We start from the raw sequence: 57,671 nt of genomic DNA on the forward strand, positions 1-57,671 counted from the left end.
GGGGAAACGCCCGGTCCCATTCCGAACCCGGAAGCTAAGCCCTCCAGCGCCGATGGTACTGCACTCGACAGGGTGTGGGAGAGTAGGACACCGCCGAACGCCCGTTGTAAGAAGGGGACCCACTTGGTGGGTCCCCTTTTTGCGTTTTGTATCCAAAATCCGAAAGGACGCCCGTGTCGGAAGACAACAACGATCGTCGCCCCTCTAGAGGGGACGGCGGCAACCGCCCGAGCGAGTCCCGAGATCGCAACCCTCGCGCTCAGGACCGTCGCGCCGACCCGCGTCGTTCGGACGGTCCTCCTCGCAGACGTGGTGGTGAGGGTGGGTTCTCCGGCGATCGCCGCGGTAACAGCGCATCATCCGACCGTCGACCCCCGCGTCCCGACGAACCGGATCTGCCCGACGAGGTCGAAGCCGGCCAGCTCGAGCCGGCAGTGCGCCGAGATCTGCTGAGCTTGGACAAGAACAATGCCACTGCTGTGGCCCGTCACCTCGTGATGACCAGCAGGCTGCTCGACGACGACCCGCAGTTGGCGCTGCTGCACGCGCGCGCTGCTCGTCAGCGAGCAGGTCGTATCGCCGTTGTGCGTGAAACCGCGGGTATCGCGGCCTACCACGCCGGTGAATGGGCCGAAGCCCTGTCCGAGCTTCGCGCCGCCCGGCGCATGGCCGGCGGGCCAGGTCTCATTGCCGTGATGGCCGACTGCGAACGCGGACTCGGACGTCCCGAGCGCGCCATCGAACTCGGCCGTAGCGACGAGGCTCGCGAGTTGACCGGCGAGGAAGCGTCGGAACTCCGAATTGTCGTGGCCGGTGCTCGTATGGACCTCAACCAGTACGACCAGGCCGTCGTGACCCTGCAGACCCCGGATCTCGACGCCTCGCGCTCGGGAACCGCTGCAGCTCGCCTGTTCTACGTCTACGCGGACGCACTGGTGGCGGCAGGTCGCGTCGACGAGGGTGTGAAGTGGTTCCTCAACGCTGCTGCGGCCGATGTCGATGGTGAGACAGACGCGGAGGAGCGAGTCGAGGAGCTGTCCGGAGGCAGTCGGTGACGTTGCTGCGCGACGCCCACGATGTCCTGCTGCTCGATCTGGACGGCACCGTCTACGCCGGTAAGGACCCCATTCCCGGTGCAGTAGAGGCGCTTTCGGGTGGTTCCGAGAAGCAGTACTTCGTGACCAACAATGCCAGTCGTGCGCCGCAGGACGTTGCCGAGCATCTTCGTGGTCTCGGGTTCGACACTTCTGCGGAGTTCGTTGTCACCAGTTCCGAGGCAGCTGCGCGTGTTCTCGCGGGCAAACTGAACGCCGGTGCGCGTGTCCTCGTAGTCGGTACCGACGCGTTGGCGAACGAAATATCCAAGGTCGGCCTGGAGCCGGTCAGATCTGCCGACGACGACCCGGTCGCAGTCGTGCAGGGTCACTCGGTCGATACAGGCTGGAAGATGCTCGCCGAGGCGGTCCTCGCTGTTCGTGCGGGTGCTCTCTGGGTAGCAACGAACATCGATGCCACCTTGCCGACCGAACGAGGACTCGTTCTGGGAAACGGCTCGATGGTCGCAGCGGTTCGCAACGCCACCGACGTCGAGCCGATTGTGGCGGGCAAGCCGGCAGCGCCGATCATGCACGACGCCATCGAGCGCAGCGGAGCGCATTCGGCGTTGGTCGTCGGAGACCGGCTGGACACGGACATCGCGGGAGCCAATGAAATCGAGCTGCCGTCGCTACTGGTGTTGACCGGTGTGAGTACCGCCGCTGAGCTGCTTCGTGCTCCCCAGCATCTGCGACCCACCCACATCGGCCCCGACCTCGGGGTGCTCAACCAGGACGAGTCCGCGTCTCGCGTCGGCAGCAAGGACGGTTGGGCGGTCGGCATCGACGGCGGAGTGCTGTCGGTGCGATTCGACCGGGACACGGCACCGGATGTGTTCGAGGGTGCTCTGGCCGTGCTGCACGTTGCGTGGTCGGACTCCGAGTTCACTGAGGTGCGCTTCGAGGGCACTGGTCTCGGCGATCTGCGTTCGCTGCTCGGGTGTTGACAGCGTCCGGATAGCGGCGGCGATCAGGCGTTCGTCGTATCTATCCGATAGCGTGAAGGGCGATGAGCACGTCGATTCCGTTACCAGGACAGCACCGGCCGAGCAATGCCGGCGATGAGTCGTCGGCCGATCCCGACACCGTTCGAGCCGAGGTCGCCTCGCTCCTGAGCCAGCTCACCATTGTGTCGTCGGACCACGAAGAACCCGAGACCGTGGATTCGGACGCCCTCTCGCGCGATGCGAGTCTGCTGGACCGCGCTCACGAGGTGCTCGTGCGCGCCCTGACTACCGTCGACAAGACCTGACGTGGCTCGTCGCGCACGGGTCGATGCGGAACTGGTTCGCCGTGGATTGGCAAGATCTCGCGAACATGCTTCGGAGCTGATCGAGTCCGGTCGGGTGAAGATCGCCGGGACTGTGGCCTCCAAGCCGGCCACCGCGGTGGAGCCGGGCACGCCATTGTTGGTTGCCGAAGAGGGCAACGAGGTCAGTTGGGCCTCGCGAGGTGCCCACAAACTGCTCGGGGCGCTCGACGCGTTCGAGCCGCTGGGCTTGACCGTCGAGCATGCTCGATGCCTCGATGCCGGTGCGTCCACCGGTGGATTCACCGACGTTCTTCTCAGTCGAGGAGTACGTGAGGTGGTCGCCGTGGACGTCGGATACGGCCAGCTGGTGTGGCGGCTGCAGTCCGATGATCGTGTCCACGTCATCGACCGCACCAATGTCCGGTCGATCGATGCCGAGACGATCGGTGGACCCGTCGACGTGATCGTCGCCGACCTGTCGTTCATCTCGTTGAAGCTCGTCCTTCCGGCATTCGTCGAGTGTTCGAAGCCGGGCACCGACATGGTGCTGATGGTCAAACCGCAATTCGAGGTCGGCAAGGATCGCGTGGGTGCCGGTGGCGTCGTGCGAGATCCGGCGCTGCGAGCCGAGGCCGTAGAGGACGTGGCGAACGCTGCGGTCGGCCTGGGTCTGACTGTTCGCGCGGTGGCGGCAAGCCCACTGCCGGGCCCGTCGGGCAACGTCGAGTACTTTTTGTGGCTGAGGGCAGGTGCAGGCGAGGATCTGCCGCGTACCGACATCCCGGAACTCGTCCGGCTCGCGATCGAGGAAGGACCACAGTGACTCCGTCCCAGGCAGCACCGGAACTGGAGTCGTCTCGAGAGATTCTTCTCGTCGCCCATCCGGGCCGACCGGACATCGCCGAGACCGCACGTCGAGTGGGCAAAGTGTTCGACGAGGCGGGCATCTGCCTACGCGTACTGGTCGACGAAGTGGAGCCCTCGAAGATCGAGGCGTCCGACAAGCAGGAGCACGACCACGTGTTCGTCGCGGACATGCGGCTCAACGTCGTGGAATTCGGCCCCGACGCGGCGGTCGGCTGCGAGATGGTCCTGGTTCTGGGCGGCGACGGAACCTTTCTCCGCGCAGCCGAACTCGCGCAAGCAGCCTCCATTCCAGTTCTCGGAATCAACCTCGGCCACGTCGGCTTTCTCGCCGAAGCAGAGGCCGACCATCTCGAAGATGCCCTGGCCCGCGTCATCGCCGGCAATTACCGCATCGAGCAACGCATGACCTTGGACATCGCAATTCGCGTCGGAGATCAGGTGGTCGACCGCGGATGGGCACTGAACGAAGCGAGCATCGAGAACGGGTCGAGGCTCGGAGTGCTCGAGGTGGTGCTCGAAGTCGACGGTCGACCGGTTTCCGCGTTCGGCTGCGACGGAGTCCTGGTCTCCACACCGACGGGCTCGACGGCATACGCCTTCTCGGCAGGTGGACCTGTGGTCTGGCCGGAACTCGAAGCGATACTGGTCATTCCGAGCAATGCACATGCGTTGTTCGCGCGACCGCTGGTCACCAGTCCCGAGTCGATCGTCGCGGTCGAGATCGATGCGGGCGGGCACGCGGGATTCGTATTCTGCGACGGCAGGCGCACGCTGAGCCTTCCGGCCGGTGCTCGCGTCGAGGTGGTGCGGGGCGCGTCACCGATCAAATGGGTCCGACTCGATTCGGCACCGTTCGCCGACCGCATGGTCAAGAAATTCGAACTGCCCGTCACCGGGTGGCGGGGGAGAGCGAGGTAGGGATGCTCGAAGAGATTCGGATCGACAGCCTCGGAGTCATTTCCGGTGCCAGCGCACAGTTTCACGAGGGGCTGACCGTCCTCACCGGCGAAACCGGTGCCGGCAAGACCATGGTGGTCACGAGCCTGCACCTGTTGTCGGGCGCCCGCGCCGATGCAGGTCGGGTTCGACTGGGCGCACAGCGCGCTGTGGTCGAGGGGCGATTCAGTACCGATACCGCGTCGGAACAGGTGATCGACGACGTCGACAAGGTACTCGAGTCGTCGGGAGGTCAACGCGACGAAGACAATTCGATCATCGCTGTGCGGACCGTCAACTCCGACGGCCGCTCTCGTGCGCACCTCGGTGGGCGCAGTGTGCCCGCATCGGTTCTGTCGAACTTCACCGACTCGTTGCTGACGGTGCACGGTCAGAACGACCAGCTGCGTCTGCTGCGGCCCGATCAGCAACTCGCTGCCCTGGACAGATTTGCCGGCGACGCGGTGGCGTCCCTGGTCTCGAAGTACCGCACTGCTCGCAAGACGTGGCTCGACGCTCGCAACGAGTTGATCGACCGCACCGAACGCAGTCGCGAGCTGGCGCAAGAGGCAGATCGTCTGCAGTTCGGCTTGCAGGAGATCGACTCTCTCGCACCGGAGCCGGGGGAGGATCGTTCCGTGGCCGAGGACGTGCGTCGGCTGGGTGATCTGGATTCGTTGCGTGAGACCGCAGAGGGTGCCTCGGCGGCACTCGTCGGGAGCACCGAGGAGGCGTCGGACACGACATCCGCGCTGTATCTGTTGGGCGAGGCTCGTTCTCGCTTGGAGCATGCCGACGACGCTGCTCTGACGGAGCTGCTGCCGCGACTGAACGACGCGATGGCCATCGTGGGCGACATCGGTGCCGATCTCACCTCGTACCTGACGGATCTGCCGTCCGATCCGGGTGCGCTCGACGCGATCCTGAACCGCCAGGCCGAGCTGAAGTCGTTGACGCGGAAGTACGCCGCCGACGTCGACGGGGTCATCGCCTGGGCGGAGGATGCCCGCGAGCGCCTCTCGCGCATCGACACCTCGGCCGACGCCTTGGCCGAATTGAGTGCCACGGTCGACGCGGCTGCGGTCGACGTCGCTGCGGCGGCTCAGAAGCTCAGTGCGGCCCGCGCGAAGGCTTCGGTGAAACTCTCGAAGGCGGTGAGCGTCGAGCTGGCCGGGTTGGCGATGGGAAAAGCCAAGCTGCAGATCGATGTTCGAGCTTTGCCTGCCGGACCGTCGGACACCGCCCCGATCGTCGTCGACGGTGCCGAACTGCATGCCGGCAGCAACGGCGTCGACGAGGTCGAGTTTCGCCTGTCCGCACACGACGGTGCCCAGGCTCTGCCGATCAGCAAGAGTGCGTCGGGCGGTGAGCTCTCACGGGTGATGCTGGCGCTCGAGGTGGTGCTGGCGGGCTCGGACAAGGGCGCGACGATGGTGTTCGACGAGGTCGACGCCGGAGTGGGTGGTCGCGCTGCCGTCGAGGTAGGGCGTCGGCTCGGCCGGTTGGCTCGCACCCATCAGGTCATCGTGGTCACTCACTTGCCTCAGGTCGCAGCGTTCGCCGATACACATCTGGTGGTCGACAAGACCGATGCGAAGAAGGGTGCGGCGAACAGCGGCGTTCGGACGCTGTCGTCGTCGGAGCGGGTCGTAGAGCTCGCCAGGATGCTCGCGGGTCTGGACGATACGGAGACCGGTCGCGCGCACGCCGAGGAGCTGCTGGCCACTGCAAACGCCGATAGAGCCGCCCTGTAACCTTTGGTGCTGATGTGATCAGTGTGGTAGTTGTTTCGGCGCGCCTCCATCGCCGGGCGTGTCGATCGGGTCATCATGGTCCTCATGAAGATGCCGGCTCTGCTGTCACGTAGTCAGGATTCGCTGCCTGGAATCACCGGGATCGCGCGAGTCGATCGCAACACGGCCAAGCTGCTCAAACGGGTCGGGCCCGGCGACATCGTCGTCCTGGACGAGCTGGACCTGGATCGTCTGACCGCAGATGCGCTGGTCGAGGCGGGGGTGCTCGCGGTCGTCAACGCGTCGCCGTCGATCTCCGGGCGTTACCCCAACCTCGGTCCCGAGGTCATCGTGGCCAACGGCATCACCTTGATCGACTCGGCCGGCACCGAGGTCTTCAAGAAGATCAAGGACGGCACCAAGATCCGCCTCAACGACGGCGGTGTCTACACCGGCGATCGGCGTCTCGCCAAGGGTGACGAGCAGAGCGAAGCCGAGATCTCCGACAAGATGATCGAGGCCAAGACCGGACTGGTCGATCACCTGGAAGCGTTCTCGGGCAACACGATCGAGTTCATCCGAACCGAGAGTCCGCTGCTCATCGACGGCGTCGGTGTTCCGGATATCGACATCGATCTCAAGGGTCGGCATGTGGTGATCGTGGCCGACGGACCCGGCCATGCCGAGGATCTGAAGAACCTCAAGCCGTTCATCAAGGAGTACTCGCCTGTCATCATCGGCGTCGGTGCGGGTGCCGACACCGCGATGAAGGCGGGTCACCGGCCCGATCTCATCGTCGGCGACCCCGAGGACGTCACCGCTCAGACGCTCAAATGTGGTGCAGAGGTAGTACTTCCAGCCGATTCGGACGGTCACGCGCAAGGACTGGAACGCATTCAGGACCTCGGAATCGGTGCCATGACGTTCCCGGCGAGCGGTGCCGCGGCCGATCTCGCTCTGCTGCTGGCCGATCATCACGGGGCCTCGCTGATCGTGTCGGTCGGTAGCCCGGCCAGCCTCGACGAGTTCTTCGATCGTGGTCGTCGCAACACCAACCCGGCCGCGTTCATGACCCGTCTGAAGGTCGGGGCCAAGCTGGTCGACGCCAAAGCTGTGGCCACTCTGTATCGAAGCCGCGTGTCCGGTGGTGCGATTGCCCTGCTGATTCTCGCGGCCCTCGTTGCCGTCATCGTTGCGTTGGCAGTGTCCAACATCGGTGGTGAATCGTTGGACTGGGCGATCGACCTGTGGAACCGGTTCGCTCTGTGGTTCCAGGGGTTGCTTCCGTGATTTCGCTTCGCCAACATGCCATTTCACTGGCGGCCGTGTTCGTCGCATTGGCCATCGGCATAGTGCTCGGTTCGGGTCTGCTGTCGAGCGGTCTGGTCTCGGGTCTTCGGGACGACAAGACCGGCCTCGAAAATCAGGTGGACGATCTGCAGGCGACCAACAATCAGCTCGGCGAGCAGCTGAACTCTGCCGACGGGTTCGACGCCGCTGTATCGGGCAGGGTTCTGCGCGACACCTTGGTCGATCGTTCCGTGGTGGTCATCACCACCCCTGACGCAGATCCCGGTGACGTCGACGGAGTCACCCGCTCGATCGGAGCGTCCGGAGCCACCGTCACCGGCCGAGTGTCGTTGACCGACGCGTTCGTCTCGGCGGCGAACGGCGACGACCTGCGCACCCGATTGACCAACGTCATTCCCGCCGGCGTGCAGCTGCGCACCGGCGCGGTGGATCAGGGAAGCCTGGCCGGTGATCTGCTGGGTTCGGTGCTGCTGCTCAACGCGCAGACGGCGCAACCCCAGTCCACCCCGGAGGAGCTCTCGCTCGCTCTGGAAACGCTGCGCAGCGGCGGGTTCATCGCCTACGACAACGGTGCCGTCGCACCCGCCCAGCTGGCGGTCGTCGTCACCGGTTCCGGTTCCTCGAACGTCGAGGACGGCAATCGCGGGGCCATCGTCGCTCGCTTTGCCGGCGCTCTCGATTCGCGCGGTGCAGGTGCTGTGCTGGCCGGCCGGTCCGGCGCCGCCGAGGGCAACGAATCCATTGCCGTCGTACGCGCCGATTCGGCTCTGTCGTCCTCACTGAGCACGGTCGACAACGTCGACCGTGAAGCTGGACGGATCACCACCGTTCTCGCCTTGGCGGAGCAGCTGGACGGTGCGTCGGGTCGGTACGGCACCGGAGTGAACGCGAATGCCGTCACCGTCGGAGCGCCCGCGAGCTGATCGGTGCCCGGAACGAGCGTGTCGTTGGCGGTGAGGTACGTACTGGTGTTACCGTGAAGTCCCGTGGGTAGCAGGCCCAATTTTCATGCTGTACCTCTCTTATCAGCCCCCTGGTAGGAGCAAGCCCTGCAGATTCGTCACGGGAGCCTCATTGTCACGCCTTCAGTCGCGTTCCGACACCAAGCACATCTTCGTCAGCGGGGGCGTCGCGTCTTCGCTCGGAAAAGGTCTGACGGCGTCGAGCCTCGGCCAGCTACTGACCGCACGCGGACTCCGCGTGACCATGCAGAAGCTCGATCCCTACCTCAACGTCGATCCCGGCACGATGAACCCGTTCCAGCACGGTGAGGTCTTCGTCACCGAGGACGGCTCCGAGACCGACCTCGACGTCGGACACTACGAGCGCTTCCTCGACCGGGATCTGTCGGGATTCGCCAATGTCACCACCGGCCAGGTCTATTCGACGGTCATCGCCAAGGAGCGTCGCGGCGAGTACCTGGGCGACACCGTTCAGGTCATCCCGCACATCACCGACGAGATCAAGCGTCGAATTCTGGCCATGAACGGGCCGGATCTGCAGGGCCACCAGCCTGACGTCGTGATCACCGAAATCGGTGGCACCGTCGGCGATATCGAGTCTCAGCCCTTCCTCGAGGCAGCGCGCCAGGTTCGCCACGACGTCGGCCGCAACAACGTCTTCTTCCTGCACGTGTCGCTGGTTCCGTTCCTGGCGCCGTCCGGTGAACTCAAGACCAAGCCCACCCAGCACTCCGTGGCTGCCCTGCGCAGCATCGGCATCCAGCCCGACGCATTGATCCTGCGGTGCGATCGTGACGTGCCGCCGGGACTGAAGAACAAGATCGCGCTCATGTGCGACGTCGATGTCGACGGCTGCATCTCCACGCCCGACGCGCCGTCGATCTACGACATTCCGAAGGTGTTGCACAAGGAAGGCCTCGACGCCTACGTCGTCCGTCAGCTCGGTCTGCCGTTCCGCGATGTCGACTGGACCATCTGGGGCGGATTGCTCGAGCGCGTCCACCAGCCACGCGAAACCGTCCGTGTCGGTCTCGTCGGCAAGTACGTGGACCTGCCCGACGCCTACCTCTCGGTCACCGAGGCGCTGCGTGCCGGCGGATTCGCACATCGCGCCAAGGTCGAGATCAAGTGGGTTCCGTCCGACGAGTGCTCGACGCCTGCGGGGGCGCAGGCCGCGTTGGGCGACGTCGATGCCGTGCTCATTCCCGGCGGTTTCGGCATCCGCGGTATCGAGGGCAAGCTCGGGGCCATCGAGTTCGCCCGCACGCGCAAGATTCCGCTGTTGGGTCTGTGCCTCGGATTGCAGTGTGTGGTCATCGAGGCGGCTCGTTCGGTCGGTCTGACCGACGCCAATTCTGCCGAGTTCGATCCGGACACCAAGGATCCGGTGATCTCCACGATGGCCGATCAGGAAGATGCCGTCGCCGGTGACGCCGATCTCGGCGGCACGATGCGCCTCGGTGCCTACCCGGCGACACTGCAGAAGGGCTCGGTCGTCGCGGCGTCGTACGGTACCGAGAACGTCTCGGAACGTCACCGTCACCGCTACGAGGTCAACAACGACTACCGAGATCGAATTGCCAAGAGCGGCTTGGTGTTCAGCGGCACTTCTCCGGATGGCCATCTGGTCGAGTTCGTCGAGCTACCTGCCTCGGTGCACCCGTTCTTCGTCGCCACCCAGGCGCATCCGGAGCTCAAGAGCCGGCCGACCCGTCCGCACCCGTTGTTCGCATCGTTGATCAATGCGGCTCTGAAGTACAAGGCTGCAGAGCGGCTGCCGGTCGACGTTCACGGTGACACCGTGGCGGCGGAGGAGTCGGACGCCGCCGCCGAGACCGTCGGATGAACCAGCCCCGACACGAGTTCACCACCCTCGACTCGACGGCGGCGTACTCCGGTGCCATTCTGGCGCTTCGGCTCGATCAGGTCGCGATGCCGAACGGGCGCAAGGCCGAGCGTGAGGTGGTCGAGCATCACGGCGCGGTCGGGATTCTGGCCGTCGACGATCAGGATCGGGTGGCCATGATCGAGCAGTACCGGCATCCCATCGGGCGACGCCTGTGGGAATTGCCGGCCGGCCTGCTCGACGCGCCGGGGGAGCAGCCGGTACTGGCGGCTCAGCGTGAGCTCGCCGAGGAGACCGGCCTTGCCGCCGGTACCTGGTCGGTGTTGGTCGACGTGCTGGCCTCTCCCGGCTTCACCGACGAGGCCGTGCGGATCTTCCTCGCGCAGGACCTGACACAGGTGGATCGGCCCGAAGCACACGACGAGGAAGCAGACATCGAACTTTTCTTCGTGCCGATGGACGAGGCCGTTCGTCGCGCACTGGCAGGAGAGATCGTGAACGCGTCCGCCGTGGCGGGCGTGCTTGCATTCGCTGCCGCCCGCGCCGCAGGCACCGAACTGCGCCCGGCCGATGCCCCGTGGCCCGATCTGCCCACGGCCTTCGAGAAGCGGAAGAGTTCACGAAAGTAGCCACCGTGATCGGCCAGCAGATTCAGACGTACCTCGACCATCTGGTGGTCGAGCGCGGTTCGGCGAAGAACACGGTGTCGTCCTACCGTCGCGATCTGGTGCGGTACGAGCGGTTTCTCAGCGGCTACGGAATTGCCGATCTGGCCAAGGTCACCGAGAACGACATCACCGAGTTCGTGCTGTACCTCCGGCGTGGCGATGACGAGTTCACCGCTCTCGCAGCGAGTTCGGCCGCGCGCACGCTGATTGCCGTGCGCGGATTGCATCGCTTTGCGCTGGCCGAGGGGATGGTCGAGCGCAACGTCGCGAGCGAGGTCAAGCCGCCGCAGCCTGCCAAGCGGTTGCCCAAATCGCTACCCATCGATCAAGTGGTGGCACTGCTCGAATCGGCGTCGATCGCCGGACCTGATGCACCACGCGGACTGCGTGATCGAGCGCTGCTGGAGTTGTTGTATTCCACCGGTGCTCGAATCTCGGAGGCCGTCGGTCTGGATGTGGACGATATCGATACCGAGTCACGCTCGGTGCTGCTGCGAGGCAAAGGCGGCAAGCATCGCATCGTCCCGGTCGGCAGGCCGGCGATCGAGGCGATCGACGCGTACCTGGTGCGTGGACGACCAGGCCTGGTTGCGCGGTCCAACCCGGCCCTGTTTCTCAATGTGCGCGGCGGCAGGTTGTCTCGGCAGAGCGCATGGCAGGTATTGCAGGACTCGGCGGAGCGGGCCGGGATCACCTCCGGCGTCTCACCACACGTTCTTCGGCACTCCTTCGCCACGCATCTGCTCGACGGCGGTGCCGATGTACGCGTGGTGCAGGAACTGCTGGGGCATGCGTCGGTGACGACGACGCAGATCTACACTCTCGTCACCGTCACCACACTGCGCGAAGTGTGGGCGGGAGCGCACCCGCGGGCGCAGTAGCACGAGGTCGACCGCTGCCTCTCAGCGTGTCCGATGACAGTGCCGGTGCCTCAAGCGGTAGCGTTTGCGTGAACTACTCGAAGACGAACGGGACAGGGGAGCGCTGGAACGTGTCGACACCGCAGCCGCCAGCGGCGGAGTCAGCCTCGGATCGTGCGCATCTCGAAGGCGCGCTGTTCCATACGCGTCAACCGGAGTCCAGTCGCGAGTCGCGCGACATCATTCCCGCTCCCAACGAACTCGGGCCCACCGGTCGAAAGACGCGGTCGGTTCCGGATCCCCAGCCGCTGGCCAGTCATGGCCCGGCCAAGATCATCGCGATGTGCAATCAGAAGGGTGGCGTCGGCAAGACGACGTCGACCATCAATCTCGGTGCCTCGCTGGCCGGCTACGGTCGTCGCGTGCTGCTGGTGGACCTCGACCCGCAGGGCGCACTGTCCGCGGGCTTGGGCGTCGCGCATCACGAACTCGATCTCACTGTCTACAACCTTCTCGTCGAGGCGAAGGTCTCTGCCGACGACATCATCATGCGGACTCGCGTCGAGAACCTCGATCTGATGCCCAGCAACATCGACCTCTCGGCCGCCGAAATTCAGCTGGTGACCGAGGTGGGCCGCGAGCAGACGCTCGGGCGGGTGCTGCATCCGATTCTGGATCGCTACGACTACGTGCTCATCGACTGCCAGCCGTCGCTCGGTCTGCTGACTGTCAATGCGCTCACATGCGCCGACGAAGTACTGATTCCGATGGAGTGCGAGTACTTCAGCCTCCGCGGCCTGGCACTGCTCAACGACACCGTCGAGAAGGTGCGCGATCGGCTGAACCCTCGGCTGAAGTTGGCCGGCATCGTGGTGACGATGTTCGACGCCCGAACGCTGCACTCTCGCGAGGTGATGACACGGGTGGTCGAGGTGTTCGGGGACGTCGTCTACGACACGGTGATCACTCGTACGGTCCGGTTCCCGGAAACCAGTGTGGCCGGTGAACCCATCACCACATGGGCTCCGAAATCCGGCGGCGCGCAGGCGTACCGCGCTCTGGCGCGCGAGGTGATCTACCGGTCGGGTCCGTGACCGTCGACGCTGCCGACGAGGCCCCGATCGAGGTTCCCGCCGACGCGGATCCGTCGAAATTTCGGGTTCGGTTGCTCAACTTCGAGGGTCCGTTCGACCTGCTGCTGTCCTTGATCAGTCAGCACCGCATGGATGTCACCGAAGTGGCGCTGCACACCGTCACCGACGATTTCATCTCGTTCACCAAGTCTCTCGGTGCCGATGTGGGACTGGATCAGACGACGGAGTTCTTGGTCGTCGCTGCCACGCTGCTCGATCTCAAGGCAGCTCGTCTGCTGCCTTCGGGTGACGTCGAGGATGCTGAGGATCTGGCGCTGCTCGAAGTGCGAGATCTCCTGTTCGCGCGATTGCTGCAGTACCGCGCCTACAAGCAGGTGGCCCTGCTGTTCGGTGAGCTGGAAGCTGCTGCGCTGCGGCGGTATCCGCGATCGGTGTCGGTGGAGGACAGGTACGCCGATCTGATCCCGGAGGTATTGCTCGGCGTCGACCCTGCCAGGTTCGCAGACATCGCCGCTGCCGCCTTTCGGCCCAAGCCGATTCCGCAGGTTGGGCTCGATCACATCCATCAGCACGCCGTCTCGATTCCCGAGCAGGCCGAGTGGCTGTTGGAGAATTTACAGGGCCGCGGCCTGAACGAATGGGCGTCGTTCTCGGAGCTGGTGCAGGACTGCGAGGTGCAGGTCGAAATAATTGCGCGATTCCTGGCGTTGCTGGAGCTGTTCCGCCAACAGGTGATCGCGTTCGAACAACCGGAGCCGCTGGGCGATCTCCGAGTTAGCTGGACCGGCAAGGACGAAGGACCCATCGTGGTCACGGAAGAGGACTACGCATGAGTGCCGACCCCGAACTCGAGCTCGAGGACGTCGACGATTCCGAGGAGTTGGACGACGCCACCCTCGCGTCGGCGCTCGAAGCTGTGTTGCTGATCGTGGACACCCCCGCGTCGGACGAGCAGCTCGCCTCCGCCGTGGGTGCATCGGTCGCTCGGGTGCGCGCCTCGTTGAACGAGATGGCCGCAGCACTGACCGAGCGAAGCAGCGGAATCGATCTTCGCTACGCCGGTGACGGGTGGCGTTTCTACACCCGAACCGCGTACGCGCCCTATGTCGAACGGCTACTTCTGGATGGCGCTCGGTCCAAGCTCACACGCGCAGCATTGGAAACCCTGGCCGTGATCGCCTATCGTCAACCGTTGACCCGCGCACGAGTCAGCGCCGTACGTGGAGTCAATGTCGATGGAGTGATGCGTACGTTGCTCGCCCGTGGACTGATCTCCGAAGCAGGAACGGACCCGGAGACGAACGGAACGATGTACTGCACCACCGAGCTGTTCCTCGAACGGCTCGGGCTCGCGTCGCTCGGTGATCTACCCGAACTGGCACCGCTGTTGCCGGGTGTGGACCTGATCGACGAGATCAGTGACAGCATGGACACCGACCCGAGAATGACCCGCTCCACCAAGAACCGCGGATCGAAACCCGATCCGGCAGCCGAGATCGACTCGGACGACTGATAGGTAAGACAAGTGAACAAGCCCGCTCGCCGTGATGGCACACCGGACCGTAACAAGAGACAAGACCCACGCAGGAAGCCGACCGCAGGTAGGTCGGAGACCCCGCGTGACGCACGCCGCGGAGATCGCACCCGCGACGCCGCGCCCCGTGACGGCGCCCCCCGCACTGGTGGACCGCGAACCGGAGGACCCCGCGCAGGTGCTCCCCGAACCGGAGCACCTCGAACCGGAGGCCGACCGGATCCCCGCAGAGGCGTCGAGCAGGACGAATTCGATTACAAGCCTGCCGACACGGGCATCAACGACCGCAGCAACGACGCGGTGCCCCGCAAGAAGCCGTCGCGTCCCAAGCCGCCGAAGCCGCAGAAGAAGCAGGTTCCGACGACCACGATCAGCAACGCCAAGCCGGCGAAGCACCAGCACACAGATTCCTCGCCCCGCAAGCACGTGCCTGCCGGTGAAGGTGTTCGTCTGCAGAAGGTGCTCGCGCAGGCCGGTGTCGCATCGCGTCGCGCTGCCGAGGAACTGATCGCCGACGGCCGCGTCGAGGTCGACGGACGCATCGTCACCGAACAGGGCATCCGTATCGACCCGAACATCGCCGTGGTCCGCGTCGACGGCACCCGCGTCGTCGTGAAGGAAGAGCTTGTTCATCTCGCGATGAACAAGCCGCGTGGATGGCAGTGCACCATGTCCGACGACCTCGGGCGCCCGTGCGTCGGCGACATCGTCTCCGAGCGCGTCCAGGCGGGGCAGCGACTGTTCCACGTCGGCCGCCTCGATGCCGACACCGAAGGGCTGTTGCTCTTCACCAACGACGGTGACCTTGCTCACCGCCTGATGCACCCGTCGTTCGAGGTCTCCAAGACCTATTTGGCGACGCTGTTCGGCACCATCCCCCGCACACTCGGCAAGCAGCTGCGTGAGGGCGTCACTCTCGACGACGGCCCTGTCAAGGTCGACGGCTTCCAGCTGCTCGACATCTCGGACGGCAAATCACTCGTCAAGGTGACCCTGCACGAGGGCCGCAAACACATCGTGCGTCGGTTGTTCGACAAGGTCGGCTTCCCGGTCGGACGCCTCGTGCGTACCGATGTCGGCAACATCGTGCTCGGCGATCAGCGTCCAGGAACACTACGTGTTCTCGGCCGCGGCGAGATCGGCAAGCTCTATGAATCCGTAGGCCTGTGATGAGTGCGCTCGTCGTGGCGATGGACGGGCCCTCGGGCACCGGTAAGTCGTCGGTATCGCGCCGGCTCGCGTCGGCTCTCGAAGCAAGCTACCTCGACACCGGTGCGATGTACCGCGTCGCAACGGTGTGGGTGCTGCGGTCGGGTGTCGAACCCACCGATTCGGATGCGGTTGCGAAAGCTGTTGCAGCACTGCCCCTCGAGATCGGGAAGGACCCGCTGTCCGAGACCGTGTTGCTCGACGGTGAGGACGTCAGCGGCGAAATCCGTGGCGATGCCGTCACCAAGGCCGTCTCGGCGGTCTCCGCTGTGCCTGCTGTGCGAGAGCTGTTGGTGCAGCTGCAGCGCGACCTCGCGAGCTCGTCGACGCGAATCGTGGTGGAGGGCCGGGACATCGGCACCGTCGTACTTCCCGACGCCGACGTGAAGGTGTTCCTCACGGCGTCCCCGGAAGCGCGGGCGGAGCGTCGCAACAAGCAGAACGTAGAGCAAGGTCGCGGCGACGACTACGAATCCGTGCTCGCGGACGTGCAACGCCGTGACCATGCAGATTCGACAAGAGCAGTGTCACCGCTTCGTCCCGCCGAGGATTCGGTGATCGTCGATACCAGCGAGCTGGATCTCGACGGTGTGATGGAGCGCTTGCTGCTCGTGGTCAATGACAGAACTGGAGCAGTGCAGTGAGCGAAGAATTCTTCTCCGGCGCAGCGGAAACCGCGGGCGACGGAACATGGAGCGACGAGGGCGAGTGGGAGTACGTCGACCTCAACGAAGGCGAAGACGGCGAAGATGCCGTGGCCGTACCGACTCTCGCCGTGGTGGGGCGTCCGAACGTCGGCAAGTCGACGCTCGTCAACCGCATCATCGGACGACGTGAGGCCGTGGTCGAGGACGTCCCCGGCGTCACCCGCGACCGCGTGTCGTACGAGGCGAACTGGAGTGGTCGACGCTTCCTGGTGCAGGACACCGGCGGTTGGGAGCCCGACGCCAAGGGTCTGCAGCAATCTGTTGCGCGCCAGGCCGAATTGGCGATGAACACCGCCGACGCGATCCTGTTGGTCGTCGACGCTCGTGTCGGTTCGACGACGACGGACGAGGCAGTGGCACGAGTACTGCGCCGGTCGAAGACTCCGGTTCTGTTGGTGGCCAACAAGGTCGACGACGGTCGCACCGAATCAGAAGTTGCCGCACTGTGGTCGCTCGGTCTGGGGGAGCCGCTGTCGGTTTCGGCCACCCACGGCCGCGGCACCGGCGATTTGCTCGACCGTGTGCTCGAGGCACTGCCCGAGACGCCGCGTGAAGGTATCCCCGGTGGGGGACCCAGGCGTGTGGCTTTGGTCGGCAAGCCGAACGTCGGCAAGTCCTCGCTGATCAACAAGCTGTCGGGTGACGAGCGCTCGGTGGTGCACGATGTTGCCGGCACCACCGTCGACCCGGTCGACTCGTTGGTCGAATTGGGCGGCAAGACATGGCGATTCGTCGATACCGCAGGCTTGCGTAAGCGCGTCAGCCATGCCAGTGGTGCCGAGTTCTATGCGTCGCTGCGCACCAAGTCCGCCATCGAGGCTGCCGAGGTCGCGATTCTGCTTCTCGATGCCTCACAGGTGATCTCGGAGCAGGATCTGCGGGTTCTGAGCATGGTCTCCGACGCCGGCCGCGCGCTGGTCTTGGCGTTCAACAAGTGGGATCTGGTGGATGACGATCGTCGTCAGCAGCTCGAGAAGGAGATCGATCGCGATCTCGCTCGGGTGCCGTGGGCACAGCGCGTGAACATCTCGGCGCAGACGGGCCGCGCGGTGCAGAAGCTCGTGCCCGCGTTGGAAACGGCTCTGGAGTCCTGGGACAAGCGGGTGCCCACCGGACGCCTCAACACGTGGCTCAAGGAGGTCGTGGCGGCCACTCCGCCGCCGATGCGTGGCGGGCGTCTACCACGCATCATGTTCGCGACACAGGCCAGCACGAGGCCGCCGACGTTCGTGCTGTTCACCACCGGCTTCCTCGAGGCCGGCTACCGCCGGTTCATCGAGCGGCGTCTGCGTGAAGAGTTCAACTTCGACGGCAGCCCTGTGCGCGTCTCGGTGCGAATCCGCGAGAAGCGGGAACGGCCGGGCAAGGGCAACAACCGCTGACGTTTCCCGGTCTTGCCCCTGAGCAGGCGATTTCCTCTCAGGGGTAGGGCTGGGGTAATCTCAGCAAGCGCCTTTCGAGGCGCGGCGGGCTGTGGCGCAGTTTGGTAGCGCACTTGACTGGGGGTCAAGGGGTCGCAGGTTCAATTCCTGTCAGCCCGACAAGTAGATGCAGGCCAGAGGCGGTTTCGGAGAAATCCGAAGCCGCCTTTTTTGTCTGAGTGCCGCGAGGGTGTCACTACTCGGTACTTACACGGTCGAACTCGGCGCTGAGGCGGTGTCCAGGTGTATCCACTGGTGTCCGGCGATCTGCGTGCGTCGATCGAACGGACCTGAGCGGACGGAGCCACTTGATTCAGCTGGTTCGCTGTCAAGTAGCTACGGAGTCCGGCGGCGGCGAACCGGGCCACGTCGCGGTCGCGGTCGAGGCGGCAGCACCACCTTTGATGCAGCCCCAGATGCGGGCGAGTCGGCATTGATCTCAAGATGGTGGCCGCGCCGTCAGATGTCCCGATGCCCGGGAACCCAGTAGAAGCGCGACTATGAGAATTCCGGGCAAGTCACCGGCCTCGTAACGAATTCGTCGATGGCAGCTCTGCTGCAATCTGCTGGTGGACAACTGATCTGCGTCATGGGCATCCGGTGTTCGTGCTGGGCACCGTCTCCGACCAGTTTCATCTCGGAGTGGCTGACGTAGCGCGCGCAGTTGGGGATGTCGGGTTCGGTGCTGTTCAGCCTCGACTACGGCGGCCGCGGATACTTCCAAAACAAGCTGTTCAACGCCGCCTCAGCCGCCGAGGGTTTCCACGAAGTGCGGAGCACTCTTGCGACCGCCTCGCTGTCTGGGAAGTCAACTCGTCATCGTTTGAGCGGCGACCTTGGACAGCACCGACTCGAGCGTCTGCAACGCCTCGTTTGCCTCGTCCAATGTCACCGTCATGGGTGGAGTGATACGTAGAACATTGCCGTGTAGGCCACCTTTGCCAAGGAGGAGCCCCGCGGCTTTCGCCTCGGCAAGTACGGCATCCGTCGCAACCCGGTTAGGGGTCTTACTGCCGGGTTCGATCAGTTCGACGCCGATCATCAATCCGGATCCACGTACCTCACCCATCAAAGAATTGCTTCTCGAGATCGCAGCAAGGGACGACAAGAGGTGTTGGCCGATGCGGTCTGCGTTCTCTTGCAGTTCGTGCGAGTCGATGAAGTCGATGACGGCGTTACCTGCGGCCATCGCGACGGGGTTGCCACCTGCGGTGGAAATGGAGTTCGCCTGGATGGAATTCATCAGTCTCTCTTCGGCGACGACTCCACCGATGGCAAGTCCATTGGCGAGCCCCTTGGCGAAGGTCATGGCCTGTGGGCGAACGCCGTAGTGCTCGATGCCGAAGTAGGAGCGTCCGGTCCGGCCCCAGCCCGATTGCACTGCGTCCGAGAGCATCGGTATCCGGTCGTTCGTGAACGTGGCGGTTGTCTACGATCGCCGGCACGGCAGAACCGTAGTGATGGAAAAAATGGTCGATCTGGTGTCGGCCCTGAATTGTCGGGGTTGAGTCACGTCCGCGGCGCGATCGATCACCGGGTTGCCGGGGGTGCCCGTCCGCCTCGCTTGACACCGCCGAAGCGGTGTCAAGCATTGTCACCGTCCTTCGCTCGCGCGGACGAATGCATGGGCCAGGGACTCGGGTTCGGTGATCAGCGCCTCGTGACTACCCCGCGTGGAGATGACGTGGCCGTCGGAAAGGCGGTCCGGGAAGCGTGGTGCCCAACCGAGGTCACCGGCCGGCAGGGATATGTCGTCGTCGGTCACGATGTACGTTGCCGGAAGACGGAGGCGTTGCCATTCATCGAGGTTCAGGGATTCGTTCATCGTGTGGAATGGCTGGCGCGCGAGGAGTGAGTGGAACACCCGTTGCGTTTCGGGGGACGCGTCCTGCATGAGTGCAGCTGCGAAGACGTCGGCTGGGAAAGTTACGGAATTGTCGCTCGATGCGTGTGCCGACGAGCGGAACATCTCACCGAACTCGGGCGGGCACAGGTCGATCAGTGATTCTCCGGTGTGAGGCACGAACGCGCTCCAGTACACGAGTCGTTCGATGCGGTCGGGTATGCGCTGCGATGCACCCGAGACCAGAAATCCACCCCAACTGTGTCCCACGAGAACGACATTCGTGAGGTTGCGCTGTTCGATGTACTCGACGAGGTAGTCGACGGTGTCGACGAGATGAACATCGGCACGCGCGTCGTCGGCACCGAGTCCTGGCATGGTGGGTGTGTACACCGCGTGTCCCTGCGCGCGAAGGAGTGTTGCGACCGGGTTCCAGGCCCACCCTCCGTGACATATTCCGTGTACGAGGACGAAGGTCTTGGCCATGAGGTTCTCCTGTTGGTTGGGGGTGTGTTCGCGACGGCGGCATCGAAGTGATGTCGCCGCCGCGAGTGGATCAGTAGGTGCCGACACCGCCGCAGACGTTGATCGCCTGAGAGGTGATCGATGCGGCTGAATCGGTGACGAGATAACCCACGAGGCCGGCGACCTCGTCGGGACGTGAGTAACGTCCGAGGGGGATCCTGGCAAGGAACTTCTTCTCGATCTCCGCCTCCGTGGTCGCGAACTGGGCAGCGTACTTCTCTCGAAACCATTGAGACATCGGAGTTTCGACGTATCCCGGGCATACGGCGTTGACGGTGATGTCGGTCGGGGCGAGTTCGTTGCCGAGCGCTTTGGTGAAGCCGATGACTCCATGTTTGGATGCGGAGTACGGCGCGCCGAGGACTACGCCGAGTTTGCCGGCTGTCGAGGAGATGTTGATGATGCGTCCCTGTTTCTTGGAACGCATACCGCCGGCGGTGAGTACTTCGCGCGTGACGAAGAACGTGCCGTTGAGGTTGGTGTTGATGACATCGAACCAGAGCTCGTCGGAGATGTCCGCGGTCACTCCGCCGCCACTGATTCCAGCGTTGTTGACCAGAACATCGATGGGGCCGTAGCGTTCTACCGCGGTGCGCACGACGCGCGCGACATCCGCTGTCGATCCGACGTCACCCGGTACGCCGTCGACATCGAGTCCCAACTCGCGCAGTTCGGTCACCGTGGATTCGACTTTGTCTTCGTCTCGGGCGCAGAGGAATACGCGATGGCCTTGCTGGGCCAGGTGGGTCACGATGGCCAAGCCGATACCACTCGTGCCGCCGGTGACCAGCGCGACTGGCGGGCCGGCTTCTTCGGCATTGTTCATGGGGAGTCCTTGTGGGTTCGGAGTGTGTCAGGTGCGGATGAGGTCGGCCGCTTTTTCCGCAATTGCGTAGACGGTTGCGTTGGTGTTGGCGGACACCGGCGACGGCATGATGGATGCGTCGGCGACCCGGAGTCCGTCGATGCCCCGCACGCGCAGGTCGAGATCGACGACGGCCATGTCGTCGGTGCCCACGCGGCAGGTTCCGGCGTAGTGGAAATAGACGACCAGGCTTCGCGCGAGGTAGTCGCGCACCGATGCGCTATCGCCGATGGCTGTGCCTGGCTGCATCTCCTCACCTCGCCACCCGGCCAGTGCCGGAGCGTTACCGATCGAACGAGCGATCTCGAGCCCTGCTTCCATCACCGCGACATCTCGTTCGTCACCGAGATAGTTGGGGTCGATCAAGGGGCTGACGGAAACCGACTTGTCGGCCACACGTACCGATCCTCGACTGAACGGCGTCACGGCCGAGAAGGCGATCGCGTAACCGTTGTCGGGGCCGGGCAAAGTCTGCGCTCGCATCGGTGCGGTGATCGCCAGGATCTGCAGGTTCGGACCGGCTACAGCACCCGGTGTCTCGACGAGGCCGATCGCCTGACCCATGAGGTTGTGCTGGTTATGGGGGAGGGGTGCGGTCGACTCGTAGAGGACGGTGGACATGGGGTGATCGTGCAGATTCTCTCCGACACCGGGCAGGTCGAGGACCACGTCGATTCCGTTGTCCTGCATATGCTCCTTCGGTCCGATTCCGGATACGAGCAACAGGTGCGCGGAGCCGATGGCACCGGCGGTGAGGATGACTTCGCGGGTTGCCTTTGCCCGCACCGTGTATCCGCCGCGAAGGTACTCGATTCCCATTGCCACTCCGTCTGCGACCAGGATGCGTTGCACCATGGCGTCGGTGACCACATGAAGGTTGGGGCGATCCAGGGTCGCCTGGTCGAGGTAGGCGTCGGACGCGCTCTGGCGCTGCCCGTCCTTGATGTTTCCGTCCGATAGTCCGAAGCCGATCTCGACCCCGCTGCTGATGTCCTGCGCTCGTGGGTATCCCACTTCGGTCGCACCGTTCAGCGCGGCCGTGGCGATGGGGCTCGGCGCTGTCATGGGACCGACAGAGAGTGGCCCGCTGGTTCCGCGGATCTCGGAGTCGCGGCCGGTGGTGGTTTCGGACCGCTTGAAGTACGGCAAGAGGTCGTCGAACCCCCAGCCCTTCGCCCCCTGGTCGACCCAGGCGTCGTAGCTTGCCCGGTGTCCGCGGACGAAGTTGAGTCCATTGGTGGCGGACGATCCGCCGAGGGCGCGTCCTCGGGGTACCGGAACCGATGAGTTCGAGAACTTCTGAGGCACAGTCGATTCGCCCCAGTTGGCCGCTGTCCCCATCAGTTCGGGCCATGAGAAGGGGATGGCCATTGCGGGGAGGGCCTCGGAGGATCCTGCCTCGACGAGTAGAACGTGCACGTGTGCGTCTTCGCTCAGGCGCGCTGCGAGGACGCTTCCGGCTGTTCCCGCGCCGATGATGACGTAGTCGAATGGTGGGTGTGTCGGACCGTGTAGTCCGGGAATGATGGTCGGTGATCCGCTCAATTGGTTCATGCCACAACAGTGGAGGAATCCGTGAGGGCGTTGTGTCCATGAACTGGACAGACTCCGTGTCCGTGATCACGTGATCGATCACACGCACTCTGTGCACATTCTGGACAATCCATGCTCGTACTTCGAGCGAGGGTTGTGTTCGAGAAGGAACCGACGAAATCGACACGGGCACAACGTCGAATCGACGGTTCTCACCGCGGCACGAGCGATGGAGTACAGGAAAATGACACCGACAACGGCAACTCACGTGGATCGAGCTCTCGCCGATCTTGCTGTGGGCGAGAAGGTATGGGCCGACACCACAATTCTCGAACGAATCGCATTGCTGACACGTACGCGGGTAGCTACTGCAGAGGTCGCGCGAGAATGGGCGGACATGGCATCCGAGATCAAGCTGCTCGATCCCCAGTCCCCACTGGCAGGCGAGGAATGGGCCGGTGGTCCTTACGCGTTCCTGGCCGGTCTCAATGCGCTGGTCGCGACGTTGACGAAAATCGAGCGCGGACAGAGTCCGCTCGACGGTGCCGTCTTCGGACGCGCCCCTGGTAACCGCGTGACAGTTCGTGCACTTCCGGTCAGCGTGACCGACCGGTTGATGTTCGGGGGATTCCGAGCGGATATCTGGCTGCAACCCGAGGTGAGCGAGAAGGCAGCGCGCGCATCCGCGGGGTTGGGTGCACTCGACCCGACCCGGACCGCAGGTATCACAGTCGTGCTCGGCGCAGGCAACGTGACGTCGATTGCGCCTCTGGACGTGCTGTACCAATTGATCGCCGACAATCGTGTGGTTGCGCTCAAGGTCAACCCGATTCTCGACGAGTTGACGCCGATCATCGAACGCGCGCTGGCACCGTTGATCGAGTGGGGCGTCCTGCGCATGGTCGCGGGTGGCGTCGATGTGGGCGAATACCTGGCCCACCACGACAGCGTGAGCCACGTTCACATCACCGGCAGTCTGTCTACCCACGACGTCGTAGTATTCGGTTCCGGTGACGACGGCCGCCTTCGACAGGAAGCCGGAACGCCCCTTCTGGCGAAAACTATCAGCAGCGAACTCGGCGGTGTGTCGCCCGTGATCGTCGTTCCGGGAACGTGGAGCGCAGCGGACATTCAGTATCAAGCAGAGAACGTGGTCACATCACGCCTGCACAACGCGGGCCACAATTGCATCGGCACCCAGGTGATGATCGTCAGCAGTGACTGGCCGCAGAAAGACGATTTCATAGCTGCTGTCCGCGATGTTCTCGACCACGCCCCTCATCGTCCGGCGTGGTATCCCGGAGCTGTAGCCCGACTCGAGCAATTGAAGGAGGATACGGGCCACACCGAGCACCGAGGACCGACCGGTGACCGTCTGCTCCTCGATCTCGATGCAGGCGAGTCGACCTCTTTCGCAACGACAGAAGTTTTCGCAACCGCCCTTGCTTTCACCACTATTCCCGGCGTCGGTGCCGAGTTTCTGACCGCCGCAGTGACATACGCCAACGACGAACTGACCGGAACGCTCGGTGCCACAATCATTGTCGACCCGGAGACCCAACGCACGCTCGAACCCCCACTGGACCATCTCCTGGAGCCGTTGCAGTACGGAAACGTCGGCGTCAACGTCTGGACGCTGCTCGGTTTCGCACTTCCGCGAGCGACGTGGGGGGCCTTCCCCGGACACACACTCTCCGACGCGCAGAGCGGAATCGGAGTCGTGCACAATGCCTACCTGATCGACCGTACCGAGCGCACGGTGGTGCGAGGTCCCTTCCTGCCTTTCCCCCGCTCGATTCTCGGCGGCGAGATGTCCCTGTCTCCGAAACCGTCGTGGTTCGTCACCTCCCGCAGCGGACGATCCACTAGCGAAGCCCTCACACGATTCGAGGCGAAGCGAACCTGGCGTCGACTTCTACGGGTAGCCGTCGCCGCGATGCGCGCATGAATGCGGCGCACTACTCGCAACGGTCTGCATCCGTGCCCACGACATCACACGAGGAGCGATCGATGACCGAATCCCAGCACCGCTTGAACGCCGCCGTCCCGTTACGTGACACAGACAGCATCGAAGATGCGACCGTGGGCGTCGTACTTCGCCGCGCCGCACAGCAAGCACCCGAATCGATCGCGCTGGTCGAGGGACTGCCCCGCGGTCGACGACGTCGCCAGTGGACCTACTCCCAACTCGTGACCGAGTCGGAGACAGCTGCCCGCGTCATGCTCGAACACGTCGCTCCCGGTGACAAGGTCGCAATCTGGGCGAACAACGTTCCGGAATGGATCTTCGTCCAAATGGGTGCCGCGCTCGCAGGTCTGACGCTGGTGACCGTGAATCCGGCCTTGACAAGAGAGGAAGCCGGCCACGTGCTTCGAGACTCCGGAGCAGTACTGGTTTTCCATGTCGACGAATATCGCGGTACAGATCTCGCCGAATGCCTTGCAACTCTCGGTGCACAGTTACCGGATCTTCGAACTGCCATCCGTCTAGCCAAGTGGGACGAATTCTGCACTTACACAAACGTACTCAGAGAATTGCCGGAGGTATCACCGGGCGATCTTGCCCAGATCCAATACACATCCGGCACAACCGGGCGACCGAAGGGGGTCGAGCTCCGGCATCGCGGCATCGTCAACAACGCGAGGCTGTCTTTTCTCCGCGGTCTTCCCGGGGTGCACGACGCCCCGATCGTCTCCGCATTGCCGTTATTTCACACGGCGGGTTCGGTTGTCATGACACTCGGTGCAATCCAAACCCGGTCGACGCTCGTGCTGATGCCGTCGTTCGATCCCGCGCTCCAGCTCGCATTGATCGCAAGCGAAAGATCGGTGTTGTTCGCCGGGGTTCCGACAATGCTCCAGGCCCTTGTCGATCACCGCCACTTCGCTCGGACCGATTTGACGTCGATCACCGCGGCAATGACCGGCGGCTCCCTCATCGAGCCGGCCCTGGTTGCTCGGGTCGAAGACCGTCTGGGGGTTCCCCTGACCATCACGTACGGGCAAACCGAGTGTTCTCCGAGTATGACCGTGACGCAACCCAATGATTCACCCGACGTACGCAGAACAACCGTGGGTCGCGTTCTGCCCGGTGTCGAACTGAAGATCGTCGATACGAGCGACGGGACCAAGATCGTCGAGTGCGGTGAAATCGGGGAAGTGTGCACTCGCGGCTATCATGTCATGGCTGGGTACCACAACGATCCTGTCCGGACGGCCGACGTCATCGACAGCGACGGGTGGCTCCGCACAGGCGATCTGGCCTCGATGGATGTCGCCGGAAACGTTCGCATCGAAGGGCGATCGAAAGACATGATCATCCGGGGCGGGGAAAACATCTCTCCTGGCGAGATCGAAACCGCCCTCGTCTCGCACCCGGCCGTCGCCGAGGCTGCCGTTGTCGGAACACCTGACCCGTACTGGGGCGAAGTGGTCACCGCGTTCGTTAGGCTCCATGTGGGAGAACCAGTAACCGTGGACAATCTGCAGAGCTTTCTCTCTCCGCAGATCGCCAAGTACAAAATTCCGCAACGCTGGCACTTCGTCTCCAATTTCCCACTGAACGCGTCGGGCAAAATCCTCAAGACAGAGCTGCGGCAAACGGTAGAAGAGGCTGCACAACAATAAAATGAGAGCGTCGGCGATCAGCCTTCGATGGCAAGTTCAGCGACGACGTCGGCGAACTGGGTGAGCGCTCGTTCGGTCGCGTCGTCGTCACGGTCGGCCAGCCAACCGAGAACGAGTCCGTCCAGGATCGTTGCGACCATTCGGCCCAGGACCGGCATCGGTATCGACCACCGGATGTGCGCCGACTCCTCGACAGCGGCCATAGCGCGTACCGACTGCTCGAAGTACTGTCGGTATTGCCAGGCGGCGAGGTCGGATAGTTCGTCGTCGCGCAGGGCCATCGTCGTCAGTTCGTAGCCGACGAGGTGTCGATCCGGATGTGCTCGTGCGTGCTGCCATGCGGTGTCGAAGACGGTGCGGACCGCGGTAGCGGTGTCGGTGTCGGTGTCGGTGTCGGTGTCGGAACGAGCTGGCTTGATCTCGGCTGATGTCTCGACCATTCCAGTGACGACCGATCGGATCAGTTCCTGGAACAGTTCCTTCTTCGAGTTGAAGCAATAATGGAAGATCCCTTGGTTCACGCCGGCTTCGGCGCAGATCGCCCGGGTGGTGGTCTTTTGGATTCCTGATGCCGCAATGACGCGAAATGCCGCCTCCACCAACTCTTGTCGTCGCTGTCCGACCGGTACTCGTGCCATAGTTCGTCGCGCTCCTGTCGGGCAAATCTCGTGGTTGATATACGGGATCCTACAACCAGGTCCCTTGACTTGGTCAACTGACCAACTTACTCTCATGGACACCCCTTCCGTTCCGGTCGAGGGACCACAGTGAGGAAGTTGCAGATGACTGCTACAACGATCGAATCGGAGCGCGTGTGCGTTGTCGGTGCAGGTCCGTCCGGGCTGGTCGTCGCTCGTCAGCTCCGTGCGGCGGGCATTGCCTACGACCACTTCGAGAAGCATCACGACGTCGGGGGCATCTGGGATCCCGAGAACGAGGGGAGTCCGATCTACAAGAGCGCCCACTTCATCAGTTCCAAGTACACGAGCGGATTCTTCGGACACGAGATGCCGGAGGACTATCCCGACTACCCGTCGTGGCGTCAGATCCGCGACTACATCCGACAGTTCGCTGTCGACGAAGACCTCTACGAGGCAATCACTTTCAATGCGTCCGTCGAGTCCGCAGATCTGCAGGCCGATGGCACCTGGCAGATATCAGTCAATGGCTCCATGCGCCACTACCGTGCACTCGTTGTCGCTCCCGGTGTCACCTGGCTCGCCAACCAGCCCAGCATCCCTGGCAGTGAGACGTTCACCGGGCAGCTGATCCACTCATCCGCGTACCACGACACATCCTTGTTCGACGATCGGAAGGTATTGATCGTCGGTGCAGGAAACTCGGGAGTCGACATCGCCTGCGACGCGGCCAGAAGTGCGGACCGCGCATACCTCAGCGTGCGGCGAGGCTACCGATTCCTCCCAAAGCACGTCTTCGGTGTACCGCTGGACGTGTTCATCGGATCCGGTGCAGCCGCTCCTGCGGGTGTCACCCTCCCTGAGGACCCGAATGCCTTGGTGGATGCGCTTGTCGGCGATGTGACCCGATTCGGTCTGCCGGCACCCGATCACAACCTGCTCGAGTCCCATCCCATCGTCAACGATCAGATCATTCACCACTTCACACACGGTGACATCACGGCAAAGCCGGGGCTCGACAGGATCGCCGGCAACACAGCAGTATTCGTCGACGGCAGTACCGAGGAGGTCGACGTCATCGTCTTGGCGACGGGATACGAGCAGAAAGTGCCGTTCCTCGACGACAGTCTTTTCGAGTGGAAAGACGGACACCCACAGCTGTATCTCAACGTGTTCAACAGAACCGTCGATTCTCTCTACGTCGTTGGCTTCGTCGAGTTCGCCGACGCCGCGTATAAGCGATTCGAGGAGATGGCACAGCTTGTCGCACTGGATCTTTCGCTCGACGGCGAGAAGAAGAAGCGATTCACCGAGCTGAAGGCGTCGCACCGACCCGACCTCCGGGGCGGAGTCGACTACATAGACACACCACGCCACGCGAACTATGTGGAAACGCACGCCTACCAGCACGTGCTGTCGGAGATCCGCGACGAGTTCGGGTTGACGTCGCCGGCCGGGATGCACTCGTGACCACGACGTCCAGGGTGTCACGCCGAGGTCCATCGACCGCTCGATCATCCGAGTCGACCACGTGCCCCTCGCGCATCGAGCGCCGACGAGACACTCTGCAGCACACGAGACTGACCAAAACCTCTCTCGCCGTGTCGGGAGAACGAGGAACGGGCCGAACAACGTTGCTGGCGGAGCTGACGGAGGGAGTCCATCCCGTCTGGTTCGACGGTCTGGACCTGCTTCGTCTGACCGAAATGGAATGGATTCGCGCCGTCGCGGTGGCGCTCGACAGTGGGCTGCGTCCTGTTGTGGTCGACAACGTACATCTGTTGTCGCCGTTGGCTGCTCATGGTCTGTACGAGTCGACATCTCGGTCGGCCGGATGGTTTGCACTCGCCAGCGCACCGCTCGGCACGGTGTCACCGGACGTGTATCGATTGATCGATTCGTGCAGAACGCGCGTCGAGCTGATTCCACTGAGGTTGCGCAAGCACGAGATCACCACACTGATCGACGCGATGCTCGAGGGCATGGGTGCCCGCATCCGTTTCACTGCCGGCGCAATGCGCCTCCTCCTCGCACACGACTGGCCCGGCAACGTGGCCGAACTGGAAGCGGAGGTGCTCGCCGCAAGCCGGACACGTTCGGTGGGTGACGTGAGCGTCGGTGATCTGGGGCGCTTGCGGGAGCGAGCTGCAATGCCGCTGCTCAGCGCAATCGACAGCGCTCAACGGACCGTTATCGAGGACAAGCTCATCGCGCATCGGGGGAACAAGCTCGCCGCAGCACGGCATCTCGGGATCAGCCGTACGACGCTCTACAAGCGAATGCGGCGGTTCGGCATAGCGGGCTGATTCAGCGGCCGCGAGATTGACATGGCCCCAGCCGTTCACGGTTCGGTCCACCGACGTGACCGACGCACGAAACGAAGATGGAGACACGATATGAAGTGCTTGGTAACCGGTGCAACAGGATTCGTCGGAAGCAATCTGGTCAGAGACCTGGTCCATGCCGGACACGAGGTTCTCGCGAGCGGTGCGCCTGGGTCTACGACACGCTTTCTGAGCGGTCTTCCCGTGAACATCCAGCTGGCAGATCTGCTCGATCGTCACGCTGTTGATTCGCTGGTCAAAGGTCAGGACTGGGTCTTCCATCTTGCAGGTGACACATCGACCTGGCGCAGACTCTCAGCACGCAGGCGCAGAGTGAACGTCGTCGCCGCAGGTATTGTCGCCGACGCGAGTGTCGACGCCCGAGTCGGTCGTCTGGTGCACACCAGCACGATCGATGTGCATGGATGCAACTGCGACGGATCACCAGTGGACGAACGTGGAGGTAGCAATCCTCTGACCGGCATGGGATACGACTACGCCGATACCAAAGTTGCTGGGGAACAACAGGTTCGGAACAGGATGGCCGACGGCCTGGACGTCGTGGTGGTCTATCCGGGCTTCATGATCGGGCCGTTCGACCACACACTGCAGCTCGGTCGGGTGATTCGCGACATGCACGAGGGTAAGACGACGTTCGCGTTCTCCGGTACGTCGTCCTTCTGCGACGTGCGAGGCGTGTCGGCCGGTATTCTGGCCGCGGCAGAGCGTGGACGATGCGGTGAGGGATACAACCTCTCGGGATACAACGTTGGTTACGCAGAAATGTTCTCGCGTATAGCCGAATTGGTGGGTGCGAAGCGTCGCCCGATCAGGCTCCCGCGCAGCGCGTTGGTCGCGTACGGCGCCGGTCAGGAAGTCTCGGCCATGGTTACGGGACGCCCGCCGTCGATGGACCGCGGCCTGGGCAGATATCTGTCTTCACCCCAGTCCTCGGATTGGGGTAAAGCGCAGCGCGAACTCGGGTATTCGCCCGGAAACATCGACATTGCGATCATCGACGCCGCGCAGTGGTACGACGACAACGTGTGCACATGACCACCGAACTGGAGGGCCGGAGACCCTTCACATGGTCGTGCATCTCGGACGTCACCCAGGTTGGTTCGGCGAAGCTGGACGCCTCTGAGATCGACGTCGATACACTTCATCGGGTAGCGAATACACCGATTCGCCCGACGATGGAAGTGTCCGGCGAACAACTGTTTCTCGCACTCACAACGGCGAAATACGTATCCGCCGAGAGCGGCGTCGAGCTTGGCGATGTCATCTTTGCCTTAAGTCCATCTGCTTTGGCCACCGTCTGCGAGTCGCCGGAATCAACTTTCCCCACGATGCATCGAGGTCCCAACACCGCCGGCGGAGAAGCCGAACGGACTCCACTGGGAGCGTTTCATCTCGCACTGGAGATGGTCATCGACAATTACGTCGAAGTGATCGAGCTACTCGACCGTGACATCCGCCGCGTCGAAGGGGAGGTGTTTTCCCGCGCCGGTGGACATTCGGTGGAAGCGATCTATCGGCTCAGGCGGTCTGTCACCGAGATGGAGAGAGCAACCACGCCGTTGACCGGCGAGCCATTGAGTCGCCTGCTCCGACGCAGGGCACCCGGCTGGGTCACCTCGGGCGAGTACGGAGACACGATAGATGCAGACGGAATCGCCGAGCTGGATCGACACCTGCACCGCGTGGTGTCCAGGGTTCAGGGAATGCGGAGTCAACTCGACAGCATGCTCGATGCGAACTTGACCCAGGTCAATCTGAGGCAGAACGCCGATATGCGCAAGATATCGGCCTGGGTAGCGATCGCATCGGTGCCGACCCTCGTAGCCGGGATCTACGGAATGAACTTCGACAGCATGCCAGAACTCACATGGGCATTCGGCTACCCGTTTGTACTGACTCTGATGAGTTCCGTTGCGACGACATTGCATTGGCGGTTCAAGAAAAACGGGTGGCTTTGATCCCGAGCAGGGCATTCCGCCCGAACCGAACTGGCACCGGGTGACGGCTCCGGTGCAACGTGGCCGGAATGTCTTGGCGGGGTCGACGCTGTTCTAGGTGCGGCATGGTCACGTGCTGTCCACAGCAATGCCCGCTAGTCGTTCAGAATCCTTCTCGGTGCACAAGTTCGACGTGGTTCATCCCAATGTCGACGCGTTCGGGAGAGCCCTTGGGGCTCATCACATTGAAAGTGGAACAATCCGACAACCGAGATCGGTTGACCTGCTACGTCATTGCCCAGCTGATGCAAAAATCCTACGTCAGTGAATCAGTCCATCGGTGACTCCGGGACAAGCCGTTGCGGGCATGACATCGAACGGCGACCGATCTACGGAAGACCTGTCGGGTCGCTGGTGACGGGATCGAGGTAGAAGCGCGCCCACGAGACGAGACCATCTGTGTCAGTGCGCCAGATGACTGGCCCGGCGATGACGGTAGGAGACCTGTCGGCGGTCGACCCTTCCATCTCCCACTCCGACCAAACCTCGAATCCGCCGATAGCGGTCCGAAGCACTCGGGCGTGGAGGTCGGGTGTGTGAGCCAGAATCCCCGTCCAGTTACGTTCCACGGTCTCGCGACCTACGAAGTTCCGCATCGGATGTTGCGGAACTTCGGAGACGTAGTCAATCGAGAAGCATGCGGCAATGTCCTCCGCGTTGTGCGAGTTGATTGCGGCTTCTAGACGAGTGACGGAACTGGGGACTGTCATCATGACTCCTTACGGTCGGTGGGACGCATCGTCGGACAGTTGTGGGCGGATGGGCAAGGCGTTGCGTCACTTCTTGGGGTGACGCAAGGCGTACTCGCAGACCAGGGCGCTCGTGTCAGGGCCTTCGCGGTTGGTGAAGAAGCTGTGGCCGCGCGGACCCGATCAGGCGTGCCCATGTCACTGATCAGGAATCCCGACGATCGTGGCTGCCGTAACCTGGTTCGACATCCGGTCAGGGGTCCGATGTTGACAAGATGACGCCACGAAATGCGACACCGCGAATCACATAGAGGGTGCCGATACGACGACCATCGATCAGCGAAAGTCATTGTGGCGCAACAGTAGTAAAGTACTGGCCTTTCGGTGGCGGTACGTTCGCGTTCGCCTCGGTTGTGGCGACATCGAGCGTGCTACGTCACAACGCGCCGCCGGTAGTGGACACGCAGGGATGCTTCCCGGCCACAACGTCCATACGGGTGGCACGGACAGTACGCCAGGATTAGCTGACGGACAACATGTCGCAGCACGATGGCGACCGCAGACCCGTCCAGTCCCAAAAAGCCCTTGCGCGCAACTACATCAGAGCATTCGGTTCTGTGCATTCAATGTCGTCGAGGTCGGATCGACATCGACGTCGATTTGTTGGTTCCCATCGGTGCACTCCACTAGATCGAATGCGAGGGGGAGGGTCAGAGGCATGGCTTCTGAACCGCTCGGCGTCCGGTGCACGCAAGTGCACCGCGGGGCACAATGACCGAGCAGAAGACTCGCCCTGTTCTTGACTGTGTCCCAAGGACATAGTGCTGAATTTGCCCATGCACAACGAACTCTGCAGTGGTTGTGCGTGAAAGATCGTTCAACGCGGGTCCATGGCACTGGCCTCCCTTTGGTTGAGTCAGCATTTTCGACGCCAGGGTTGACCTCGCCCCGGGAACGCTCTTTCTGATGGTTCGCGACCACCATTGCACGTCCTAAGGAGACACCATGCGCCTTCGCGCTTTTACTCTCGTCCCCGCAGTGAGCGCGAGCGTTCTGCTCGTGCTTAGCGGATGTGTCGCAACCGACGCGTCACCGCCCGAACGCGACACCTCGCTCGGACATTTCTACGGCCAAACGCTCGAGTTCGCAGCGTGCGAGGCACCCGCGCAGGCACCCGGCCTTCCGCCGCCCGACGTGGCGGCAGAATGCGCAACGCTCGAGGTGCCACTCGACTATGCGATCCCGAGCGGCGACACTGCTCGGATCGCTCTCCTCCGAGTGGCGGCGCGCGGCGACGACGTGACCGGTTCAGTTGTGGTCAACCCAGGCGGCCCTGGCATGTCCGGCGTAGCGTTCGCGCCGACCCTGGCGCTGGCGTGGGCGGACAGCCCGGTCACCGAGAAATTCGACATCGTCGGCTTCGACCCGCGTGGCGTCGGCGCATCGACACCCACCATCGACTGCTACACCGACGCCGAGCGCGATGCCGACGCCAAGTTCACCTCCTACGATTCCGGTGCCGAAGACTGGACGGAAGACGAGACCCGAGACCTTGCGGAACAGTGCGCGGAGCGCTCGGGCGGAGAGCACGTGCTCGCTGCCGTCGGCACGCGCGACGTCGCTCGCGACATGGACGTGCTGCGCGAGGCGCTCGGCGACGAGCAGCTCAGCTTCGCTGGGCTCAGCTACGGAACGCGTTTGGGCGCCGTGTACGCCGAGATGTTCCCCGACAACGTGCGTGCTCTAGTGCTCGACGGCGCGCTCGACCCCGGAATGAGCACGCACGATCTGCGTGTGCAGCAATTCGAGGGCATCGGGCGCTCGTTCGATCAGATGGCGAAGTTCTGTGCGACGCAGACCGATTGCCCTCTCGGAACCGATGCTGCCGCCGCCACGACCGAGTTCCAGAACCTCGTGCAACCGCTCGTCGAGTCCCCAGCTCCCGCAACCGACGACCGCGACCTGACGTTCATCGGTGCCCTCTCCGGCGTGATCGTGGGGCTCTACAGCGACGCAGCATGGCCCATCGTGCTCGAGGGAATCAGCGAACTGAAAGCCGGCAATGGTGCTCCGCTGCTGGCGCTCCGGGATGCGCTACAGGTCCGGGCCGCAGACGGCACCTCGTCGAACGACCTCGAGTCGCTACTCGCGATCAATTGCCTCGACGAAGATCGCCACACCCCGGAACAGGAGACGGCGCTCAAGCGGGCCGTGTTCGACGCCGCGGCGTTCATCGACCCCGGCACTGTGGTCGAGAACTCGCGAAACGGTTGCGAGAACTGGTCAGTCGAGCCCACGCTCAACCCGCTTCTGGCCGACGAGCCCGACGGCCTCGCCGACACGCTTGTGGTATCGGTGACAGGCGACGGCATCACTCCACACGCAGGCGGCATCGCGCTCGCCGAGGCGCTCGGCGGCAGCCTGCTCACGGTCGAGGGTGAGCAACACGGTGCCTCCCTCGCGGGCAATGCATGCGTCGACGAGATCGTCGCGGTTTACCTGGTGGACCTCGAATCGCCTGCACCCGATGCCCGGTGCCACCTTGCCGCGGCCCCCAGACCCTGATCGTCGGTGAGGTCCGCACCGGAGATGTTGTGGCAGAGGGTGGTTCGCCTACCGCGAGTGCATCGAATCCCACAACTTCATCATTGCCGAGACCGATGCCTGAAGTTCATCGGCGGGCACACCGTCTCTGGCCAGGGGTGACAATCCGAGTAGAAAGCTGTGAAACAGTGTCGCGGTTGCGTCGATCGGGATGCTCGGGTCGAGTTGACCTTGATCGACAGCTCGTTCGACCAGCGCGGCAATGTTGCGGCGATCAACAGACCTCCGGGCTGCCAGAGCAGAGTGCTTTCCGGCGTCCGGGCCGTCGATGATTCCGCCCAGGCCGACCAGGCATCCGAGGGGATGCGTCGCATCGGTCTGCATGGCTACCGAGCCACGCAGTGTTTTCTCCAGAGCGTCTCGAGGGTCAATGGATTCGTCTGCTAGTGGGGCGGTCGCACGACCGTAGCTGTCGATGTACCGCTGGACCACGGCGGCGAACAGCCCTTCCTTGGATCCGAACGCACCGTAGAAGCTGGCCGAAGACATGCCCATGCTGCTTCGTAGTTGCGCCAACGACGTTGCCTCGTAGCCGTTCTCCCAGAAAATGACCATGGCCGCTTCGAGAGCGCGGTCCTCGTCGAACTGTCGTGGTCTCCCGGTTCTGCTCATCGCGGTTCCATTCCGTGCTTCGGTGTTCGGTGAATTACAGACTAATCGATCCAATAATTTGGCAACAGGGGTACCGGTGGTGTTGACTTACAGAATGATCAATCCGGAAGTCATTCGGGGCACCACCGACAGCTCGACAATTCCGATGCCGGCCGGGGGCGGAAGCAAACAGCGACTCCCATGGTCAGCGCTGCTGGCGATGTCAGCGACTGCATTCATCGTCATCATGACCGAGACACTTCCTGCCGGGCTTCTACCTCAGCTCTCCGCGGGTTTGAGTGTCGGGGAGGCCGCGGCAGGGCAGTTGATCAGCGCATACGCACTCGGAGCGGTGCTCTTCGCGATTCCTGCGATCACGTTCACGCGAAGTTGGCGACGCAAACCGATCCTGCTCGTCGCAGTCGGCGGATTCGTGGTGGCCAATACGATCACAGCGTTGGCACCGGGGTTCGAGATTGCACTGTTGGCGCGTTTCGTTGCGGGGGCTTTCTCCGGGGTGGTGTGGGGGATGCTCGCCGGGTACGCCCGCAAAATAGCCCCGCCCGCGTTGGCCGGGAAGGCGCTGACCGTGGCGATGGCGGGTACGCCTGTTGCGTTCGCTATCGGCACGCCTCTTGCAACGTATCTCGGAACGCTGATCGGGTGGCGCTGGACCTTCGGTCTGATGTCTGTTATTTCCCTCGGTTTGATCGCGTGGGTGGTCGTATCAGTTCCCGATTCCGACGGCCAGAATTCCACTGCGCAAACGCCGTTGAGCCGAGTCTTTCTGCTCTCCGGTGTCGCGCCGATCATCGCCGTGGTGCTCGGATGGTTCCTCGCCCACAACCTGCTCTACACGTACATCGCACCCATCATCGACGATAAGGACGTAGGGCTCCGAGTCGATGTGGTGCTGGCGGTGTTCGGGGTGGCTGCGATGGCCAGCATTGCCGTTGTGGGTGCACTCGCGGACCGCATTCTACGACGGCTCGTCCTGATCTACCTCGTCGCGTTCGCTCTGGCGGCCACAGCTTTGGCGATCGCGGGAAGCGCTCCGGTGGTGTTCTTGTTGGCAGTGATCCTGTGGGGCATGTCGTTCGGTGGCGCTGCGCCGTTGTTGCAGACTGCACTGGCGGACGCATCGGGCCCCGATGCCGATGTTGCCAATTCGATACTGACGACTGTCGCGAACGCCGCAATCTTTCTGGGAAGTGCGCTGGGTGGTGTACTTCTCACTGCTGCAGGTCCAGGGTCGTTTCCCGCCGTCACCCTCGGTCTGGTTGCGTGTACCTTGTTCGCCGCAGTTGCTGCCCGCCGCCATGGTCTTCCTCCCGGCGCACGGCACTAGTCGACGCGCCCATGTTGTGGCCCTGGAGGCTTCGTCCATCTCACGGGTGTATCGGCGTTTGACCCTGTTCCGAGAACACGGCATAGCTTTGCGCCATGGGAGAACACCGCGCTGGTCGCGATCGAGCGGTGTCCGATGACGAGGAGCTCACGTGCCGCTGGACGAGATAGTGACCGAGACGGCGCCGCGCCGGCGGAGGTACTTGCTCCCGGCCGTGATCGCTGCCGGTGTCATCGGATTGACCGGCGTCGTAGTGATCGCTGTCTTGGCGTCACCACCACTACCCGCCGCGACTGGGACTGGCGACGAATCCGATGATGGAACACCGGATATCGCCGCACTCGCAGGGCCGTTGGCCGATCAGCAAATCGGCTGGGAGGCATGCGAGTTCAACGACGACGGACCGCCCATCCCTGGTGCCGACATATCGAACGTCGAGTGTGCAACTATCCAGGTTCCGCGCGATTGGCACGATCCTGATCCGCAGCAGACGTGGGATGTACGAATTTCTCAGGCACACAACATCGATCGCGCTGATCCTGACTATCAGACCACGGTAGTCACGCACCCGGGTGGACCGTACGCTTCGGGGTTGTCCTACAGCTCGACCGTCCAGATGTACACCCCCGAGTTGCGGCCCACCACGAACTACGTGAGCTTCGATCAGCGTGGCCTCGGCCAGTCCAGTCATGCGCAGTGCGAGTACCAATACGATCCGGCCGATGGACCCGACGCGGAGACGCGCGCGATCGGCGAATCGTGCTCGGTCGACCCCGATGTCGCAACCATGACGACCGAACAGACTGCGTTCGACATGGACTTCATCCGCCACCTTCTCGGGCTCCAATCGGTGACCTACATGGGTTACTCGTACGGCACGTGGCTCGGTGCCTGGTATGGCAGCCTGTTTTCGGACAACATCGAGCGCATGGTTCTCGACTCGGCCACGGACCCGACGCAGGACTCGATTCAAAGTCTGTACGACGTGGCGCACGAGGGCCGCGATCGGCAGTTTCGGCTGCACATGATGAACTGGATTGCGCGTAACGACGCCACGTACGGTCTCGGTGGCGACCCCGAGGTGATCTGGAATCGCTACTTCGCGGCTACCAGTGGCCCGGAGCGCTCGCTCGCTGCCCGTTACGCATGGGCGTCGACGAATCTCAACGTTGCGTTCTCCAGCTCGGTGGTCTATCCGTTTGCTGGACAGCTCGTTTCGCTGATCATCGCCGAAGGTGAGAGTGCCGTGACCCCTACGACTCCTGTTGCCTCCGCGAACCGCATCGTCGACGGGATGGACACCCTCACCGAGGAGCAACGCGCGGCGGCCCACCAAGTCTTGGCGGCGCTGTCCGCGTCACCGGAAGTCGATTCCGCCGGGTTGATTCGCGGTACTTACGACGAGGTCATCGACTTCACGAAATGCACCGATGGGCAGTGGGTTCAGGGCCTGGAATACTGGCAGGAATTCAACGAGCGAACGGCGCTCGCTGCGCCCTTCTCGGCGCAGAGTGGACTGCTCGACGGGCCGCAGACCTGCGCATTCTGGCCGACGGACTCGGCGATGCCTCCGTTGAGCGAGGACTTCCCGGAAACCATTGTTCTACAGAGTGAACTCGATTCGATGACGCCGTGGGAAGCGGGCCACGTGGCGGGCACACAGCTGCCGAATACGAGCCTGATCGCGGTCGACAACGAGAGTGTTCACGGTGTCTTCCCCTATGGCACAGATGAAGTCGATCGACCGGTGATCGACTTTCTGCTCGGCGGAGATCGGCCAAGCCGGACGATCGTGGCACATGCCAAGCCCATGCCCCTGGAGGAATTCACCTACGAATCCTGGACGCCGATCGACGGGGGCTCCGAGCATGACGGTCCGGTACCCAGGTTCACCGATCCGACCATCCGTGCGGAATCGGGCAGGTGAGCACCGTCGAACCCGGTGAACCGGTCGTATAGGTCGAATCCTCGGGCTTGACCCTGTTCTCGGAACACGCACTGGTTTCGGTCCACGGCGCGTGCGAGCTCAGGACACAGACTTCGACCTTGACAGAGCAACTTTGGAGAGAATCACATGAAGTTCACGACATCGACGTCGATACTGGCCGGTCTGTCCATGTTGGCCGTAGTCTCCTGTGGCAGTGCCACTTCCGACTCGCAGAGTGCGAGCCCAGCTGCACAGTCGGTAGGCAAGGACCACGAAGTCACGTTCGATAATGGGGAACTGACGGTTCATGGGAGCTTACGAATGCCCGACGACACCGGCGTACCTGTTCCGGCTGTACTGCTGATTGCGGGTTCCGGCCCGACGGACAGGAATGGCGACAACGTCCACGTCGAAGGATCCATCGGCACGTTGAGCTACTTGGCCGACGTCTTGGCGCGCCGCGGCGTCGCCAGCCTGAGGTACGACAAATCCGGCACTGGTGCAACGGAATTGGACCCAAAGACGGACCCGGCGGAACTCGGGCACGATGTGTACCTGCACGAGGCCGCCGCGGCGGCGAACTTCCTCGCCGATCGGCCGGGTATCGAGAATTCGGGAATCGGGCTGGTCGGGCATAGTCAAGGTGCCCTTGTGGCGTTGGCGCTGGCGACCGACAAGGCCGGCGAGGTGCCGCCCATTACATCGATGGGCCTCGTGCAACCACAGACGGCGCGAACATTGGACATCATGATGCGTCAGGTCGCCGGGCTCGTGGAATCCGGACAGCTGGTGGATGTGGATGGTGTCGACCTCGTATCGTCCTTGAACCGCACGGTGGACCAGATCCGCACTTCAGGGACAATTCCGAACGATCTCCCGGAACCACTACGTTCGATAGGGATGGTTCCGGCAGGCGCCACCATGCTGGCCACTCAGGATGAACTCGATCCGATCGCCATGGCGGCGTCCCTGCCGTCCTCGATGGCAGTATTCACAAGCTGTTCGGCCAAGGACATGCAAGTTCGATGCGTCGACGTGGCCGGTCTCAACGATGTCTTGGCGCAGACGAAGCTCAGCACAACGCATCTCGAGACGGCGAACCATGTCCTGAAGGACGTAGGCGACCAGCCGTCGACCGGTGCCGAGTACGGAGAGCCGTTGCCCTTCGCGCAGCAGTTCACCGACGCGTTCGAGTCATGGATTTCCGCCCGATGACGTTCGGACGGCCCCGGTCGAACTTCGGAGGAAGTTGAGAACGTGACATCCATTGCGCAGCAGCCCGTTTCGGAAGCCGGCGTCAGCCGAATCGCGACTCTCGATGTGATTCGTGGTGTTGCATTGTGCGGCATCATCTTTGTCAACATTGGGCCTCTCACTGGCTTCCGTACTGCACCGGGCCTCTACGAGCGTCCTTCGCTCGACAACACAGGCGGCTGGTTGCACCTTCTTGTGCAACAACGTTTCTTCCCGATCTTCGCGCTACTCTTCGGTGTCGGATTTGCGATGTTCTACGAGTCCGCTGCCCGCCGGGTGATACGTCCCCGGCTGCTCCTACTCCGGCGACTGCTGCTCCTGCTCGCCATCGGAATCCCGTTCAACGTGCTCCAACCCGGATCTGCGTTGCTACCGCTGGCGGCGGTCGGCCTCGCCATCCTGCTTCCGAGCACGTGGATGTCGCGGCGGGTCTCAGCGGTTGCGGCGGTGGCGCTCATCGTGGGGAGCCTTCTCCTCACGGGCGGTGGTATCAGCCTGACTCCGGGGATGCTCCTTCTGGGTGCTGTCCTCACCCGGTACGGTGTCGTGCCGGCCATCGGTCAGTCGCGTCGTGATGCGATGATCGTGCTGATCGTAGCTGCAATTGCGGCAATCCCGCTGATCTTCCTGCAGACCAGGACGATCGAGATGTCGGGATTCAGCGGGGAGTCCGCTGCAGCGGGTCTGGCTGTCGCAGGGGTGTACGTTTCGTCGCTCGCCTTGTTGATGACCACAGGTGTGTCTCGAATTCTCGAAGTTGCCTTCGGCCCGTTGGGCAAGATGGCGTTGACCAATTACGTCGGTGCCGCGCCGTTGATGCTGGCGGCGGGGTGGACATTGGGGTTCTCCGACAGCTCATCGTGGACAACACTGTTGGGTACGGCAGGCGCGATACTCCTCGCGCAATGGGTCGCCAGCGTGTTGTGGCTACGGAACTTCGCACAAGGACCGCTCGAGTGGTTGTGGCGGTGGGGTACCTGGGGGCATCGCCAGGCCGTTCGCCTGAACGACACCGCGACCATTTGATAGCGGGGACCCCAACGTTCTTGACTGTGTGCCGACGACATAGTGCGTAATGGGCGCATGCGTACTCACCGAGGACTGAAAGCGGGCGCGGCTGTGGCAGCGATGGTGTTGCTCGCGTCCTGTAGCCAGAACGCCACACCGGAGGACAGCGAGCCAGACGCCGGATCTCTCGACAAGTTCTACAGCCAGCAGTTGAACTTCGAGGATTGTGCCCCGCCTGCCTCGAACCTCCCGCCTGGTGAAACTGGTGAATTACCAATGGAATACCAGTGCGCACGCATGGATGTTCCACTCGACTACATGAATCCAGAGGGGGAGACGGCCGAGATCGCGCTCTCCAGGATTCCGGCACGTTCGGCCGATCCGATCGGTTCCATTGTGCTCAACCCGGGTGGCCCCGGGTTCTCGGGAACCGAGTTCGCGGCAACCACCGCGGGCGCGTGGGCGCAGAGCGACATCACCGACAGGTTCGACCTGGTCGGGTTCGATCCGCGTGGTGTGGGTGCGTCGACACCCGCGGTGAGCTGTTTCGACGACGACGAGCGTGAAGCCGACGCTATCAGCGCTGCGATCAGCGTTCTGCCGCATGCGATGTCCGAAGCAGCGACCCGCGAATTCTATGAGAACTGCGCCACAGGGTCAGGGGGAGAGAACGCGTTGGCCCACCTGGGTACACGTGATGTGGCACGCGATATGGACGTCATGCGCGCTGCGCTTGGCGACGACGAGCTCACCTACGCGGGTGCGAGTTACGGAACCCGCCTTGGCGCGGTGTACGCGGAGATGTTCCCGGAGAACGTCAGGGCGCTCGTTCTCGATGGTGCGATGGATCCCCTCGCCGGAACGAAAGAGCGACGCATCCAGCAGGCCGGTGGGATGCAACGTGCGTTCGACGAGCTCGCGAAGTTCTGTGCCGCACAACTTGATTGCGCACTGGGACCGGACCCGGCGCAGGCAACCGAGGTGTTCCACAGCCTCGTGCGGCCCCTGATCGACGCGCCACTGCCTGCGGCAGACGGTCGTGAACTGACATTCACCAAAGCAATCGGAGGCGTCGTCCTCGGTCTGTATTCACAGGAGGCGTGGCAGCCCGTCGTCATGAGCCTTGCCCAACTGCGCGATGGCCGAGGAGACCCACTGATTGCACTCAACGACATCTATCAGGATCGCAGCGCGGACGGCACCTATGCGAACACACTCGAAGCGACCGGCGCCATCAACTGCATCGACGAGGAACGCCACAGTCCGGCTCAGGAATCGGCACTCATTCGCGCAGTGTTCGATGCGAGTCCGTTCGTCGATTTCGGACAGTCGGTCGAGAGCGCGCGGGATACATGCGAGCAATGGCCTGTCGAGCCCACATTGGGCTACCCCTATGCCACCGAAATCGAAGGATTACCAGACACTTTGACGGTCTCCGTGACCGGTGACGCGTTGACTCCGCACCAGGGTGCCATCAACCTTGCGGACGCGCTCGGTGGAAGCCTGTTGACCGTCGAGGGTGAGCAGCATGGATCGATCATCGCGGGGAACGCGTGCGTAGACGATATCGTTGCCGACTATCTCATCGACCTCGTGATGCCCTCCGACGACTCGCGCTGCGTCCTGTGACGGGAGACCGGTCAACGATGTCGCTGCCGAGCGATGACAGTGGCACGAAGCAGTACGTCGAGTTGCGCAGTGTTGTAGAACTCTCGGATGGTCTCGGCGATGGCCTCTCCCGCCAACTCCGGGCTTCCCATCAGACGGGCGTTCGGTTCGTTCATCCACGGGTACTCGACCATCGCTTTGGCGATGGTGTCCGCGAACTCGTCGGCGAGGCGTGTACGCGTGTCGGCGTCGGCGTCGGCAGGCAAGGCTTCGAACGCGATAGTTGCCGCATCGTCGTCGGATTCGATGATGTCTCGGACATCGTCCATCGTTTTGGGGTCGTATATCTGCGAGTAGACCAGAGCTATCGATCGTTCGGCCGGAGTCATGCCCAGTGCGGTGTGCTCGAGGCCGGCCGGGACCTCAGTGATCGATCCGTGCTCGAGCAACAATGCGATTTGGGCGCGAGTGCGAAGGCTGCTCTCGATGACGTCGGCAAGATTTGCGTCGATGGCGGTGAGCACCTCGGCCGAAGTTCCGACGCTCGAACCGGTGGTCTCGATCTCCGCGAGTGGAACGCCGATGTCGCGTAGCCGCCTGATCTGCAGGAGACGCACCAGGTGCGTGACGCCGTACTGCTTGTAACCGTTGGAACGACGACGTGGCTCGTCCAGCAGGCCGCACCGATGGTAGTGCCGGACGGTGTTGACGGTGGTCGTCGCCAATTCTGCGAGCTCACTGGTGCTCCACGTCATGGGCACCCCTCGCTCGAATAGATCGGAGCCCCAACCATAACGCCGATGAGGCAAGAATCGGTATGAGCCGACGCCGCTCCAGGCCGATCACCGACCGATTCCGCCCAACCCCATCAGTGTCGCCGCGGTCGCGGCGGGACGAGAGAAAGGCACACATGACACACACCTTCGAGGTCACATGGACGCTGGACGGCATCACGATGGAAGGCACGATGGTCTGCCCTGACGGTATGGGGCCCTTCCCTGCAGTGGTCTTCGTGGCCGGCAGCGGGCCGACCGACCGCGATTGGTGTTCGCCCCTGCTGCCGGGAAGCAACGGGAGCGCCCGGCTCATGGCGGAGGCGTTCGGTGATGTGGGCGTCGCCTCACTTCGCTACGACAAGCGGGCGTCCGGCGCACATGCGATGGAGAACGTCGGGAAACTCATCGGAAAGATGAGTATGCAGTCTCATCTGGACGAGCTGGTCGAGGCCGTCAGGGTGCTCTCCGGGCAGGACTGCGTCGATTCCTCGCGCATCGTCGGGTTCGGAAACAGTGAAGGCACACTCCACGTGCTCCACTACGCCACCACAACCCAAGACGTTCCCTTCGCGGGAATCGTCCTCGCTGCACCACCGGGCCGGCCGATAGAGACGGTGCTGCTCTCGCAACTGGCGCGCCAGATGAGCCAGATTCCCGGCGGGTCCGAGGTGATGGCAAGGGTGCAGGAGGCTGCCGCGCGGTACACGGCCGGGCTGCCGATGAATGCCGACCCGAGCTTGCCGGACAGTGTGAAGTCGTTGCTCGCAGGCTTGGAGGCACCAGCCAATCGCCCGTTCATCCGAGAGCTGTGGGTCGAGTCCGCGACCGATGTGCTCGGTAAGGTGCAGATTCCCGCACTGGTACTGATCGGTGCGAAGGACATGCAGATCGATATGCACGCCGATGGCATTCCTCTCGAACAGGCCGCCGCTGGGATGGCGAACGTGACTTTCGCCTTCCCGACCAATGCAAATCATGTGTTCAAAGAAGACCTGCGCACTCCGGCGGACATCGCCGCGTCGCCAGGCAGCGGATACAACGAGCCGGGTGCGCGCCTCGACCCCGAGACCATGCAGACTGTTCTCGCCTGGCTTACGCAGTATTTCCCCTCGACAGAGATGGCGAAGTGAACGTGAAGTCGGTTGCGGGAACGAGCTTTCTGGTCGTTGCTCTCGCCGCGACACTTGGGAGCTCGACTCTGACTACGGCGACAGCAGAGGCGTCGTCCGGTGACCGTGACGAATACGGTCAGTACGTCGGCGACGCAGGCGTGCTCGACTATCAGGTGCATCTTCCGACCGATTACGACCCATCCTCTCCGACACCGATCATGGTTGCGCTTCACGGATGTGGCATGACGGGGTACGGAATCAACTCGATGAAGGACACGACCCGGTTCGACGTCGTCGCGAACGAAGAAGACTTCATCGTCGTCTACCCGACGCAGAGCTTCGACCGAAGCCCCCAGCTCTGTTGGAACGCAATCGAACCGGCCCATCAACGCCGTGGTGTCGGCGAACCCGCAATGATCGCCGGAATCACGGAATCGGTGATCGACCGGTACAACGGCGACCGCAGAGACGTCCATGTCTCCGGTGCGTCGTCGGGTGCAGGTCTCGCTGTTGCACTTGCCGTGACGTACCCCGACGTGTTCGCAACGGTGACGTCGGCGGCCGGCGGCGAGTACAGCTACGACAAGGCCCAGCACGATCTGGACCGCGTCTCTCCCGAGTACACCGCAAGCCTGGCTGTGGAAGAAATGGGGGATCGTGCGAAATACGTTCCGCTGCTGGTGGTTCAGGGGGACCGTGACGACGTCGTGCGGCCGGTCATGGCCGAACGACTGACCGCGCAGTGGCTGGCGATCGGTGAGGCACTGGGTCAACCGGCGTCGACGATCGAATCCACTCGGGTCGAAGAACCGCACCGATACCCGTACACGTACACCCGATACGGCGACGATGACGGGCGTCCGTCGGCCATCGAGTCCTACCTCGTCGAAGGCATGGGTCACGTCTGGCCCGGTCCAGGCGCGGGCTTGTTCACCGACGCTGCAGGCATAGATGCCTCGCGGGTGTCGTGGCAATTCGCTCGGTCGCACACCACGCCTGCATAGCGGGCTGTGCGCTGCGGAATCGCATTGTTTCGCAACGACAGTGGCCGGTCGATGACATCGGTCATGGTTCGCTCATGCAGATAACGGTGTGTTTCGATGCGCGGGTGCACTGGTAGCCGCGTCCCCCTTCGGACAGGCTTCTAGTCATGAACAGAACAGGAATGAACCATCCGAACAGTCCTCCCGACCGTCGCGAAACAAGCTCGCACGGAATCACTCTCGGCAACTTCATCGCAGACGGCATGCGCTTCGGTCCCGCCCCCACTCGTGGCAGGGAGGCTGTTGCCGCGATCGGAGCCGTCGTAGCGCTGGGCATCGTGCTAGGTGTGCTGCAGCCCGGAGTCATCGTCTCCGCGGTCGCCGCCGGAGCCGGTGTGGCAATCTTCGCAGTCCGCTGGATCGTCGGAACCCGCAAGTGGGGCCAGCGATGAGCGCGGTGATCGCAGCCCGCGGGTTGCGCCGGGTGTACGGAACGGGAGACGACGCATTCGAAGCGGTGAAGGGCATCGACATCGACGTCGCAGAGGGGGAGGTCTTCGCGCTGCTCGGGACCAACGGCGCAGGCAAGACGTCGACCTTCGACCTGTTGGAAGGCCTACTGGCACCGACATCGGGGGAGGTGGAAGTCTTCGGCCACGATCCTCGGTTGGAACGCAAGAAGGTCCGCCCGCAGATCGGCATCATGCTGCAATCCGGCGGATTGCCGGCCGAGTTGACTATCGCAGAGACCCTGGAGATGTGGCGCGGTACCTGCAGCAATCCCACCACAACCGCAGCGGTCCTGGCGCAGGTCGACCTCACGGACCGGGCCGATGTTCGGGTGGGGTCACTGTCGGGCGGCGAGAAGCGTCGAGTCGACCTCGCGTGCGCATTGCTCGGCCAACCTCGGTTGCTGTTCCTGGACGAGCCGACCACGGGCCTCGATCCCGAAAGTCGCCGAGCCACATGGAAGTTGCTGGCCGGTCTGAAGGCATCCGGCGTGACGATTCTTCTCACGACGCACTACCTCGACGAGGCCGAAGCCCTCGCCGACACGATCGCGATCATGCACAAGGGTGAGATCGCGCGCCGCGGCACACTTCGGGACATCGTCGACGAGCATCCAGCTCGGATCGTCTTCGACCACCCCGGTCTGATGTTGCCGTCGTGGGACGGTGCGACGGTCGACGCCGGCGCGCGGGTCACGGTCTACACCCACCAGTTGCAACGACATCTGTCCGAGCTGCTGGCCTGGGCCGGTGCCCACGGCGTGCAGTTGACCGGTCTCGAAGCACGAGCCGCGTCACTCGAATCGGTATTCCTCGACATTGCCGCCGACCACAGCGAGTCGCCGACGTCCACCCCTGAATTGATCGGAGCATCATGACCACCACGACCACCGCGCCGCCCTCCGTGGGGTTCGGTCGGCGCCCGCTGTCCTCCCTGGCCGTCGCTGAATATCGACAGTTCATCCGCAACAAGACTCTCGTTGTCATGGGCACGCTGTTTCCGGTGGCGATTCCCCTCGCGACCTTCTTCATCGCACGCAATAATTCCGGGGCTACCGTCGGTGTGGCCACCACCGGGTTGGAAATGTTCGCGCTGATGGCGCTGCTGTTCGTGATGTACTACTCGGTGCTATCGATGGTCACGACCCGGCGCGGCGAAGGCGTACTGAAGCGGCTACGAACGGGCGAAGCTGCCGACTGGCAGATTCAGGTGGCACCCGCGGTGCCAGGGGCGTTACTCACCCTCATCGGTGCCGTCATCGTCGGAGGGGTGATCTACGGAGCCGGCTCTCCGGTCCCCGTCAATGCCATCGTCCTCGTTCTTGCGCTGCTCGGCGGAATCATCGTGTTCTCACTGCTGGCCCTGGCGACCAGCGCGGTCACCAAGAACGCCGAGGCTGCTCAGATCACGTCACTGCCGGTGATGATCATCGCGATGGTCGGCCAGGATTCCATCCGTAATCTGCTGCCCGATCGCCTCGGTTCTGTTGTCGATTGGACACCGTTCGCCGCGTTGTCCGACCTGATCTCGCTGGGCTCGGCAGGGTTACCGGCAACAGCCCCCGAAGGAGCAGTTGCCGCGAACTTCATGGGAACTTTCGCCGAGATGGGTCAGCCGCTCGCCACTTTGGGGCTATGGACCCTGCTGACGCTGTGGATCGTGAAGACAAGCTTTCGTTGGGACGACCGAGGATGACAAAGACGGCCTCCGGGTGGCGTGAGTTGTCGGAGCCGGCCAAGTACCGGCTCTACGCACAGGTCACGCTCCTGGCGGCTATCGCTTCGGTCACCGTCTTCGCGGGTATCACCGTCGCCGGTGCCCTCTGGGCGTCGGCGACGGTCGCGATCTCAGGGCTCGCCTCGCTGGCAGCCTTGCTCAGCCGGGCGGACTTGTTCGCCGGGTCGACCCCCGCGCTGCGACGCTGGGGGTTGCCGGTGGGAGCGATAGCCCTGGCCGTGGTGTGGGTTTCCTGTGCCATCGCAGCAGAGCTGACCACCGATACGTCGGGCGTGGTTGCGGTTCGCGCAACGGGATTCGCAGCGACGCTGTTCGCAGCGCAGTCGATAGTCCCGTTCGTTCGACATCGGTGGTGGGTCCTTCTCGGGATGAGCGTCGCTACCGGCGCGGTCCTCGGAGCAACTACCGGCAAGGTGGTCCAGTTGATGGCACTGACCGGTCTGATCTCGGGTGTCCTACTCTCCAGCACCCTTCTGACGCGGTGGGGGCTCCAGATAGTGGAAGAGCTCGAGCGCGCAAAGACTGTCGAGGCGCGTTTACAGGTCGCGGAAGAACGACTTCGTTTTGCTCGCGACCTCCACGACGTCGTCGGGCGGAGTTTCTCGGCCATCGCGGTGAAAAGTGAACTTGCCGCCACACTGGCCAAAGTCGGCGCACACGACCGCGCTCGCACCGAGATGGACGAGGTCAGAAGCGTAGCGGTCGATTCCATGAAACAGATGCGAGCACTCGTTCGGGGGTACCGTGACATCAACCTGGACGGAGAAGTCGCCGGTGCCCGATCATTGCTCGCGGCGGCAGGATGTCGACTCGCCATCGAAGGCGATCCGTCGAACGTACCGGCGCGCTTCCACGAGGTGTCGGCGTGGGTTGTGAGGGAAGGGACGACCAATATCGTGAAGCACTCCACGGCCACGTCGGCGACGATGACTCTCGGGAAGGCTGGAATGTCACTGCGTAACAATGGAGTTCTCGCGTCGTCCCACACATCGCGGGATCAGTCCCAGCAGACGGGACTCCGTGGACTGGCCGAGCGACTGACATCGGTCGATGCAGGCCTCGACACGACCTCGAATCGGGACGGGTTCCTGCTCGAAGTCCATTGGAACACAGCATGATACCGGTACTGCTGGCCGACGACGAGAACCTGGTGCGGACGGCAATGGCGGCCATGCTCGATCTCGAAACAGATATCGATGTGATCGCCGACGTCGAGTCGGGTGAAGACCTGATAGCAATCTGGCGGCGTCGTGTCGACCGTGGGGAAAGCGCTGCAGTCGCGGTGATCGATCTGCAGATGCCAGGAATCGACGGTATCGACACGGCAATCGAGCTGTTGGCGATCACTCCCAAGGCCGGCATCTTGATCGTCACCAGCCATGGTCGTCCCGGCTATCTCAAGCGTGCTCTCACTGCGGGAGTGCGAGGATTTCTGCCGAAGACCATTTCCTCGGCAACGCTGGCCGAGGTGATCCACACCATTGCGGCGGGCGGACGCCACGTCGATCCGCAGCTGGCGGCCGAGGCGATCAGCACCGGCGACACCGTCCTGACCGGACGCGAAGCGGACGTGCTGGAGTACGCCATCGACGGTGCGTCGATCGACGAAATTGCTGTCCGTGCGCATTTGTCGGCCGGGACGACTCGCAATTACCTATCGGCTGCGATGGGAAAATTGGGTGCGTCCAACCGATACGAGGCGGCATTGAAGGCCCGCAAGTTCGGCTGGATCTGACTCGCCTCCGCCTCCTGCTGTCTATGGACCCACTTCGCGTGTCGGTCCCGACGGTGTTCTCGGCGTGCAAGAACCTGTCGGTAGGAGGCGAACGCACGTTGGTTCGGTGATGCGCGTACGGTCACCTGTGCCCGTCGGGGGTCGTAGTTGCTGAGTTTCTCGCGCACGTCAACAGGTGTGAACGCCGCACAGTCAGGGACACCGTTTCCCATGATCGACCCCTCTCTACTTGCCATGGAATCCGCAGCAGCCACAAGTTTCGATGCCGAGGTGTCGGCTGCAATGTCGGTACCGACTCGAACGCTGCTACCACCGATAGTCCCGCCGCGCTACTATCCCGACAGCGCCCTCGAGTCGGTCGGGAAATTCCGGGAACTGCTGCTCTCGCACAGCTCGGTCGAGAGCCTTTTGCAGGGACTGTGTGAGCGGGTAGCTGCCGTCGTCCCGGGTACGGACATGGTCGGGGTGAGCCTTCTACAAAATCAATCACGAGGTCCGGCGACGGTCGCGTGCAGCGATTCTCGGGTCGTCGCCATCGAATCCGATCAATATCTCACGGACGAAGGTCCCGGCCTGGAGGCAGCGCGAACCGGCCGGATCGTGTGCGTTCGAGTCGAGCACGTTCGGTCCCGTTGGCCCGAATTCGCCTCCAAGGCAGCAGATGTCGGAGTGCGAAGCTATCTGTCTGCGCCGCTGGCGGTCGATTCCGAGCACGCGGGCTCACTCAACCTCTACAGCTTCGACGAGCACGGGTTCAACGATATCGACGAAGTGCTGGTGATGATGTTCGTGACCGCGGCGCAAACGGCGGTGTACAACTCCAGGCTGCTGGCTGAAGCTCTGGCCGAGGTCGAGGGGCTGCGCACTGCGATGCTGACCCGTTCGACCATCGACCAGGCCAAGGGAATTCTGATGGCGGTGCGGGCAATATCCCCGGACGCTGCGTTCGCCGCGCTGTCGGAACAGTCGCAACGCGAAAACACCCGGATCAAGGATCTCGCGGCCCGATTGGTCGACACCGTCGTGGGCGGTCACCGCGAGCTGTGACAAGCAAACACAATCCGTTGAACAGCTGGCGAATCGGTTCTGGTTCCGTCGTTCAGTGCTAGAGCCACGACTTCGCCGAGTCCGTAGCGCAGCTACGGGATCCCCGAGCGAGACATCAATGGGCTGCGTTGTACGCCTCTTTGATTTCCGAGGAGATTCGGCCGCGACGGCTGATGTCATACCCGCCAGCAGCGGCCCATTGCCGAACCGCCTTGCCTCTACCCGGTTCGACTTCCACAACGATCGTTGGGATGGGTGTCCGTGCGCCGGCCGTGAGCGTTTTGCGCCTGCGACCGCCCACTCGGGTGGCGTATTTGATGTAGCGATCGAGTTTTCGGTGGAACTCGGTCGCGTTCGAGCTCTTGAGATCGATGACGTAATCGACCCCGGAGACTGAGAATTCAACTGTCTCCCCTGATCCGTCGGCGATGCGCGACCCGTCCATATCATCGACAAACTCGGTAGACACCTCTTTGCCCATGATGTCGCGTCACCTCGGAGTCGGAAATTGTTGTGCGTCAGTAGAACTGCTACAAATTCCCTTTCCAAACTCTGACGGAAAGATCGCGGATATGGCTGCGCCGAAACGTGTTCCGATCCTGAGGTGAGATTCGGCGTCGGGATGCAATCCGTCGGGCAGAGGCAGATCGGCAAAGTCGTCCTCGCCGTACAGGTCGAGTCCGTCGAGGTAGTACAAGTTGGGGTCCGTTGTCGAACGTCGTCGGACGACTTCTGTCAGCGTGCTCCGGACAACGGTCAGTGTCAGCTTCCCTGCGGCAGGCTTTCCGGTCGCTATGAAACGGACTTCACCGACCGTGAGCGCTGCTGGATCGAAGGCACCCGGGCCAGGAGTGTTCTCGTGGATTGCACAGTAGAGCGGCGATACGACGATAACTGGGGTAGTCGGATGTCCCTCACGGATCGTGTCCAGGAAACCCTCTACCGCAGGGACGAAGGCGCGGAGGCTCATGGCATCGGTGTTGACTAGGTTGATGCCGATTTCGAGGCTGATGAGATCGGCCGCTGTGTCGCGTATGACGCGTGCGACGAACGGATCCAGGAGGGCGCTGCCCGCGAATCCCAGGTTTACCAGATCGAGACCGAGGGTCGAGGCCGCGAGAGCTGGGAACGTTGCGCTCGGGCCTGATGCGTTGGAACCTTGGCTGATCGAGCTTCCGTAGTGCAGCCACGTTTTCGGGGGTGCAGGGTCCGGTTCGACCGGAGCGTCGGTGGACATTCCGATCAGGGTGACTCTCTCGTTGTGCGGCAACCAGATCTGGATGCTCTTCTCGACGCCCATATCGCCGGGTTCGAACGTCAAAGTGCTGGGGCTTCCGGGCCGAAACTCTTCGGCTCCTGTGCTCAGATCGATCGCGATCGTGTCGCCCCCGATCGCGACGGCCCTTTCGCGGAATTCCCCGTTCACCACCATGTCGTATGCGCCGCCGGGCCGTGCGGGTAGTCCGAGATACGCCCGCTTGGTGGGGAGTACGGTGAGTTCGATGTGAGCGGCGGCCGTACGAAACATCAGACGAACACCGGACGGATGTCCCTGTGCCACCGCGAATTGCACGTCGGGAAGGCGCTCACGTGCCCATTCCGGGAGTCGATGCGGCACCAACCCCTTGGAGGTGTGTTCATGGTCGAGAGCGCCGCGCAGCAAATCGGGGGTGATGGGTGTTGCTGTCATGCTCATGGGCGCACCCTACGCCTTCCCCAATTTTGCAGTGACACAGTGAAAATGACGTCGGTCATGGTGAGAATGGCTGGAAGGTGACTCGGCGGCTGCTTTGGCAACACATGCGAGCTGGATGATTGTTCAGAGTGTGCAACGAGTGTCCTCGTCCTGTTCCTGTACGTCACCGCACTGCGCAAACGAGCCGCAGCAGGAACGCAACTCACCGAGCCTGCGACCGGTTGACCTCGAATTCTTCGGTCGAGCAGACCCTGACAGCCCATCCGCTTCGACATCGTAATTTTGAGGCAGGGGCAATTCTTTTGGGCGTGAGGACCCCGATGCGGTTTGGGTCCACCTTCGAGTGTGATTCGTCTTCGTACGAAGGCGCAGATCTAAGCGAACGCCAGGTCAGGGCGGCGAAGCGGCCGATCTGGTAGCTGCGGCGTGTCGTGGCTCGAGATTGCCGTGATTCGCGTCGAGATTCACCGAACTGGTTTCGCAGAAAAGGTCCGGCTGGCGTGCGTACAGAACGTTGTGCGGACAAGGGTGCCCAGCGCCCAACATGGTTGTCGTGCGAAACGAGCAGCGGCGGTGAAGTCTCCTGTGAGCTTGCCGCCCCTCATCGAATTGATGTAGGTATTTGCCTAAAGGTATTAGGTAACTGTATGGTTCTCCTCAATCGACAAGGAGGCCGACATGGCTCGCGCTGGATTGAAAGTGGATCGCATAGTTCGCGTTGCAGCGGATCTGGCCGACGAAGTCGGCTTCGATCGGGTGACTGCGAGCGAGGTGGCCCGGCGCTTCGACGTCAAGGTCGCCAGTTTGTATTCGCATCTGACAAGCGCGCACGAGTTGAACGTCGGCATCGCATTGTTGGCGCTGGAAGAACTCGCCGACCGGGTTTCGGAAGCGTTGGCGGGCCGGGCCGGCAAAGATGCGTTGGTCGCTGTAGCGAATGTGTACCTCGACTACTCGCGTGAGCATCCCGGCCGGTACGCGGCAACCCAATTCCCACTCGATCACGAGACTGCGATCAACAGTGCCGGCGTACGCCATTCGGCGATGATGACGGCAATTCTGCGGGGATACGACCTCGACGAAACCGACCAGGTCCACGCGATCAGATTGTTGGGCAGTATCTTTCATGGATACGCCACTCTCGATGCATCCGGCGCATTCAGCCACAGTAGTCCGGACTCACAGCAGTCATGGACACGCATTCTCGATGGAATCGATACTCTCCTACAGCAATGGAGGCAATGACAGTGGAACCCTTGTCCGGACCCAACATCAGATCGTCGTTCATCAACTCGACCAAAGGCGAGGCCACCCGGCTCACCCTCCCCGCCGTACTCGACTCAGTTCCGTGGAACGATATCGATTTCCTCGGTTGAGTCCGACCCCAAGCTACTGGGCAAATTATTTCTTGTCGTACGGCAACAAGACCGGCTGCTCGGTATAGCGATGCGCTTCAAGGCCGGTGGTGCACGTAAGGCGCAGATGTGCAGCATCTGCCTCACTACACACGCCAACGGCGGTGTATCTCTGATGGCCGCAGCGAAAGCCGGGGAATCACGGCGGCGCGGCAACACCGTCGGGACGTACATCTGCTCGGATCTCGCCTGCTCGCTCTATGCACGTAAAGAGAAGACCCCCGCACTGGGGCGACAATTCAAGGGAGACTTCGACGTCGAGAGCCGCACCGCGACGCTCAGAGACAACATCGACGCATTCGTAGGCCGCGTTCTGAGCTGATGGCACGTGCCGTCACCACGAACGGCCCTCGCCGCACTCGCAGAGTCCATCGGTCCGCCAGTAGGTTTCGATCCATGGTCCTTGCCGCCACAAGGTCGATACTCGATGCACTTGGCTTTCTCCTCTCGGTTGGTACACACGGCGAGGGTTGTGCGAAGTTGGCGGCACGGCAACTCACCGACTAACAGATTCGCTGGTCGAGGTGGGTCCGCCGCCGGTCCACTTCGATTACGTTCCTGAACACCTCGGTGTGAAACCAATTCAGGTTCTCGATGCCTGAATCAGTGAGGTCACAGACCATCTCTCTGGTCGACGTCCAGCGGACGCCCAACATCAACTGCGAAGCGATAGCGGCTCGAAGCCGCTCAATGACGTCGAGCGCTGGATGGTCTCTTGCCTGCAAGGACACGGCGCGCCCGCTTCACCCATTTCCGGAACAAGCCCAATGGAGGACCACAGCATGTTTACGCGAACATCCGAGACCAGCCATACGCGGACAGTCGATACCAGCGTGGTGGTGGCCGTGCTTGCCCTCACCGGAATCGTTGTCTCGTTGATGCAAACTTTGATCATTCCGCTGATTCCGCAACTTCCTGCCCTTCTCGACGCGTCAGCTGCTGACACCGCCTGGGCCGTCACCGCTACCCTCCTCGCCGGTGCCGTCGCGGTGCCCGTCGTCGGCCGACTCGGCGATATGTTCGGCAAACGTCTGATGCTTCTCATCAGCCTCGGCCTACTGATTGCCGGTTCGATTACCGGTGCTCTCAGCGATTCACTGATCCCTCTGGTCATCGGCCGCGCCCTACAAGGGCTAGCAGCAGGTGTCATTCCCCTGGGGCTCAGCATCATTCGCGATGCTCTCCCGCGCGAGAAAGTTGCGGGTGCAACCGCCACCATGGGTGCATCACTCGGGGTAGGTGGCGCACTCGGTTTGCCCGCTGCCGCTCTGATCGCCCAATACGCCGACTGGCACATCCTTTTCTGGATCTCGGCAGTGCTCGGCCTCGTAGTGGCCGGACTGGTCGTATTCACGGTTCCAGAATCCGAGGTGCGAACAGGGGGAGCGTTCGATGCAGTCGGAGCTGTCGGCCTTGCTGTAGCGCTCGTCGCGTTGCTCTTGCCCATCTCCAAGGGATCTGTGTGGGGCTGGAGCAGTTCGATAACGCTGGGATTGATAGCGCTGGCAGTGGTGTCGCTTTTCTTCTGGGGTTGGTGGGAACTGCGCACCAGACAGCCACTCGTCGACCTGCGTGTGTCCTCCCGTCGTCAGGTCTTGTTGACCAACCTCGCTTCGGTCGTGTTCGGATTCTCTATGTTCGCAATGACTTTGGTGTTCCCGCAGGTCCTTCAGATGCCGACCGAGACAGGGTTCGGTCTCGGCCGGTCGATGCTGGTCACCGGGCTGGTGATGGCACCGTCGGGAATCGTCATGATGTTGATCGCACCGCTGTCGTCGCGAATTACGACCACCCGCGGTCCCAAGACGACGCTGATGATCGCTGCGGTTATCGTCGCGGCCGGGTACATCTTCGGCGTCGTCACGATGAGTGCGGTCTGGCATCTCGTCGCGATCTCGTGCATCATCGGCGCTGGAATAGGAATGGCGTACGGCGCGATGCCCGCTCTCATCATGGGAGCCGTACCGCCGTCGGAGTCCGCTGCCGCGAACGGCCTCAATGCTTTGATGCGTTCGCTCGGCACCTCCATGGCTAGCGCTGTCGCAGGCGTGATACTTGCGCAGATGACCATCACTCTCCGATCGACCGAATTGCCTGCACAGGAGGGATTCCGGGTCACCATGGCGTTGGCCGCCCTTGCTGCGATCGTCGCATTGGCACTCGCTGCGTTCCTTCCGCCTTTCGTGGCTACCGGATCGACTGTCGCCACTGGGCAGGGGGCAAGGAAGAACGATCCGGCACCGCAGCATTGTTGATTCCGGAAGCACGGCGCGATGTCGCGGTCCAAGTTTCTGCGACATGAAACTCGATGCCGTACCTGCAAGCAGACTCCTGAGCAACGGTGTGGCTGGCATGTGCGGGGGACACGCAGAAATGGGCTGGCGCAACGCTTGCGAAGCTCCTCGCACGACGGCAGAAGGCGTTCGAGTTGTTTGCAGAAAGTTCTGAGTGATTCTCCGTCGATCGGCGGCGTAGGTTCGGTACGAGATACGTGTGCTCACGTGTTGAGGTTGGGTTGCTCCGCAAGTAGACAGATCTGTCGCTTAGCAGGCTCGTGGACCCACTTGATCCTCTCCGAATCGAGGTGACTCTGCATGGAGTAGACGGAATTCGAGCGCGCCGCGAGCGTGTCACTGCTCGGTGCAACCGGGGTGGATCAGCGTGAACCGGTATGGACGGAAGGTGCTGGTCAGAGGCTGTGCGATGGGTCCGGGTGGGACCATCGAAAGTTGGTTGATCTAGCTGGGGGTCAAGGGGTCGCAGGTCTAATTCCTGTCAGCCCGACGTATAGATGCAGGTCAAAGGCGGTTTCGGAGAAATCCGGAGCCGTCTTTTGTTGTGTGCCGCGCGAGTATTGCTACTCGATCCGAGCCGACCGGATCCCGAACTTGTCAGTGCTCGTCGTCGTACAGTTCGGTCATTGTTCCGGAGGGGTCGAGCCGCACGAGAAGCTCATCACAGATGGTTCGAAGTTGACCTAGCTGAGCGGGTGTCACGGCGTCCACCACATTGTGTCGGACGGCTGCGACGTGTCCGGGGGCCGCGGATATCACCGTCGTCCACCCCTTTTCGGTCAACAGCGCGTTCGTGGCGCGGCCGTCGGTGGGGCATGGGGTTCTTTCCATCAGCCCTCTGGCCTCCAAGCGTCTGGCCACGTGGGACAACCGCGCGAGTGTCGAGTTGGTGCGCCGTGCCAGAGTCGTCATTCGCAGGGTCCGATTCTCGGCCTCGGACAGCCTGGTCAGCACGAAGTACTCGAAGTGAGTAAGACCCGAGTCTTTTCGTAGCTGCTGTTCCAACACTCCCGGGAGTAGTTCGACGACAGCAAGCAGCCGTAGCCAGGACCTTTGCTCGTCGTCACTCAACCAGTTCGTGTCCATGGTCACATAATAGCCCATTTACTTGACGCTACAAGTGAATGGGCGCAAGGTTGAAGCATCAACCAAGTGATATCTTGACGAGGAGTTGGACATGGCAGCTGTATCGGTCATCGGCACCGGCAATATGGGCAAGGCAATCGCAGCGCTGGCAGTCAAGGGCGGACACTCCGTTCAGGTGTTGGCCCGCGCAGACTCCGACACACCGGTGTCCGGAGACATCGTCGTGTTGGCATTGCCGTTCGCAGCGCTCGACAGTGTGGTCGCCGAACGCGGCACCTCGTTCGCGGGCCGCATCGTCGTCGACATCACCAACCCGGTTGACTTCGAGACCTTCGATTCTCTGACGGTTCCGGCCGATAGCTCAGCGACCGCCTACCTGGCAGCCGCCCTGCCGAACTCGCACGTCCTCAAAGCTTTCAATACCAATTTCGCCGGCACCCTGGTCGAAGGAAAGACCGGACAGGCCGTCACCACCGTGCTCATCGCCGGCGACGACTCAGACGCCAAGTCCTCGCTCGCCGACGTCGTCGGTTCAGCAGGGCTCGTCGCGGTCGATGCAGGGTCCCTCGGGCGTGCACGCGAATTGGAAAGCGTCGGCTTCCTGCAGATGACGCTCGCCGCCGGCGAGAAGATTTCGTGGACCGGTGGATTCGCGCTCACGTCTTGACTCGTCCCATTTTCTACGGAAGTCACGCACGCATGAATGAATTTGCAGATCCGGTTGTTGCGGCTTTCGGATCCACCCACCCTGACGCGCCGTTGGTCGTACTGCTACACGGCCGAGGATCCAACGAGCGTGACATCATCACGCTCGCAGCACATTTGCCGATGGCCCTTCCTACGTGGCAGTGCGTGCGCCGATAGCGGAGGGTGGTGGTTTCGCGTGGTTTGCCAACCGTGGAATCGGACGCCCGGTTGCGGCGTCACTCAGTGCGACGATGGGGTGGTTCCGCACGTGGTTGGATGGCGTTGCGGCTGCCGGCCGGCCGGTGCTGCTCGCGGGCTTCAGCGGCGGAGCGGCTTTCGCTGGTGGTCTTGCTCTCGCTGATCCGGCGCGATACACCGGTGTTGCAATCATGTACGGCACTCTTCCGTTCGACGCGGGTGTTCCGGTCGATGCTGGACGCCTTGCACACCTTCCTGTGTTCATTGCGCAGGGAGACGCCGACCAGGTCATTCCCAACGAATTGCTCTCGCGTACTTGGGAATACGTTCTGTCCGAGTCCGGCGCACCGGCAGACGCTCATCGAGACCCGGGCGGGCATGGGCTGAGAGGGTCGGTGGTATCGGCTCTAGGCGAATGGATTGCGCACCGAGTCCGTTTCCTCGAGAACCATCAGGCCCCGGTGCCAGGGCCCCGACGAGCGCCCGAGTGGTCGACCAT

General features: G+C 62.8%; 54 protein-coding genes, 1 tRNA gene and 1 rRNA gene (1 of these 56 running past the window's edge). 45 read left to right on the forward strand and 11 right to left on the reverse strand.

Translation table 11 applies throughout. The features are described 5' to 3' along the window. The 19 genes from rrf to CH305_RS21000 form a co-directional block, all read left to right on the forward strand. Window positions 1-99, forward strand: a 5S ribosomal RNA gene (gene rrf, locus CH305_RS20910); the annotation flags it as partial. A 74-nt stretch (window positions 100-173) separates the two neighbouring features. Further along, window positions 174-1,055, forward strand: a complete 882-nt coding sequence (locus tag CH305_RS20915) for a M48 family metallopeptidase (RefSeq protein WP_080730538.1) — start codon at window positions 174-176, stop codon at window positions 1,053-1,055. Continuing rightward, on the forward strand, window positions 1,052-2,041 hold the full coding sequence (locus CH305_RS20920; protein ID WP_094704807.1) for an HAD-IIA family hydrolase: 990 nt from the start codon (window positions 1,052-1,054) through the stop codon (window positions 2,039-2,041). The genes CH305_RS20915 and CH305_RS20920 overlap by 4 nt, the downstream gene beginning before the upstream one ends. A 62-nt stretch (window positions 2,042-2,103) precedes the next feature. Continuing rightward, window positions 2,104-2,346: a hypothetical protein gene (locus CH305_RS20925; RefSeq protein ID WP_032403535.1), complete on the forward strand. Its 243-nt coding sequence runs from the start codon at window positions 2,104-2,106 to the stop codon at window positions 2,344-2,346. 1 nt (window position 2,347) lies between these two features. Beyond that, on the forward strand, window positions 2,348-3,169 hold the full coding sequence (locus CH305_RS20930; protein ID WP_094704808.1) for a TlyA family RNA methyltransferase: 822 nt from the start codon (window positions 2,348-2,350) through the stop codon (window positions 3,167-3,169). Then, the gene (locus tag CH305_RS20935) at window positions 3,166-4,131 is read left to right on the forward strand and encodes an NAD kinase (RefSeq protein ID WP_052058357.1); all 966 of its coding nucleotides are present in this window, start codon (window positions 3,166-3,168) and stop codon (window positions 4,129-4,131) included. The genes CH305_RS20930 and CH305_RS20935 overlap by 4 nt, the downstream gene beginning before the upstream one ends. A gap of 2 nt (window positions 4,132-4,133) precedes the next feature. Beyond that, entirely contained in the window at window positions 4,134-5,903 is a 1,770-nt protein-coding gene (gene recN / locus CH305_RS20940) for a DNA repair protein RecN (RefSeq protein ID WP_032378536.1), read from the forward strand. Between the two features lie 84 nt (window positions 5,904-5,987). Further along, complete coding sequence (gene steA / locus CH305_RS20945) at window positions 5,988-7,172, forward strand: putative cytokinetic ring protein SteA (RefSeq protein ID WP_032403723.1); 1,185 nt, start codon at window positions 5,988-5,990, stop codon at window positions 7,170-7,172. Next, on the forward strand, window positions 7,169-8,116 hold the full coding sequence (locus CH305_RS20950) for a copper transporter (protein ID WP_094705184.1): 948 nt from the start codon (window positions 7,169-7,171) through the stop codon (window positions 8,114-8,116). The genes steA and CH305_RS20950 overlap by 4 nt, the downstream gene beginning before the upstream one ends. A 151-nt stretch (window positions 8,117-8,267) precedes the next feature. Further along, a complete protein-coding gene (locus CH305_RS20955; RefSeq protein ID WP_094704809.1) occupies window positions 8,268-10,001 on the forward strand; it encodes a CTP synthase in 1,734 nt (577 codons plus the stop codon). Beyond that, on the forward strand, window positions 9,998-10,630 hold the full coding sequence (locus CH305_RS20960) for an NUDIX hydrolase (RefSeq protein WP_094610257.1): 633 nt from the start codon (window positions 9,998-10,000) through the stop codon (window positions 10,628-10,630). The genes CH305_RS20955 and CH305_RS20960 overlap by 4 nt, the downstream gene beginning before the upstream one ends. 5 nt (window positions 10,631-10,635) lie before the next feature. After that, window positions 10,636-11,550, forward strand: coding sequence for a site-specific tyrosine recombinase XerD (gene xerD, locus CH305_RS20965; RefSeq protein ID WP_094610258.1), 915 nt, complete (start codon window positions 10,636-10,638; stop codon window positions 11,548-11,550). A gap of 110 nt (window positions 11,551-11,660) precedes the next feature. After that, window positions 11,661-12,623: a ParA family protein gene (locus CH305_RS20970; protein ID WP_242640164.1), complete on the forward strand. Its 963-nt coding sequence runs from the start codon at window positions 11,661-11,663 to the stop codon at window positions 12,621-12,623. Continuing rightward, window positions 12,620-13,456, forward strand: a complete 837-nt coding sequence (locus CH305_RS20975; protein WP_032378001.1) for a ScpA family protein — start codon at window positions 12,620-12,622, stop codon at window positions 13,454-13,456. Before CH305_RS20970 ends, CH305_RS20975 begins: the two co-directional genes overlap by 4 nt. Further along, window positions 13,453-14,136, forward strand: a complete 684-nt coding sequence (gene scpB, locus CH305_RS20980; protein WP_094704810.1) for an SMC-Scp complex subunit ScpB — start codon at window positions 13,453-13,455, stop codon at window positions 14,134-14,136. Before CH305_RS20975 ends, scpB begins: the two co-directional genes overlap by 4 nt. 12 nt (window positions 14,137-14,148) lie before the next feature. Then, window positions 14,149-15,327 carry a pseudouridine synthase gene (locus CH305_RS20985; RefSeq protein ID WP_080737265.1) on the forward strand — a complete coding sequence of 393 codons (1,179 nt, stop codon included), beginning with the start codon at window positions 14,149-14,151 and terminating at the stop codon, window positions 15,325-15,327. Beyond that, window positions 15,327-16,010: a (d)CMP kinase gene (gene cmk, locus CH305_RS20990; RefSeq protein WP_032377999.1), complete on the forward strand. Its 684-nt coding sequence runs from the start codon at window positions 15,327-15,329 to the stop codon at window positions 16,008-16,010. Before CH305_RS20985 ends, cmk begins: the two co-directional genes overlap by 1 nt. Beyond that, window positions 16,007-17,455 carry a ribosome biogenesis GTPase Der gene (der, locus tag CH305_RS20995; protein WP_032377998.1) on the forward strand — a complete coding sequence of 483 codons (1,449 nt, stop codon included), beginning with the start codon at window positions 16,007-16,009 and terminating at the stop codon, window positions 17,453-17,455. Before cmk ends, der begins: the two co-directional genes overlap by 4 nt. Window positions 17,456-17,540: 85 nt before the next feature. Further along, window positions 17,541-17,614 (forward strand) — tRNA-Pro (locus CH305_RS21000). A 688-nt stretch (window positions 17,615-18,302) separates the two neighbouring features. On the opposite strand, the gene CH305_RS21005 is transcribed toward CH305_RS21000, so the two are convergent. From CH305_RS21005 to CH305_RS21020, 4 genes are all read right to left on the reverse strand, one after another. Then, window positions 18,303-18,890: an aminotransferase class III-fold pyridoxal phosphate-dependent enzyme gene (locus CH305_RS21005; RefSeq protein WP_094704811.1), complete on the reverse strand. Its 588-nt coding sequence runs from the start codon at window positions 18,888-18,890 to the stop codon at window positions 18,303-18,305. A gap of 198 nt (window positions 18,891-19,088) precedes the next feature. Further along, complete coding sequence (locus CH305_RS21010; protein ID WP_094610391.1) at window positions 19,089-19,823, reverse strand: alpha/beta fold hydrolase; 735 nt, start codon at window positions 19,821-19,823, stop codon at window positions 19,089-19,091. A gap of 70 nt (window positions 19,824-19,893) precedes the next feature. Then, window positions 19,894-20,688, reverse strand: a complete 795-nt coding sequence (gene fabG / locus CH305_RS21015) for a 3-oxoacyl-ACP reductase FabG (RefSeq protein WP_094704812.1) — start codon at window positions 20,686-20,688, stop codon at window positions 19,894-19,896. A gap of 27 nt (window positions 20,689-20,715) precedes the next feature. After that, window positions 20,716-22,281 carry a GMC family oxidoreductase gene (locus tag CH305_RS21020; protein ID WP_094704813.1) on the reverse strand — a complete coding sequence of 522 codons (1,566 nt, stop codon included), beginning with the start codon at window positions 22,279-22,281 and terminating at the stop codon, window positions 20,716-20,718. Between the two features lie 223 nt (window positions 22,282-22,504). On the opposite strand from CH305_RS21020, the gene CH305_RS21025 reads away from it, so the two are divergent. Both CH305_RS21025 and CH305_RS21030 read left to right on the forward strand, forming a co-directional pair. After that, window positions 22,505-24,208 (forward strand): aldehyde dehydrogenase family protein, encoded by a 1,704-nt coding sequence (locus tag CH305_RS21025; protein ID WP_256983932.1) that lies wholly within the window; start codon window positions 22,505-22,507, stop codon window positions 24,206-24,208. Window positions 24,209-24,270: 62 nt separating this feature from the next. Then, the gene (locus tag CH305_RS21030; protein WP_094705188.1) at window positions 24,271-25,887 is read left to right on the forward strand and encodes an AMP-binding protein; all 1,617 of its coding nucleotides are present in this window, start codon (window positions 24,271-24,273) and stop codon (window positions 25,885-25,887) included. Window positions 25,888-25,904: 17 nt separating this feature from the next. Here CH305_RS21030 and CH305_RS21035 read toward each other — a convergent pair whose 3' ends face one another. Then, complete coding sequence (locus CH305_RS21035) at window positions 25,905-26,525, reverse strand: TetR/AcrR family transcriptional regulator (RefSeq protein WP_179278367.1); 621 nt, start codon at window positions 26,523-26,525, stop codon at window positions 25,905-25,907. Window positions 26,526-26,669: 144 nt separating this feature from the next. On the opposite strand from CH305_RS21035, the gene CH305_RS21040 reads away from it, so the two are divergent. The 4 genes from CH305_RS21040 (at window position 26,670) to CH305_RS21055 (ending at window position 30,828) form a co-directional block, all read left to right on the forward strand. Then, on the forward strand, window positions 26,670-27,995 hold the full coding sequence (locus CH305_RS21040; protein WP_094704815.1) for an NAD(P)/FAD-dependent oxidoreductase: 1,326 nt from the start codon (window positions 26,670-26,672) through the stop codon (window positions 27,993-27,995). Window positions 27,996-28,126: 131 nt separating this feature from the next. Continuing rightward, window positions 28,127-28,831, forward strand: coding sequence for a helix-turn-helix domain-containing protein (locus tag CH305_RS21045; RefSeq protein WP_141215881.1), 705 nt, complete (start codon window positions 28,127-28,129; stop codon window positions 28,829-28,831). Window positions 28,832-28,921: 90 nt separating this feature from the next. Beyond that, window positions 28,922-29,905, forward strand: a complete 984-nt coding sequence (locus CH305_RS21050) for an NAD-dependent epimerase/dehydratase family protein (RefSeq protein ID WP_179278368.1) — start codon at window positions 28,922-28,924, stop codon at window positions 29,903-29,905. Beyond that, a complete protein-coding gene (locus tag CH305_RS21055; RefSeq protein ID WP_094704817.1) occupies window positions 29,902-30,828 on the forward strand; it encodes a CorA family divalent cation transporter in 927 nt (308 codons plus the stop codon). The genes CH305_RS21050 and CH305_RS21055 overlap by 4 nt, the downstream gene beginning before the upstream one ends. Window positions 30,829-31,196: 368 nt before the next feature. On the opposite strand, the gene CH305_RS21060 is transcribed toward CH305_RS21055, so the two are convergent. Further along, window positions 31,197-31,577: a nuclear transport factor 2 family protein gene (locus CH305_RS21060; RefSeq protein ID WP_094705190.1), complete on the reverse strand. Its 381-nt coding sequence runs from the start codon at window positions 31,575-31,577 to the stop codon at window positions 31,197-31,199. Window positions 31,578-32,561: 984 nt separating this feature from the next. Between CH305_RS21060 and CH305_RS21065 the strand changes: the two genes are divergently transcribed. Next, window positions 32,562-34,121 (forward strand): alpha/beta hydrolase, encoded by a 1,560-nt coding sequence (locus CH305_RS21065; protein ID WP_094704818.1) that lies wholly within the window; start codon window positions 32,562-32,564, stop codon window positions 34,119-34,121. A gap of 48 nt (window positions 34,122-34,169) precedes the next feature. Here the strand turns inward: CH305_RS21065 and CH305_RS21070 are convergent, their stop codons facing one another. After that, on the reverse strand, window positions 34,170-34,772 hold the full coding sequence (locus CH305_RS21070) for a TetR/AcrR family transcriptional regulator (RefSeq protein WP_094704819.1): 603 nt from the start codon (window positions 34,770-34,772) through the stop codon (window positions 34,170-34,172). A 94-nt stretch (window positions 34,773-34,866) separates the two neighbouring features. Here CH305_RS21070 and CH305_RS21075 point away from each other — a divergent pair, with 94 nt between their 5' ends. The 5 genes from CH305_RS21075 to CH305_RS21095 all read left to right on the forward strand — a co-directional run bounded on the left by CH305_RS21075 (window position 34,867) and on the right by CH305_RS21095 (window position 41,917). Beyond that, window positions 34,867-36,099 carry an MFS transporter gene (locus CH305_RS21075; RefSeq protein WP_218828608.1) on the forward strand — a complete coding sequence of 411 codons (1,233 nt, stop codon included), beginning with the start codon at window positions 34,867-34,869 and terminating at the stop codon, window positions 36,097-36,099. A gap of 151 nt (window positions 36,100-36,250) precedes the next feature. Next, the gene (locus CH305_RS21080; protein WP_094704820.1) at window positions 36,251-38,026 is read left to right on the forward strand and encodes an alpha/beta fold hydrolase; all 1,776 of its coding nucleotides are present in this window, start codon (window positions 36,251-36,253) and stop codon (window positions 38,024-38,026) included. Between the two features lie 321 nt (window positions 38,027-38,347). Continuing rightward, window positions 38,348-39,241 (forward strand): S9 family peptidase, encoded by an 894-nt coding sequence (locus tag CH305_RS21085; protein WP_094704821.1) that lies wholly within the window; start codon window positions 38,348-38,350, stop codon window positions 39,239-39,241. Between the two features lie 42 nt (window positions 39,242-39,283). After that, window positions 39,284-40,306, forward strand: a complete 1,023-nt coding sequence (locus tag CH305_RS21090; RefSeq protein WP_218828609.1) for a DUF418 domain-containing protein — start codon at window positions 39,284-39,286, stop codon at window positions 40,304-40,306. Window positions 40,307-40,363: 57 nt separating this feature from the next. Beyond that, window positions 40,364-41,917 (forward strand): alpha/beta hydrolase, encoded by a 1,554-nt coding sequence (locus tag CH305_RS21095; RefSeq protein ID WP_218828610.1) that lies wholly within the window; start codon window positions 40,364-40,366, stop codon window positions 41,915-41,917. 11 nt (window positions 41,918-41,928) lie between these two features. Here CH305_RS21095 and CH305_RS21100 read toward each other — a convergent pair whose 3' ends face one another. Further along, entirely contained in the window at window positions 41,929-42,651 is a 723-nt protein-coding gene (locus tag CH305_RS21100) for a MerR family transcriptional regulator (RefSeq protein WP_094704822.1), read from the reverse strand. 155 nt (window positions 42,652-42,806) lie between these two features. Between CH305_RS21100 and CH305_RS21105 the strand changes: the two genes are divergently transcribed. The 8 genes from CH305_RS21105 (at window position 42,807) to CH305_RS21140 (ending at window position 49,796) form a co-directional block, all read left to right on the forward strand. After that, entirely contained in the window at window positions 42,807-43,802 is a 996-nt protein-coding gene (locus tag CH305_RS21105) for an alpha/beta fold hydrolase (RefSeq protein ID WP_094704823.1), read from the forward strand. Next, window positions 43,799-44,788, forward strand: coding sequence for a PHB depolymerase family esterase (locus CH305_RS21110; protein WP_179278369.1), 990 nt, complete (start codon window positions 43,799-43,801; stop codon window positions 44,786-44,788). Before CH305_RS21105 ends, CH305_RS21110 begins: the two co-directional genes overlap by 4 nt. Window positions 44,789-44,934: 146 nt before the next feature. Continuing rightward, the gene (locus tag CH305_RS21115; RefSeq protein WP_141215882.1) at window positions 44,935-45,219 is read left to right on the forward strand and encodes a hypothetical protein; all 285 of its coding nucleotides are present in this window, start codon (window positions 44,935-44,937) and stop codon (window positions 45,217-45,219) included. After that, entirely contained in the window at window positions 45,216-46,154 is a 939-nt protein-coding gene (locus tag CH305_RS21120; protein WP_094610286.1) for an ABC transporter ATP-binding protein, read from the forward strand. Before CH305_RS21115 ends, CH305_RS21120 begins: the two co-directional genes overlap by 4 nt. Beyond that, on the forward strand, window positions 46,151-46,972 hold the full coding sequence (locus CH305_RS21125; protein ID WP_094610287.1) for an ABC transporter permease: 822 nt from the start codon (window positions 46,151-46,153) through the stop codon (window positions 46,970-46,972). The genes CH305_RS21120 and CH305_RS21125 overlap by 4 nt, the downstream gene beginning before the upstream one ends. Next, window positions 46,969-48,132, forward strand: coding sequence for a sensor histidine kinase (locus CH305_RS21130; protein ID WP_094704825.1), 1,164 nt, complete (start codon window positions 46,969-46,971; stop codon window positions 48,130-48,132). The genes CH305_RS21125 and CH305_RS21130 overlap by 4 nt, the downstream gene beginning before the upstream one ends. Beyond that, on the forward strand, window positions 48,129-48,749 hold the full coding sequence (locus CH305_RS21135; RefSeq protein ID WP_094704826.1) for a DNA-binding response regulator: 621 nt from the start codon (window positions 48,129-48,131) through the stop codon (window positions 48,747-48,749). The genes CH305_RS21130 and CH305_RS21135 overlap by 4 nt, the downstream gene beginning before the upstream one ends. 210 nt (window positions 48,750-48,959) lie before the next feature. Continuing rightward, window positions 48,960-49,796, forward strand: a complete 837-nt coding sequence (locus CH305_RS21140; RefSeq protein WP_094704827.1) for a GAF and ANTAR domain-containing protein — start codon at window positions 48,960-48,962, stop codon at window positions 49,794-49,796. Window positions 49,797-49,911: 115 nt separating this feature from the next. Here the strand turns inward: CH305_RS21140 and CH305_RS21145 are convergent, their stop codons facing one another. Together CH305_RS21145 and CH305_RS21150 are read right to left on the reverse strand one after the other, a co-directional pair. Continuing rightward, window positions 49,912-50,277 (reverse strand): Lsr2 family protein, encoded by a 366-nt coding sequence (locus CH305_RS21145; RefSeq protein ID WP_037150277.1) that lies wholly within the window; start codon window positions 50,275-50,277, stop codon window positions 49,912-49,914. Window positions 50,278-50,286: 9 nt separating this feature from the next. Further along, the gene (locus CH305_RS21150; RefSeq protein ID WP_306436923.1) at window positions 50,287-51,492 is read right to left on the reverse strand and encodes an SGNH/GDSL hydrolase family protein; all 1,206 of its coding nucleotides are present in this window, start codon (window positions 51,490-51,492) and stop codon (window positions 50,287-50,289) included. Window positions 51,493-52,170: 678 nt separating this feature from the next. Here CH305_RS21150 and CH305_RS21155 point away from each other — a divergent pair. From CH305_RS21155 to CH305_RS21170, 4 genes are all read left to right on the forward strand, one after another. Next, the gene (locus tag CH305_RS21155; protein ID WP_094704828.1) at window positions 52,171-52,737 is read left to right on the forward strand and encodes a TetR/AcrR family transcriptional regulator; all 567 of its coding nucleotides are present in this window, start codon (window positions 52,171-52,173) and stop codon (window positions 52,735-52,737) included. Then, entirely contained in the window at window positions 52,734-52,868 is a 135-nt protein-coding gene (locus CH305_RS29700) for an FBP domain-containing protein (protein ID WP_306436924.1), read from the forward strand. The genes CH305_RS21155 and CH305_RS29700 overlap by 4 nt, the downstream gene beginning before the upstream one ends. 64 nt (window positions 52,869-52,932) lie before the next feature. After that, window positions 52,933-53,229: an FBP domain-containing protein gene (locus tag CH305_RS29705; RefSeq protein WP_306436926.1), complete on the forward strand. Its 297-nt coding sequence runs from the start codon at window positions 52,933-52,935 to the stop codon at window positions 53,227-53,229. A gap of 460 nt (window positions 53,230-53,689) precedes the next feature. Then, a complete protein-coding gene (locus CH305_RS21170) occupies window positions 53,690-55,162 on the forward strand; it encodes an MFS transporter (RefSeq protein ID WP_094705200.1) in 1,473 nt (490 codons plus the stop codon). A 636-nt stretch (window positions 55,163-55,798) separates the two neighbouring features. Here CH305_RS21170 and CH305_RS21175 read toward each other — a convergent pair. Next, window positions 55,799-56,287: a MarR family winged helix-turn-helix transcriptional regulator gene (locus CH305_RS21175; protein ID WP_094705202.1), complete on the reverse strand. Its 489-nt coding sequence runs from the start codon at window positions 56,285-56,287 to the stop codon at window positions 55,799-55,801. Between the two features lie 91 nt (window positions 56,288-56,378). On the opposite strand from CH305_RS21175, the gene CH305_RS21180 reads away from it, so the two are divergent. Together CH305_RS21180 and CH305_RS21185 are read left to right on the forward strand one after the other, a co-directional pair. Continuing rightward, a complete protein-coding gene (locus CH305_RS21180) occupies window positions 56,379-56,954 on the forward strand; it encodes an NADPH-dependent F420 reductase (protein WP_094704830.1) in 576 nt (191 codons plus the stop codon). 175 nt (window positions 56,955-57,129) lie between these two features. Then, window positions 57,130-57,671 carry the 5' portion of a luciferase family protein gene (locus CH305_RS21185; protein ID WP_218828611.1) on the forward strand. The gene runs 478 nt beyond the window's last position, so only the first 542 of its 1,020 coding nucleotides appear in the window; it begins with the start codon at window positions 57,130-57,132; its stop codon lies off the right edge, out of view.

Source organism: Rhodococcus sp. 15-649-2-2, from assembly GCF_002258645.1.
GTDB lineage: Bacteria > Actinomycetota > Actinomycetes > Mycobacteriales > Mycobacteriaceae > Rhodococcoides.

Bases quoted from the DNA above. Each gene is read 5' to 3' on its own strand.
- CH305_RS20925 (WP_032403535.1), top strand. From the start codon at position 2,104: ATGAGCACGTCGATTCCGTTACCAGGACAGCACCGGCCGAGCAATGCC.
- recN (WP_032378536.1), top strand. From the start codon at position 4,134: ATGCTCGAAGAGATTCGGATCGACAGCCTCGGAGTCATTTCCGGTGCC.
- steA (WP_032403723.1), top strand. From the start codon at position 5,988: ATGAAGATGCCGGCTCTGCTGTCACGTAGTCAGGATTCGCTGCCTGGA.
- CH305_RS20960 (WP_094610257.1), top strand. From the start codon at position 9,998: ATGAACCAGCCCCGACACGAGTTCACCACCCTCGACTCGACGGCGGCG.
- scpB (WP_094704810.1), top strand. From the start codon at position 13,453: ATGAGTGCCGACCCCGAACTCGAGCTCGAGGACGTCGACGATTCCGAG.
- cmk (WP_032377999.1), top strand. From the start codon at position 15,327: ATGAGTGCGCTCGTCGTGGCGATGGACGGGCCCTCGGGCACCGGTAAG.
- CH305_RS21005 (WP_094704811.1), bottom strand. From the start codon at position 18,890: ATGCTCTCGGACGCAGTGCAATCGGGCTGGGGCCGGACCGGACGCTCC.
- CH305_RS21010 (WP_094610391.1), bottom strand. From the start codon at position 19,823: ATGGCCAAGACCTTCGTCCTCGTACACGGAATATGTCACGGAGGGTGG.
- fabG (WP_094704812.1), bottom strand. From the start codon at position 20,688: ATGAACAATGCCGAAGAAGCCGGCCCGCCAGTCGCGCTGGTCACCGGC.
- CH305_RS21020 (WP_094704813.1), bottom strand. From the start codon at position 22,281: ATGAACCAATTGAGCGGATCACCGACCATCATTCCCGGACTACACGGT.
- CH305_RS21025 (WP_256983932.1), top strand. From the start codon at position 22,505: ATGACACCGACAACGGCAACTCACGTGGATCGAGCTCTCGCCGATCTT.
- CH305_RS21030 (WP_094705188.1), top strand. From the start codon at position 24,271: ATGACCGAATCCCAGCACCGCTTGAACGCCGCCGTCCCGTTACGTGAC.
- CH305_RS21035 (WP_179278367.1), bottom strand. From the start codon at position 26,525: ATGGCACGAGTACCGGTCGGACAGCGACGACAAGAGTTGGTGGAGGCG.
- CH305_RS21040 (WP_094704815.1), top strand. From the start codon at position 26,670: ATGACTGCTACAACGATCGAATCGGAGCGCGTGTGCGTTGTCGGTGCA.
- CH305_RS21050 (WP_179278368.1), top strand. From the start codon at position 28,922: ATGAAGTGCTTGGTAACCGGTGCAACAGGATTCGTCGGAAGCAATCTG.
- CH305_RS21055 (WP_094704817.1), top strand. From the start codon at position 29,902: ATGACCACCGAACTGGAGGGCCGGAGACCCTTCACATGGTCGTGCATC.
- CH305_RS21060 (WP_094705190.1), bottom strand. From the start codon at position 31,577: ATGACAGTCCCCAGTTCCGTCACTCGTCTAGAAGCCGCAATCAACTCG.
- CH305_RS21065 (WP_094704818.1), top strand. From the start codon at position 32,562: ATGCGCCTTCGCGCTTTTACTCTCGTCCCCGCAGTGAGCGCGAGCGTT.
- CH305_RS21070 (WP_094704819.1), bottom strand. From the start codon at position 34,772: ATGAGCAGAACCGGGAGACCACGACAGTTCGACGAGGACCGCGCTCTC.
- CH305_RS21075 (WP_218828608.1), top strand. From the start codon at position 34,867: ATGATCAATCCGGAAGTCATTCGGGGCACCACCGACAGCTCGACAATT.
- CH305_RS21085 (WP_094704821.1), top strand. From the start codon at position 38,348: ATGCCCGACGACACCGGCGTACCTGTTCCGGCTGTACTGCTGATTGCG.
- CH305_RS21095 (WP_218828610.1), top strand. From the start codon at position 40,364: ATGCGTACTCACCGAGGACTGAAAGCGGGCGCGGCTGTGGCAGCGATG.
- CH305_RS21100 (WP_094704822.1), bottom strand. From the start codon at position 42,651: ATGACGTGGAGCACCAGTGAGCTCGCAGAATTGGCGACGACCACCGTC.
- CH305_RS21105 (WP_094704823.1), top strand. From the start codon at position 42,807: ATGACACACACCTTCGAGGTCACATGGACGCTGGACGGCATCACGATG.
- CH305_RS21115 (WP_141215882.1), top strand. From the start codon at position 44,935: ATGAACAGAACAGGAATGAACCATCCGAACAGTCCTCCCGACCGTCGC.
- CH305_RS21120 (WP_094610286.1), top strand. From the start codon at position 45,216: ATGAGCGCGGTGATCGCAGCCCGCGGGTTGCGCCGGGTGTACGGAACG.
- CH305_RS21125 (WP_094610287.1), top strand. From the start codon at position 46,151: ATGACCACCACGACCACCGCGCCGCCCTCCGTGGGGTTCGGTCGGCGC.
- CH305_RS21130 (WP_094704825.1), top strand. From the start codon at position 46,969: ATGACAAAGACGGCCTCCGGGTGGCGTGAGTTGTCGGAGCCGGCCAAG.
- CH305_RS21135 (WP_094704826.1), top strand. From the start codon at position 48,129: ATGATACCGGTACTGCTGGCCGACGACGAGAACCTGGTGCGGACGGCA.
- CH305_RS21140 (WP_094704827.1), top strand. From the start codon at position 48,960: ATGATCGACCCCTCTCTACTTGCCATGGAATCCGCAGCAGCCACAAGT.
- CH305_RS21145 (WP_037150277.1), bottom strand. From the start codon at position 50,277: ATGGGCAAAGAGGTGTCTACCGAGTTTGTCGATGATATGGACGGGTCG.
- CH305_RS21150 (WP_306436923.1), bottom strand. From the start codon at position 51,492: ATGAGCATGACAGCAACACCCATCACCCCCGATTTGCTGCGCGGCGCT.
- CH305_RS21155 (WP_094704828.1), top strand. From the start codon at position 52,171: ATGGCTCGCGCTGGATTGAAAGTGGATCGCATAGTTCGCGTTGCAGCG.
- CH305_RS29700 (WP_306436924.1), top strand. From the start codon at position 52,734: ATGACAGTGGAACCCTTGTCCGGACCCAACATCAGATCGTCGTTCATC.
- CH305_RS21170 (WP_094705200.1), top strand. From the start codon at position 53,690: ATGTTTACGCGAACATCCGAGACCAGCCATACGCGGACAGTCGATACC.
- CH305_RS21175 (WP_094705202.1), bottom strand. From the start codon at position 56,287: ATGGACACGAACTGGTTGAGTGACGACGAGCAAAGGTCCTGGCTACGG.
- CH305_RS21180 (WP_094704830.1), top strand. From the start codon at position 56,379: ATGGCAGCTGTATCGGTCATCGGCACCGGCAATATGGGCAAGGCAATC.